At 68.1% G+C, this 55254-nt stretch carries 52 protein-coding genes and 2 tRNA genes (1 of these 54 cut by a window edge); 31 read left to right on the forward strand and 23 right to left on the reverse strand.

Going from position 1 to position 55254, the window contains the following annotated elements:
- Positions 1-38: 38 nt before the first annotated feature.
- Entirely contained in the window at positions 39-431 is a 393-nt protein-coding gene (locus ACG01O_RS10005; RefSeq protein WP_394384020.1) for a hypothetical protein, read from the reverse strand.
- Positions 432-698: 267 nt separating this feature from the next.
- On the opposite strand from ACG01O_RS10005, the gene ACG01O_RS10010 reads away from it, so the two are divergent.
- From ACG01O_RS10010 to ACG01O_RS10020, 3 genes are all read left to right on the forward strand, one after another.
- Complete coding sequence (locus ACG01O_RS10010; protein ID WP_394384022.1) at positions 699-2762, forward strand: carbon starvation CstA family protein; 2064 nt, start codon at positions 699-701, stop codon at positions 2760-2762.
- On the forward strand, positions 2755-2967 hold the full coding sequence (locus ACG01O_RS10015) for a YbdD/YjiX family protein (protein ID WP_394384023.1): 213 nt from the start codon (positions 2755-2757) through the stop codon (positions 2965-2967). The genes ACG01O_RS10010 and ACG01O_RS10015 overlap by 8 nt, the downstream gene beginning before the upstream one ends.
- Positions 2968-3123: 156 nt before the next feature.
- Complete coding sequence (locus ACG01O_RS10020) at positions 3124-4686, forward strand: methyl-accepting chemotaxis protein (protein ID WP_394384025.1); 1563 nt, start codon at positions 3124-3126, stop codon at positions 4684-4686.
- 21 nt (positions 4687-4707) lie between these two features.
- Here ACG01O_RS10020 and ACG01O_RS10025 read toward each other — a convergent pair whose 3' ends face one another.
- Entirely contained in the window at positions 4708-6204 is a 1497-nt protein-coding gene (locus ACG01O_RS10025; RefSeq protein ID WP_394384027.1) for an N-acetylmuramoyl-L-alanine amidase, read from the reverse strand.
- A complete protein-coding gene (gene tsaE, locus ACG01O_RS10030) occupies positions 6201-6584 on the reverse strand; it encodes a tRNA (adenosine(37)-N6)-threonylcarbamoyltransferase complex ATPase subunit type 1 TsaE (RefSeq protein WP_394384030.1) in 384 nt (127 codons plus the stop codon). The genes ACG01O_RS10025 and tsaE overlap by 4 nt, the downstream gene beginning before the upstream one ends.
- Positions 6585-6668: 84 nt before the next feature.
- Here tsaE and queG point away from each other — a divergent pair, with 84 nt between their 5' ends.
- From queG to ACG01O_RS10060, 6 genes are all read left to right on the forward strand, one after another.
- Positions 6669-7793 carry a tRNA epoxyqueuosine(34) reductase QueG gene (queG, locus tag ACG01O_RS10035; protein WP_394384032.1) on the forward strand — a complete coding sequence of 375 codons (1125 nt, stop codon included), beginning with the start codon at positions 6669-6671 and terminating at the stop codon, positions 7791-7793.
- Complete coding sequence (locus ACG01O_RS10040; RefSeq protein ID WP_394384033.1) at positions 7790-8392, forward strand: chalcone isomerase family protein; 603 nt, start codon at positions 7790-7792, stop codon at positions 8390-8392. The genes queG and ACG01O_RS10040 overlap by 4 nt, the downstream gene beginning before the upstream one ends.
- A gap of 34 nt (positions 8393-8426) precedes the next feature.
- The gene (locus ACG01O_RS10045; protein WP_394384035.1) at positions 8427-9401 is read left to right on the forward strand and encodes a tripartite tricarboxylate transporter substrate binding protein BugE; all 975 of its coding nucleotides are present in this window, start codon (positions 8427-8429) and stop codon (positions 9399-9401) included.
- 37 nt (positions 9402-9438) lie between these two features.
- Positions 9439-10311 (forward strand): site-specific tyrosine recombinase XerD, encoded by an 873-nt coding sequence (gene xerD, locus ACG01O_RS10050; RefSeq protein WP_394384037.1) that lies wholly within the window; start codon positions 9439-9441, stop codon positions 10309-10311.
- Positions 10312-10456: 145 nt separating this feature from the next.
- Positions 10457-12814 carry a TonB-dependent receptor plug domain-containing protein gene (locus ACG01O_RS10055; protein ID WP_394384038.1) on the forward strand — a complete coding sequence of 786 codons (2358 nt, stop codon included), beginning with the start codon at positions 10457-10459 and terminating at the stop codon, positions 12812-12814.
- A 24-nt stretch (positions 12815-12838) separates the two neighbouring features.
- Positions 12839-13441, forward strand: a complete 603-nt coding sequence (locus ACG01O_RS10060) for a MarC family protein (RefSeq protein WP_394384040.1) — start codon at positions 12839-12841, stop codon at positions 13439-13441.
- 51 nt (positions 13442-13492) lie between these two features.
- Here ACG01O_RS10060 and ACG01O_RS10065 read toward each other — a convergent pair whose 3' ends face one another.
- Positions 13493-13639, reverse strand: coding sequence for a hypothetical protein (locus ACG01O_RS10065; protein ID WP_394384042.1), 147 nt, complete (start codon positions 13637-13639; stop codon positions 13493-13495).
- A 35-nt stretch (positions 13640-13674) separates the two neighbouring features.
- Positions 13675-14226 (reverse strand): GNAT family N-acetyltransferase, encoded by a 552-nt coding sequence (locus ACG01O_RS10070; RefSeq protein ID WP_394384043.1) that lies wholly within the window; start codon positions 14224-14226, stop codon positions 13675-13677.
- A 250-nt stretch (positions 14227-14476) separates the two neighbouring features.
- On the opposite strand from ACG01O_RS10070, the gene aceA reads away from it, so the two are divergent.
- A complete protein-coding gene (gene aceA, locus ACG01O_RS10075) occupies positions 14477-15775 on the forward strand; it encodes an isocitrate lyase (RefSeq protein ID WP_394384045.1) in 1299 nt (432 codons plus the stop codon).
- 168 nt (positions 15776-15943) lie between these two features.
- Positions 15944-16801, forward strand: coding sequence for a hypothetical protein (locus tag ACG01O_RS10080; protein ID WP_394384046.1), 858 nt, complete (start codon positions 15944-15946; stop codon positions 16799-16801).
- A gap of 43 nt (positions 16802-16844) precedes the next feature.
- On the opposite strand, the gene ACG01O_RS10085 is transcribed toward ACG01O_RS10080, so the two are convergent.
- On the reverse strand, positions 16845-18392 hold the full coding sequence (locus ACG01O_RS10085; RefSeq protein WP_394384048.1) for a methyl-accepting chemotaxis protein: 1548 nt from the start codon (positions 18390-18392) through the stop codon (positions 16845-16847).
- 141 nt (positions 18393-18533) lie between these two features.
- The gene (locus ACG01O_RS10090) at positions 18534-19673 is read right to left on the reverse strand and encodes an iron-containing alcohol dehydrogenase (RefSeq protein ID WP_394384050.1); all 1140 of its coding nucleotides are present in this window, start codon (positions 19671-19673) and stop codon (positions 18534-18536) included.
- Between the two features lie 126 nt (positions 19674-19799).
- Here ACG01O_RS10090 and ACG01O_RS10095 point away from each other — a divergent pair, with 126 nt between their 5' ends.
- Positions 19800-20732 carry an alpha/beta hydrolase gene (locus tag ACG01O_RS10095; protein ID WP_394384052.1) on the forward strand — a complete coding sequence of 311 codons (933 nt, stop codon included), beginning with the start codon at positions 19800-19802 and terminating at the stop codon, positions 20730-20732.
- Positions 20729-21586, forward strand: a complete 858-nt coding sequence (locus ACG01O_RS10100) for a YbgC/FadM family acyl-CoA thioesterase (protein WP_394384054.1) — start codon at positions 20729-20731, stop codon at positions 21584-21586. Before ACG01O_RS10095 ends, ACG01O_RS10100 begins: the two co-directional genes overlap by 4 nt.
- A 49-nt stretch (positions 21587-21635) precedes the next feature.
- Here the strand turns inward: ACG01O_RS10100 and ACG01O_RS10105 are convergent, their stop codons facing one another.
- Positions 21636-21884, reverse strand: coding sequence for a DUF4936 family protein (locus ACG01O_RS10105; protein ID WP_394384057.1), 249 nt, complete (start codon positions 21882-21884; stop codon positions 21636-21638).
- 3 nt (positions 21885-21887) lie between these two features.
- A complete protein-coding gene (gene ygfZ, locus ACG01O_RS10110) occupies positions 21888-22775 on the reverse strand; it encodes a CAF17-like 4Fe-4S cluster assembly/insertion protein YgfZ (protein ID WP_394384058.1) in 888 nt (295 codons plus the stop codon).
- A gap of 47 nt (positions 22776-22822) precedes the next feature.
- Here ygfZ and mltG point away from each other — a divergent pair, with 47 nt between their 5' ends.
- The 7 genes from mltG to ACG01O_RS10145 all read left to right on the forward strand — a co-directional run bounded on the left by mltG (position 22823) and on the right by ACG01O_RS10145 (position 27701).
- Positions 22823-23815: an endolytic transglycosylase MltG gene (mltG, locus tag ACG01O_RS10115; protein WP_394384060.1), complete on the forward strand. Its 993-nt coding sequence runs from the start codon at positions 22823-22825 to the stop codon at positions 23813-23815.
- Positions 23812-24429: a dTMP kinase gene (tmk, locus tag ACG01O_RS10120; RefSeq protein ID WP_394384062.1), complete on the forward strand. Its 618-nt coding sequence runs from the start codon at positions 23812-23814 to the stop codon at positions 24427-24429. Before mltG ends, tmk begins: the two co-directional genes overlap by 4 nt.
- Entirely contained in the window at positions 24423-25430 is a 1008-nt protein-coding gene (locus ACG01O_RS10125; protein ID WP_394384064.1) for a DNA polymerase III subunit delta', read from the forward strand. Before tmk ends, ACG01O_RS10125 begins: the two co-directional genes overlap by 7 nt.
- A gap of 67 nt (positions 25431-25497) precedes the next feature.
- Positions 25498-25890, forward strand: a complete 393-nt coding sequence (locus ACG01O_RS10130) for a PilZ domain-containing protein (protein ID WP_394384208.1) — start codon at positions 25498-25500, stop codon at positions 25888-25890.
- Entirely contained in the window at positions 25890-26678 is a 789-nt protein-coding gene (locus ACG01O_RS10135) for a TatD family hydrolase (RefSeq protein ID WP_394384065.1), read from the forward strand. The genes ACG01O_RS10130 and ACG01O_RS10135 overlap by 1 nt, the downstream gene beginning before the upstream one ends.
- 2 nt (positions 26679-26680) lie before the next feature.
- Positions 26681-27358: an ankyrin repeat domain-containing protein gene (locus ACG01O_RS10140; RefSeq protein ID WP_394384211.1), complete on the forward strand. Its 678-nt coding sequence runs from the start codon at positions 26681-26683 to the stop codon at positions 27356-27358.
- A 121-nt stretch (positions 27359-27479) separates the two neighbouring features.
- Complete coding sequence (locus ACG01O_RS10145) at positions 27480-27701, forward strand: hypothetical protein (RefSeq protein WP_394384067.1); 222 nt, start codon at positions 27480-27482, stop codon at positions 27699-27701.
- 61 nt (positions 27702-27762) lie between these two features.
- On the opposite strand, the gene efp is transcribed toward ACG01O_RS10145, so the two are convergent.
- Entirely contained in the window at positions 27763-28317 is a 555-nt protein-coding gene (efp, locus tag ACG01O_RS10150) for an elongation factor P (RefSeq protein ID WP_394384068.1), read from the reverse strand.
- Between the two features lie 105 nt (positions 28318-28422).
- Positions 28423-29457, reverse strand: a complete 1035-nt coding sequence (gene earP, locus ACG01O_RS10155; protein WP_394384070.1) for an elongation factor P maturation arginine rhamnosyltransferase EarP — start codon at positions 29455-29457, stop codon at positions 28423-28425.
- Between the two features lie 140 nt (positions 29458-29597).
- On the opposite strand from earP, the gene uvrC reads away from it, so the two are divergent.
- The 8 genes from uvrC to ACG01O_RS10195 all read left to right on the forward strand — a co-directional run bounded on the left by uvrC (position 29598) and on the right by ACG01O_RS10195 (position 36187).
- Positions 29598-31490, forward strand: coding sequence for an excinuclease ABC subunit UvrC (gene uvrC / locus ACG01O_RS10160; RefSeq protein ID WP_394384213.1), 1893 nt, complete (start codon positions 29598-29600; stop codon positions 31488-31490).
- Positions 31491-31666: 176 nt separating this feature from the next.
- The gene (locus ACG01O_RS10165) at positions 31667-32032 is read left to right on the forward strand and encodes a hypothetical protein (RefSeq protein ID WP_394384071.1); all 366 of its coding nucleotides are present in this window, start codon (positions 31667-31669) and stop codon (positions 32030-32032) included.
- A gap of 69 nt (positions 32033-32101) precedes the next feature.
- The gene (pgsA, locus tag ACG01O_RS10170) at positions 32102-32668 is read left to right on the forward strand and encodes a CDP-diacylglycerol--glycerol-3-phosphate 3-phosphatidyltransferase (protein ID WP_394384073.1); all 567 of its coding nucleotides are present in this window, start codon (positions 32102-32104) and stop codon (positions 32666-32668) included.
- Between the two features lie 223 nt (positions 32669-32891).
- On the forward strand, positions 32892-33164 hold the full coding sequence (locus ACG01O_RS10175; RefSeq protein ID WP_394384075.1) for an HU family DNA-binding protein: 273 nt from the start codon (positions 32892-32894) through the stop codon (positions 33162-33164).
- Between the two features lie 21 nt (positions 33165-33185).
- Positions 33186-33261, forward strand: a tRNA-Val gene (locus ACG01O_RS10180).
- Positions 33262-33381: 120 nt separating this feature from the next.
- On the forward strand, positions 33382-35295 hold the full coding sequence (locus tag ACG01O_RS10185; protein ID WP_394384078.1) for a SurA N-terminal domain-containing protein: 1914 nt from the start codon (positions 33382-33384) through the stop codon (positions 35293-35295).
- Positions 35296-35323: 28 nt separating this feature from the next.
- Positions 35324-35399, forward strand: a tRNA-His gene (locus ACG01O_RS10190).
- A gap of 485 nt (positions 35400-35884) precedes the next feature.
- A complete protein-coding gene (locus tag ACG01O_RS10195) occupies positions 35885-36187 on the forward strand; it encodes a c-type cytochrome (protein ID WP_394384080.1) in 303 nt (100 codons plus the stop codon).
- 49 nt (positions 36188-36236) lie between these two features.
- On the opposite strand, the gene ACG01O_RS10200 is transcribed toward ACG01O_RS10195, so the two are convergent.
- Complete coding sequence (locus ACG01O_RS10200) at positions 36237-36716, reverse strand: Lrp/AsnC family transcriptional regulator (RefSeq protein WP_394384081.1); 480 nt, start codon at positions 36714-36716, stop codon at positions 36237-36239.
- Positions 36717-36820: 104 nt separating this feature from the next.
- Between ACG01O_RS10200 and ACG01O_RS10205 the strand changes: the two genes are divergently transcribed.
- Together ACG01O_RS10205 and ACG01O_RS10210 are read left to right on the forward strand one after the other, a co-directional pair.
- Entirely contained in the window at positions 36821-39076 is a 2256-nt protein-coding gene (locus tag ACG01O_RS10205) for an aminotransferase class V-fold PLP-dependent enzyme (protein ID WP_394384082.1), read from the forward strand.
- Between the two features lie 188 nt (positions 39077-39264).
- Positions 39265-40104: an EF-hand domain-containing protein gene (locus ACG01O_RS10210; protein WP_394384083.1), complete on the forward strand. Its 840-nt coding sequence runs from the start codon at positions 39265-39267 to the stop codon at positions 40102-40104.
- A gap of 44 nt (positions 40105-40148) precedes the next feature.
- On the opposite strand, the gene ACG01O_RS10215 is transcribed toward ACG01O_RS10210, so the two are convergent.
- The 6 genes from ACG01O_RS10215 to ACG01O_RS10240 all read right to left on the reverse strand — a co-directional run bounded on the left by ACG01O_RS10215 (position 40149) and on the right by ACG01O_RS10240 (position 46881).
- Positions 40149-41240, reverse strand: coding sequence for an NAD(P)/FAD-dependent oxidoreductase (locus tag ACG01O_RS10215; RefSeq protein WP_394384216.1), 1092 nt, complete (start codon positions 41238-41240; stop codon positions 40149-40151).
- A gap of 64 nt (positions 41241-41304) precedes the next feature.
- Complete coding sequence (locus tag ACG01O_RS10220; protein ID WP_394384085.1) at positions 41305-43122, reverse strand: aminopeptidase P family protein; 1818 nt, start codon at positions 43120-43122, stop codon at positions 41305-41307.
- 68 nt (positions 43123-43190) lie between these two features.
- Complete coding sequence (gene kynA, locus ACG01O_RS10225; protein WP_394384218.1) at positions 43191-43970, reverse strand: tryptophan 2,3-dioxygenase; 780 nt, start codon at positions 43968-43970, stop codon at positions 43191-43193.
- A gap of 53 nt (positions 43971-44023) precedes the next feature.
- A complete protein-coding gene (gene kynU, locus ACG01O_RS10230; RefSeq protein ID WP_394384087.1) occupies positions 44024-45277 on the reverse strand; it encodes a kynureninase in 1254 nt (417 codons plus the stop codon).
- Positions 45274-45927, reverse strand: a complete 654-nt coding sequence (gene kynB / locus ACG01O_RS10235; RefSeq protein ID WP_394384091.1) for an arylformamidase — start codon at positions 45925-45927, stop codon at positions 45274-45276. Before kynB ends, kynU begins: the two co-directional genes overlap by 4 nt.
- Positions 45928-46002: 75 nt before the next feature.
- A complete protein-coding gene (locus tag ACG01O_RS10240; protein ID WP_394384220.1) occupies positions 46003-46881 on the reverse strand; it encodes a LysR family transcriptional regulator in 879 nt (292 codons plus the stop codon).
- Between the two features lie 143 nt (positions 46882-47024).
- Here ACG01O_RS10240 and ACG01O_RS10245 point away from each other — a divergent pair, with 143 nt between their 5' ends.
- Entirely contained in the window at positions 47025-48203 is a 1179-nt protein-coding gene (locus ACG01O_RS10245) for an acyl-CoA dehydrogenase (protein WP_394384092.1), read from the forward strand.
- Positions 48204-48304: 101 nt separating this feature from the next.
- Here ACG01O_RS10245 and ACG01O_RS10250 read toward each other — a convergent pair whose 3' ends face one another.
- From ACG01O_RS10250 to ACG01O_RS10270, 5 genes are all read right to left on the reverse strand, one after another.
- Positions 48305-49117 (reverse strand): glutaminyl-peptide cyclotransferase, encoded by an 813-nt coding sequence (locus ACG01O_RS10250; protein ID WP_394384094.1) that lies wholly within the window; start codon positions 49115-49117, stop codon positions 48305-48307.
- Positions 49118-49152: 35 nt separating this feature from the next.
- On the reverse strand, positions 49153-50580 hold the full coding sequence (locus tag ACG01O_RS10255) for a TolC family protein (protein ID WP_394384096.1): 1428 nt from the start codon (positions 50578-50580) through the stop codon (positions 49153-49155).
- Positions 50581-50585: 5 nt separating this feature from the next.
- Positions 50586-52601 carry an ABC transporter permease gene (locus tag ACG01O_RS10260; protein WP_394384098.1) on the reverse strand — a complete coding sequence of 672 codons (2016 nt, stop codon included), beginning with the start codon at positions 52599-52601 and terminating at the stop codon, positions 50586-50588.
- Positions 52602-53241: 640 nt separating this feature from the next.
- The gene (locus ACG01O_RS10265) at positions 53242-54396 is read right to left on the reverse strand and encodes an efflux RND transporter periplasmic adaptor subunit (protein ID WP_394384099.1); all 1155 of its coding nucleotides are present in this window, start codon (positions 54394-54396) and stop codon (positions 53242-53244) included.
- Positions 54397-54554: 158 nt separating this feature from the next.
- A protein-coding gene (locus ACG01O_RS10270) for a glucokinase (RefSeq protein ID WP_394384101.1) crosses the window boundary here: on the reverse strand, positions 54555-55254 show its end. 1205 nt of this gene lie beyond the right edge of the window; 700 of the gene's 1905 nt are visible here — the last part of the coding sequence; its start codon lies off the right edge, out of view; its stop codon occupies positions 54555-54557.

Genomic DNA, 55254 nt, shown 5'->3' on the forward strand with positions numbered 1-55254 from the left:
GCCCGCGGCTGCACAGGCTCGGCCGGCGGGCGCCGGCTTCAGCGGCCGCGGTACGGGCCTTCGACGTAGCCGCCAGGGCGGGTGTCGCGGGCGTCGTATTCGCGGCGCTCGCGCCAACGCCAGTCGTCGCGCTCGGCGCGCTCCTCGCGCCAGTGGTGATGGTGCCGGTGGTGGTGGGGGCGCTCATAGATGACCGGCGGCGGCGCCACGTACACCACCTCACGCTCCACGTAACGCGGGGCCGGGGCGTACACCACGGGCGGCGGCGCGTAGTACACAGGCGGCGGGGCCATATAGCGGGGTGCATCGGTCACGTAGACGCCGGTGGCGGGCAGGCTGATGCCAATGGACCAGTGCGTGCCGGCCTGGGCGGCCGCAGCGCCGAGCAGTGCGGTGCCGGTGGCAAGCGTGACGAGAGCGTGGCGAAACATGGCAGCAACCTCCTGCGAGGCCAACACATCGGGCCTCTGTGTGTCGAACAACGCGCCTTGCGCGGTGGCGTTGACCGGCTTGGCCACCCGTTTCGTAAGCGCATGTGTGCCGCGAAGGGCCGGTGCGCCTCGGGTTGACCCTTAAGTGGTGCCGCGTGCGTGCCCCACGTGGCTTGACCGATGCCGCAGTGGGATGGTTTTTCGACACTGCCGGCCACGGTAGCGCCGCCTGCTTTCGACGTGCGCGCCGCATTGGAGACAAGCCTTATGAATCTGCGCCGCCACCTCGCATGGGCCGGCGTCGCGATCCTGGGCGCTGCATCGCTTGCCACCGTGGCCCTGAGCCGCGGCGAGACGATCAGCGCGCTGTGGGTCGTGGCCGCCGCGCTGTGCACCTACCTCATCGCCTACCGCTACTACAGCCTGTTCATTGCGAACCGGGTTCTGGGGCTGGACGCCCAGCGCCAGACGCCCGCCTGGAAGTACAACGACGGACTGGACTACGTGCCCACGAACAAGCACGTGCTGTACGGCCACCACTTCGCGGCGATTGCCGGTGCCGGCCCGCTGGTGGGCCCGGTGCTGGCGGCGCAGATGGGTTACCTGCCGGGTCTGTTGTGGATCTTGGCCGGCGTGGTGTTCGCCGGTGCGGTGCAGGACTTCATCGTGCTGTTCATCTCCACGCGACGGGATGGCCGGTCGCTGGGCGACCTCGTGAAGCAGGAGATGGGCACCGTGCCGGGGCTGATCGCGCTGTTCGGCGCGTTCATGATCATGATCATCATCCTGGCGGTGCTGGCCCTCATCGTGGTGAAGGCGCTGGCCGATTCGCCCTGGGGCACGTTCACCGTGGCCGCCACGATTCCGGTCGCGCTGTTCATGGGGGTGTACCTGCGCTTCATCCGCCCAGGCCGCATCGGTGAGGTGTCGGTCATTGGCTTCGTGCTGCTGATGGCGGCGATCTTCGGGGGCCAGGCGGTCAGCGAAAGCGCCACGCTCGCGCCGCTTTTCACCTTCACGCCGGTGCAACTGGTGTGGGCGTTGATCGGCTACGGTTTTGTGGCGGCGTGCATCCCGGTGTGGCTGTTGCTGGCGCCGCGCGACTACCTGTCCACGTTCTTGAAGATCGGCACCATCGTGGCGCTGGCGATCGGCATCGTCATCGTGGCGCCGCCGCTCAAGATGCCGGCGCTCACGCAGTTCGCCGCGGGCTCGGGCCCGGTGTGGGCGGGCAGCTTGTTCCCGTTCCTGTTCATCACCATCGCCTGCGGCGCGGTGTCGGGCTTCCATTCGCTCATCTCGTCGGGCACCACCCCGAAGCTGCTGGAGAACGAAACCCACGCCCGCTACATCGGCTACGGCGGCATGCTGGCCGAAAGCTTCGTGGCCGTGATGGCGTTGGTGGCCGCCTCGTGCATCGAGCCCGGCGTGTACTTCGCGATGAACAGCCCGGCGGCCGTGGTGGGCAAGGATGCCGCGACGGTGGCGCAGACGCTGTCCACCTGGGGCTTCGTCATCACCCCCGACATGCTGACGCAGGCTGCGGCCGATGTGGGCGAGAAGACCATCCTGGCCCGCGCCGGTGGTGCACCGACGCTGGCCGTGGGCATGGCGGAGATCCTGCACCAGGTGGTGGGCGGCAAGGCCATGATGGCCTTCTGGTACCACTTCGCCATCCTGTTCGAGGCGCTGTTCATCCTGACCGCCGTGGACGCAGGCACCCGCGCCGGCCGCTTCATGCTGCAAGACCTGCTGGGCAGCTTCGTGCCGTCGCTCAAGCGCACCGAAAGCTGGGGCGCCAACCTGTTGGCCACGGGCCTGTGCGTGGCGGCCTGGGGCTACTTCCTGTACCAGGGCGTGGTGGACCCGCTGGGCGGCATCAACACGCTGTGGCCGCTGTTCGGCATTGCCAACCAAATGCTGGCTGCTGTGGCGCTGCTGCTGGGCACGGTGGTGATCTTCAAGATGAAGAAGGACCGCTACGCCTGGGTGACGGCCGTGCCGGCCGTGTGGCTGCTGTGCTGCACGATGACCGCCGGCTGGCTGAAGATTTTCTCGGCCGACCCCAAGCTGGGCTTCCTGGCCCACGCCGACAAATACGCTGCCGCGATTGCCGAGGGCAAGGTGCTGGCGCCGGCCAAGTCGCTGGAGGCCATGTCGCGTGTGGTGTTCAACGACCGGCTGGATGCCGCGCTGTGCGCGTTGTTCATGGGCGTGGTGATCAGCGTGCTGGTCTACAGCATCAAGGCCATCCGCGCGGCGCGAGGCACGGCCAAGGCCACCGCGCAGGAAACCGCGTTCGTCGCGCTGCCGGCCGGTCAGCATGCTTGACCTGGCCGAACTGGCCCGAGACACCGCCCGCGCCGGGCGGTATCTCACGCAAAGCCTGCGCCTCATGGTGGGCGTGCCCGACTACGGCAGCTACCTGGCCCACCACCAGGCCACGCACCCGGGCCGCGCGCCCATGAGCTACGAAGAGTTCTTCAGGGAGCGCCAGGCCGCGCGCTACAGCGCCAGGGTGGGCAAGTGCTGCTGATGCACGTTGGTGCATGAGCCGCGCTGCTTTGGGGATCGCCGTGTAGGGCTTCACAGAGCGCCATGCCACGCTGGTACGTGAGCCCGGTGGCCGCCGTGCCGCGCAGGGTGGCGTGTCACCATCCGGTTAGAGATCAATCAACCGGAAGGGTGTTGCATGAGGGCGCTGGCGAAGCTCCCAGTCGCGAAGCGGCTGGGCTTGGGGTTTGGTCTGGTCACCGTGTTGATCGCCGCGTTTGCGGTGCTGGCCTGGCTCCAACTGCAGCGCATCGAAGTCGCGTTCGCCGAGGTCGTGGACGACCGCTACCCCAAGATCGATCTCGCCCGAGACATCGCCGATGCGGTCAATCAACAGACCCGCAGCCTGCGCAGCGCCATCATCGCGGCCGGGCGCGGGTCGGCCGCGCAGGTGGACGAGTTCATCGCTCTCACGGAGAAAGCCGCGCAGCAGAACGGGGACCGACTGGCGCGCTTGCAGCAGATGGAAACCACGCCACGTGGGCGTGAAGTGCTGGCGCGCATGCAGGCGACCGAGACGGCCAATCGCGAGGCCCGCGAAACCAGCTTGCGCTTGATCCGGGCCGACAAGGCGCAGGAGGCGGGTGATCATTCGCTGGGCGCGTTTCGGCCGGTGCAACGTGCCTACCTCGCGGCGGTGGACGAGATGGTCGAGTACCAACAAAGCCTGATGGTGGACAGCGCCGCTGCGGCCCGCCACCGGGTGTCTCAAACGCTTCAATCCACCGTCGTGCTCGCCGCTGCGGTGTTGGCCTTGTCGGTTGCTTTCGCCACCGCCATCACGCGTTCGCTGCTGGTGGAGTTGGGCGGGGAGCCGGCAGCGGCGCGACGCACGGCACAGCGCATTGCCGCCGGAGACCTCAGCGGCCGTGTGCAGGTGCGCCGTGGCGACGAAACCTCCTTGATGGCGGCCATGCACGCCATGCAACTGTCGTTGGTGGCAACCGTTCAACGCGTGCGGCAAGGCAGCGAGTCGGTGGCGGCGGCGTCTGCCCAAATTGCGCTGGGCAATCAAGACCTGTCAGGGCGCACCGAGGAGCAAGCCAGCGCCTTGCAGCAAACCGCGGCAACCATGGAGCAGTTGGGCGGCACGGTGCGCAACACCACCGACGGCGCACAGCGCGCCAGTGACCTGGCCCAGGCTGCCGCGCGTGTGGCATCGGACGGCGGCGGCGCGGTCAGCGAGGTGGTGCACACCATGGAGGCGATCAGCGACTCCAGCCGCCGGGTGGGTGACATCCTGGGCGTCATCGACGCCATCGCGTTTCAGACCAACATCCTTGCGTTGAACGCCGCGGTCGAGGCCGCGCGTGCAGGCGAGCAGGGGCGGGGCTTTGCCGTGGTAGCGAGCGAGGTGCGGGTTCTGGCTCAGCGCAGCGCGGAGGCAGCGCGGGAAATCAAGAGCTTGATCGGGCGCAACGTGTCGGAGGTGGAGCGCGGTGTGGCCCAGGTGGAGCGTGCGGGCCAAACCATGCAGGAAATTGTGGGTGCGATCCGTCGGGTGAGTGCGCTGATCGGCGACATCAGTACCGCCTCTGGTGAACAAAGCCGAGGCATTCACCAAGTGGGCGAGGCCGTCACGCAGTTGGATCAGGTCACGCAGCAGAACGCAGCGCTGGTTGAAGAGAGCGCGGCTGCGGCGGAAAGCTTGCGGCACCAAGCCGAGCAGTTGGTGCAGGCTGTCGCCGTGTTTCGCGTCTGATCTGCCGGCGCTGTTGGGGCGTTACAGCGTCGCGCTGCGCTTGCGCTGCATGGGCGGGTTCTTCGCGAAGTAGCGCGCGATGCCGGTGGCCAGTGCGTCCACCAGTTGGTCTTGGTACTCGGGGTCGCGCAGCTTCTTCTCTTCGTCAGGGTTGGAGATGAAGGCGGTTTCCACCAGGATGCTCGGGATGTCTGGCGCCTTTAGCACGGCAAACCCGGCCTGCTCCACACGCGGCTTGTGCAGCTTGCCGACCTTGCCGATCTGACCCAGCACCTCGCCGCCGAGCTTGAGGCTGTCTTTGATCTGCGCCGTGGTGCTCATGTCCAGCAGGGCGCGCAGCACGTTGGCGTCGTTCGTGGCCGCGCCCACGTTCACGCCGCCCACCATGTCGGCAGCGTTTTCGCGGTCGGCCATCCAACGCGCGGCGGCGCTGGTGGCGGCGCCGTCACTCAGCACGAACACCGAGGCGCCGCGCGCCTGGGGGGTGATGAAGGCGTCGGCGTGGATGGACACGAACAGGTCGGCCTGCACGCGGCGGGCCTTGCGCACGCGCTCGTGCAGGGGCACGAAGAAGTCGGCGTCGCGCGTCATCAGCACGCGAATGTTCGCGTTGGCCGTCAGGCGCTCGCGCAGCTTGTGGGCCACGGCCAGCACCACGTCTTTCTCGCGCAGGCCCGAGGGGCCGACCGCGCCGGGGTCTTCGCCGCCATGGCCCGGGTCCAGGGCAATGATGATGAGCTGGTCGATGCGCGGAGCCGCCGGCCCTGGCGGGGCCGACACCGCGGGTGCGGAGGCGGCCGGCGCCGGGGTGGGCACTGCAGTCGGCTTGGACGCGGCAGGCGCGGACGGAGGCGCTGACGCTGCAGGCGCTGCGGGAACCGTCGATACCGGTGCGGAGGGCACGGGTGCAGACGGCAAATTCGCGCGGCCTGGCGCAGGCTTTTCGGCCGGGCGCTCGATCTTCTGGATCAGCTCGCCCAGCGCGTCGTTCACGGCACTGGCTGCCGCCTGTGCGCGTTGTGCCGGCGAGGCGGGCGAGGGCGGGGCGGCCACGCCCGCCGGTTTGCCGCCGTCCTGGGCCAGCGCCACCAGCGGGTCGGCAGTCACCTTGGGGTAGAGGTCGAACACCAAGCGGTGCTTGTAGGCCGCCACGGGCGCCAGCGTGAAGATCTGCGGTGCGGCGGGCTGGCGCAGGTCCAGCACGATGCGCACGACCGTGGGCGTGTTTTGACCCACGCGCACGCCGGTGATGAACGGGTCGTCGGCCTTGACCTTGCCGATCAGGTCGCGCAGGCCGGGGCTGAGTTCCAGACCGTCGATGTCGATCACCAGCCGGTGCGGCGCATCCACCAGGAAGTGCTTCACCGCCAGCGGCTTGTCGGACTCCAGCGTGACGCGGGTGTACTCCTGCGCCGGCCACACCCGCACGGCCACGATGTTGGCCTGGCTGCCGGCCGCCAGCGTGTCGGGCGCCTTCAGCAGCACGGCCAGCAGGCCCAGCGTGTCGCGGCGCTTCATGCCAGCGCCTTCACCCAGCGCTCGGCGCCCACGGCGCGCACGCGGCGGGTGTCGTCGTCGTTCAGCTCAATGAAGAGCTGCAGGTCCGGCGGCGGCAGTTGGCCGGCGGCCTTTTCCGGCCACTCGCACAGCTTCAGGCCAGGTGCGGCAAACACATCGCGAAAGCCCGCGTCTTCCCACTCACGCGGGTCGCCGAAGCGGTAGAAGTCGAAATGGCTCGCCACGCCGCCGCCGGGCAGCTCGTAGCTTTCCATCACGGCATAGCTCGGGCTCTTGATGCGGCCCTGCACGCCAAGCGCGCGCAGCAGCAAGCGGGTGAAGGTGGTTTTGCCAGCGCCCAGCGGGCCGTGCAGCTCGATGAGCGCATGCGGGGTGGGCATCAGTGCCGCCGCCAGACGTTCTGCGGTGGCTTGGGCCGCAGACTCGTCGGTCCACAGCAACTCGGTTTCTAGAATCGCGGCCAAATGCAAGAGGTTCCGTCTACTGTCGAGGCTAGCGCGCTGTTGTCACGGCTGCGCGGCTGGGCGCGTGAGCTGGGATTCTCACAGATCGCCGTGGCCGATGTGGACCTGCGCAGTGCCGAACCCGGCCTGCAAGCCTGGCTGGATGCCGGCCACCACGGCCGCATGCATTACATGGCTGCGCACGGCATGAAGCGGGCCCGGCCGGCGGAGCTGGTGCCAGGCACCCTGCGTGTCATCACGGCCCGCATGGATTACCTGCCGCCGCACACCGCACCCGGCTGGCAGGCCGTGGAGTGGGCTGGGTTGGCGCGGCCGCAACAGGCGCAAATCTCTCTCTATGCCCGGGGGCGGGACTATCACAAGGTGCTGCGCCAGCGCTTGCAAAAGCTGGCGGACCAACTGCAGGGCGAGGTGGGGCCGCTGGGCTACCGCGTGTTCACCGACTCTGCACCCGTGCTGGAGGTGGAACTCGCCACGCGCTCCGGCCTGGGCTGGCGCGGCAAGCACACGCTGACGCTGCACCGCGATGCGGGTTCGATGTTCTTCTTGGGTGAGATCTTCATCGATCTGCCCCTCCCGCTTACCGACCCCGTCACCGGCCACTGCGGCGAGTGCCGCGCGTGCCTGGATGTGTGTCCGACCGGGGCCATCACGGCGCCGTACAGGGTGGATGCGCGACGCTGCGTGTCGTACCTCACCATCGAGCACGACGGCCCGATCCCGACTGACATGCGCCCGCTCATCGGCAACCGCGTGTACGGCTGCGACGATTGCCAACTGGCCTGCCCCTGGAACAAGTTTGCGCAGCCGGCGGTGCTGGCCGACTTCGATGCCCGCCCCGGCATGGCGGGGGGCACCATTGAGGCGTTGCTGGGCTGGAGCGAGGCCGAGTTTTTGCGCCGCACCGAGGGCTCGGCCATCCGGCGCATTGGCTTCCAGCGTTGGCGGCGCAACCTGGCCGTGGCTGCAGGCAACGCACTGCGCCGGCAAGAAGACGTGGGCCTGCGCACGGCCCTGCACCGTGCGGCCGATGGTGCCGACCCCTTGGTGGGCGAACATGTGGCCTGGGCGCTGGCGGCCGAGCCCGATCCGCCGGCGGCCTTTGTTTCTGGAGTGTCTGAATGACCGCAACTTTTCGTCGCCGCGCTGCGGCCCTCGCCCTCGCGGCGGCTGCATCGTTGCCCGCCCAGGCGGTGCGCTACGAGGGCCAGGAGTTCGCCGACTCGCTGACCCTGGGCAACAGCACCCTGGCGCTCAATGGCGCCGGCAAGCGGCAGGTGGCCATCTACCCGCTGTACCTGGCGGCGCTGTACCTGCCGCACAAGGCGGCCACGCCGGATGGGGTGTACAGCCAATCGGGGCCGAAGCGGCTGGAGATGCGCATCGTCATCCCGTTGGTCAAAGACGTCTCCACGCAGGAGTTCGTGAAGGCCATCAACAAGGGCGTGAACCGCAACACCACCGAGGCCGAGCGTGCGGCGCTGGCCGAGCGGGTGAAGCAGTTCAATGCCGCGATCAGCGAGGTGGGGCGCGTCAAAAAGGGCGATTTGCTGCACATCGACTACCTGCCCGACCAGGGCGGCACGGTGCTCACCGTGAACGGTAAGGTGTGGGGCAAGGCCATCGAGGGGCACGACTTCTACACCGCGTTCCTGAAGGTTTTTCTGGGAGATGTGAACAGCGACGCACGCCTGCGCGCGGGCTTGCTGGGGCAGCCGGGCTAGCATCCGGCCACCCACGACTCACGGAGACCGCCCCATGCAACGCCGTTCCCTCCTGCAAGCCGCAGCGCTGTCGTCTTTGGGCCCGTGTGCCGGCCTTGCGCTGGCCCAGGCTTATCCGTCGAAGCCGGTGCGTTTGATCGTGCCGTTTGCCCCCGGAGGCACCACCGACATCATTGCCCGCATCGTTTCGGAGCGCATGGGCAGCCTGCTGGGCCAAAGCATGGTGGTGGACAACAAGGCCGGCGGCGGCGGCACCGTCGGGGCCACGGAAATTTTCCGTGCCGCGCCAGACGGCTACACCCTCGGCGTGGCCACGGTGTCCACCACGGCGGCCAACCCTGCGATCAACCCCAAGATCGCCTACAACCCGCTGACCGACTTCACGCCCATCATCAACATGGCCGCCACACCCAACGTGATTGCCGTGCACCCGAGCTTTCCGGCGCGTGACTACAAGGCCTTTGTGGCCGAGCTGAAGAAGAACCCCGGCAAGCACAGCTACGCCACCTCGGGCACCGGCGGCATTGGCCACTTGCAGATGGAGTTGTACAAGACGCTGGCCGGCGTGTTCGTGCTGCACATCCCGTACCGCGGCGCGGGCCCGGCGCTGAACGACACCGTGGCCGGCCAGGTGCCGATGATTTTTGACAACCTGCCGTCGGCACTGCCTTTCATCAAGGACGGGCGGCTGATTCCCATCGTCGTGGCCGCGCCGCAGCGCGTGGCGGCCTTGCCGAATGTGCCCACCTTCAAGGAGGTGGGGCTGGAGCCGGTGAACCGCATGGCCTACTACGGCGTCCATGGCCCCAAGGGCCTGCCCAAGGATGTGGTGGACAAAGTGAACGCGGCGGTGCGCAAGGCGCTGGAGAACCCTGACGCCAAGAAACGCATCGAAGACACGGGCTCGCTCATCGTGGCCAACACGCCGGAGCAGTTCGCTGCGCAAATCGCGGCGGAGTTCGATGTGTACAAAAAGGTCGTGGCCCAGCAGAAGCTGAAGCTGGACTGAGCGTTCGCGCGGCGCTTGACGCAGGACCTGGAGCGCCGTGGACGCGACTATTGAAGCCTTCATCGAGGCACTCTGGCTGGAAGACGGCCTGAGCGCCAACACCCAGGCTGCCTACCGGCGCGACCTGACCGGCCTGGCCAAGTGGTTGGCGCCGCAGCCCATTTGCGCCTGCACCGAGTTGCAGTTGCTGGAGTACGCCGCCGCGCGGCCGGCCGGCAAGGCCACCAGCGCCAACCGCCGGCTGTCGGTCTTCAAGCGCTTCTTCCGGTGGGCGCTGCGCGAGGGGCGGGTACAGGCCGACCCCACGCTCAAGCTCACCCCGGCCCGCCAGCCGCTGCGCGTGCCCAAGCTGCTGAGTGAAGCCCAGGTGGCGGCGCTGCTGGCGGCGCCCGATGTGGACACTGCCCTCGGGTTGCGTGACCGCGCAATGCTGGAGCTGATGTACGCCAGCGGCCTGCGCGTGAGCGAGCTTGTGACGCTGAAGAGCGCGCACGTGGCCTTCAAGGACGCGGCGCTGCACATCACCGGCAAGGGCAGCAAGGCGCGCCTCGTGCCGTTTGGCGAACACGCCCGCGACTGGATGGCGCGCTACGTGCGCGATGCGCGCGCCGAGATCCTGGCCGGGCAGAGCAGCGATGACCTGTTCGTGACCCGCCGCGGCGTCGGCATGTCGCGCCAGATGTTCTGGAATCTCATCAAGCGCTACGCCGTGGTGGCGGGCATCACGGCGCCGCTGTCGCCCCACACCTTGCGCCACGCGTTCGCCACGCATCTGCTCAACCATGGTGCAGATTTGCGGGCCGTGCAGCTGCTTTTGGGGCACGCCGACCTGTCCACCACGCAGATCTACACCCATGTGGCGCGTGAGCGCCTCAAGGCGATCCACGCGGTGCACCATCCTCGGGGATGAGCCCGTCCAACTGGGTGAAGCGGCAGGCCATGGCCCCGCGTTTTCCCCGGGGTGGCAGATGTCGGGGCGTCACAACACAGGCCGATGGCGCGGTGCTGGCGAGGGGCAAACTCGCTCGCCATCACACATTGCATCCGGAGTTTTCATGCAAGCACCTCGCCTGCTGCCCACCGCTGTGGCAGCCCTGAGCCTGTTTTCTTCCGTCGTCGCCCTGGCCCAGGATGCCAGCAGTCTGGAGCGGGTGACGGTGGTGGGCTCGCGCAAGACGCTGCCCGCCGCCTCCAGCACCGAAACCCTGGTGCCGGTGGACATCTACTCAATGAGCAAGGTGACGGAAGGCGGCGGCCAGTTCGACCTGGCGCAGTCGCTGCAGTACCTGTCGCCCTCGTTCAACTCCACGCGCCAGACGGGTGCCGATGGCGCCGACTTGATCGACTCGGCTGCGCTGCGCGGCTTGGGTTCGGACCAGACGCTGGTGCTGGTCAACGGCAAGCGCCGCCACACCGTGGCGCTGGTGAACCTGTTCGGCGCCCGCAACCGCGGCACGACGGGCACGGACATGAACTCGCTGCCGCTGCTGGCCATTGACAACGTGCAGGTGCTGCGCGACGGCGCTGCGGCGCAGTACGGGTCGGACGCCATCGCCGGCGTCATCAACGTGCAACTGAAGAAGAAGGCCGGCTGCGAGGCCGTGGCCGGTTACGGCCAGTACTCCGCGGGTGACGGCAAGAACTACCTCGCCTCCGCCTACTGCGGCGTGAAGCTGGCCGGGGGCACGCTGGGCGTGACGGGCGAGTGGCAAGACCGCGGCCGCTCCAACCGCGCCGACCCGGGCAACCCGCGCACGATTGGCGACACCAAGGTCGAGAACAAGACGCTGTACCTGAATGGCGAATTCCCGCTGGCTGGCGCCGACAAGGTCTACGTCACGGCTGGCGCGCAAGACCGCGACGCTTCGTCCGCCGCCTGGGCCCGCAACGGGGACGACGACATCCCCAGCCGCAACTCCGCGGCCATGTACCCGAACGGCTTCGTGCCCTACATCAACGGCAAGATCCAGGACCGCTACCTGATCGTGGGCTGGAAGTCGGTGGTGGCGGGCTGGGACACCGACCTCTCGCAAACCTACGGCAGCAACAAGCTCCGCTACAACATCAGCAACACGCTGAACGCCTCCATCGCCAACAAGGATCTGCTGGCTGGCGGCAAGGGCATCAGCCCCAACCAGTTCGACGCGGGCGGTTTCGGCTTCAGCCAGGCCACCACCAACTTCGATGTGAGCCATTTCTTCCCGGACCTCCTGGGCGGCAGCAACATCGCCTTCGGTGCCGAGTACCGCAAGGAGAAGTACGACATCGTGGCCGGGGAGCCGGGCTCCTACATCGACGCCGACGGCGTGGGCTTTGGCGGCAACGCTGGCAGCCAGGGCTTCCCGGGCTTCCAGCCGTCGGACGCCACCAACAAGAGCCGAAACAGCCAGGCGCTGTACGTCGATTGGGAGGCCAACCTGACCCCCGCGCTCACGCTGGACGCCGCGCTGCGCGCCGAGCATTACAGCGACTTTGGCTCCACCACAACCGCCAAGCTGGCGGGCAGCTACAAGGCCAGCAAGGAATGGCTGCTGCGCGGCGCGGCCAGCACCGGCTTCCGGGCGCCCAGCCTGCAGCAGCTGTATTTCTCGTCCACCTTCACCGACTTCATCAGCGGCAAGCCGCTGGATGTGGTGCTGGCGCCCAACGGCAGCAAGATCGCCAATGCCGCGGGCGTGCCGTCGCTCAAGCAGGAGAAATCCAAAAACGTGACGTTGGGCTTCACCTTCAAACCCAGCGCCGACACCGCGCTGACCGTGGACCTGTACCAGATCAAGATCCGCGACCGCATCGTGCTGTCCGGCCGCTTCGATGAAGACAACTACCCCAAGCTCGGCGCCATCCTGCAGGGCTTGGGTGTGGGCCAGGCCCAGTTCTTCGTGAACTCGATCAACACCAAGACGGAAGGGCTGGACCTGACCGCCTCCACCCGTGCGCGCCTGGGCGCCGGTCAGCTCAACACCTTCCTGGCCCTGAATGTGAGCCGCACCCAGGTGACGGCCATCAACGCGCCGGCCGCCTTGAAGGGCTTCGAGGATGTGCTGCTGTCCGAGCGTGAGCGCCTGTTCATCGAGCAGGGCGGCCCCCGCGCGAAGGCCACGCTGGGCTTCGAGTACAGCCAAGGCGCCTGGACGAGCGAGGCCAAGGTCATTTACTTCGGCAGCCAGACCCAAGGCACCTTCTCTGGCCCGCCGGTGCCCAACCTGCACTACAAGCCCAAGGCCTCGATGGACCTGGGCCTGAGCTGGCAGGCCACGCCGGCGCTCAAGCTCAGCGTGGGCGGCAACAACGTGTTCAACGTGAAGCCCACGCGCCAGAACCCGGACGAAACCGACAACGGCTTCTATTACGACAGCGTGCAGTTCGGCCTGAATGGTGCGTCGTACTTCGCACGGGCGCACTACCGGTTCTGACGCCCTCGCGGACAATCCGGGCGGATGGACCACAGCTTTCTCTCCGCCCTGATCCTGCTGTTGCTGGTGCTGGACCCGCTCGGCAGCCTGCCCATCTTCATTCCCATCATGCGGGCGGTGCCGAAAGAGCGCCGCACGCGTGTCGCCGTGCGCGAGGTGAGCATTGCGTTTTGCGTGCTCTTCGCGTTCATGTTCCTGGGCGAGGGCTTCCTGCGGGTGATGCACCTGTCGGAGCGGTCGCTGGAGGTCGCGGGCGGCGTGATCCTCGTGATCATCGCGATCCGCATGATCTTCGGCAGCTCCGGCGAATCGGCCTACGGCGTGGAGCCCGGCCGCGAGCCGTTGATCTTTCCGCTGGCCGTGCCTTTGCTGGCCGGCCCGTCGGCCATGGCCACGGTGCTGCTGCTGGCCTCGCGCCAGCCGGATCGCATCTATGAATGGATTGGCGCGCTGAGCACCGCGATGCTGGTGTCGGGCCTGGTGCTGGTGTTGGCCGACCGCATCCGCAAGCTGCTGGGCGATTCGGTGGTGTCGGCCATCGAGAAGCTGATGGGCCTGGTGCTCACGGCCATTGCCGTGGAAATGATTCTGGCCGGCCTGAAGCGCTACTTCGTCGGCGGGCTGTGAGGTCGGGCGGGCATCGCCGCGCCCGGTGACGCGGGGCCAAGGCCCCACCGGTCACTTGTTCTTCTTGGCCTCTTTGCCCTTGGGGATGACTGCGGTCATCGGTGCCACGGGGCGGTCGGAGCCGGCGGACTTGCCGACCGGCGCGTCCTTCTTGGGCTTCTTGCTCATCTTGTTGCTGCGCTGTTCGGTGTTCGCCATGGGTCCTCCGTGCAAGGCGGTTGAAGTAGGTGGAACTATGCCTCAGCGTCGTAGCGCTGCTTGGCGTCGCTGGTGGCCCACTGCGCGGCGGTGATGTCGTAGCGCTTGCAGTCCATGTCGTACCAACGCCCCAGGCCGGTGTACGTCATGCCCAGGCGCTCCATCACGGTGGAAGAGGGCGTGTTTTCGGGTTGGCACACGGCGCACACCAAATCCGGCTTCAATGTTTTGAAGGCCCAGCCGACCATGTGGCGGGCCGCCTCGCTGGCATAGCCCTGGCCCCACGCGTCTTGGCGCAGGCGCCAGCCGGTTTCCAGCGGGCCGGCCAGGTCGCGGTTCAGGTGCTGGATGCAGCCCATGCCGATCACATCGCCATCGTCTTGGCGGCGGAACGCCCACCAGGAGTAGCCAAGCTCTGCCCACCGCGCTCGGACGCGGGTGATGACGGCTTGGGTTTCCTCGCGTGTTTCGGGCTTGCCAGTGATGTAGCGCATGACCACCGGATCGCTGTTGAGGCGGTGCAAACCGTCCAGGTGGGTGTCATCCAGCGGTTCCAACCGCAGCCGAGGGGTGAGGAGGGTGCTCATGCGCGCCATTGTTCCGCCCCAAATCCCACGATTCGAAAGTCACGTTTCACTTCGTGAAACTCAGCCATGTTGCACTGCCGCAAAATTTCTCATCATGGTGAATGGCGTTTTGTGATTTGAAACGAGGTGTGCAAGTGATTGATTTGTATGGACAAAGATTTTTGTCTTATATAAGACTTGGGTCTTCTCAAGGGGTGGGTGCAGGACTAGTCTTACGTCATCGGTTTTCGATGTCTGCAAGGAGATTTTCATGACCCGCCTCACCCGTGAACAACAGATCGCTGCCCTGGAAAAAGACTGGGCCGAGAACCCCCGCTGGAAGGGCATCAAGCGCGGCTACACCGCCGCTGACGTCGTTCGCCTGCGTGGCTCGGTGGACATCGAGCACACGCTGGCCAAGCGCGGTGCCGAGAAGCTGTGGAACCTGGTGAACACCGAACCCTTCGTCAACGCGCTGGGCGCCCTGACGGGCAACCAGGCCATGCAGCAGGTCAAGGCCGGCCTGAAGGCCATCTACCTGTCGGGCTGGCAAGTCGCCGGTGACGCCAACAGCAATGGCGAGATGTACCCCGACCAGTCGCTGTACTCGGTGGACTCGGTGCCCAAGGTCGTCAAGAAGATCAACGCCACCTTCAAGCGCGCCGACGAAATCCAGTGGAGCGAAGGTAAGGACGACATCGACTTCTTCGCCCCCATCGTGGCTGACGCGGAAGCCGGCTTCGGCGGCGTGTTGAACGCGTTCGAACTGATGAAGGCCATGATCGAAGCCGGCGCCTCGGGCGTGCACTTCGAAGACCAGTTGGCCAGCGCCAAGAAGTGCGGCCACATGGGCGGCAAGGTGCTGGTGCCCACCCGTGAAGCCGTTGCCAAGCTCGTTGCTGCCCGTCTGGCGGCCGACACCATGGGCGTGCCCACGCTGCTGGTGGCACGCACCGACGCCGAAGCCGGTGACCTCGTCACCAGCGACATCGACGACAACGACAAGCCCTTCTGCACCGGCGAGCGCACCGTCGAAGGCTTCTACCGCACGAAGAACGGTCTGGACCAGGCCATCAGCCGCGGTCTGGCGTACGCCCCGTACGCTGACCTGATCTGGTGCGAAACCGGCAAGCCGGACCTGGCCTTCGCCAAGGCCTTCGCCGACGCCATCCACGCCAAGTTCCCGGGCAAGCTGCTGGCCTACAACTGCTCGCCGTCCTTCAACTGGAAGAAGAACCTGGACGACGCCACCATCGCCAAGTTCCAGCGCGAGCTGGGCGCCATGGGCTACAAGTTCCAGTTCATCACGCTGGCCGGCTTCCACAGCCTGAACTACTCGATGTTCAACCTGGCCCACGGCTACGCCCGCAACCAGATGAGCGCCTTCGTGGAACTGCAGGAAGCCGAGTTCGCGGCTGCCGAGAAGGGCTTCACCGCCGTGAAGCACCAGCGCGAAGTCGGCACCGGTTACTTCGATGCCGTGACCACCACGATCGAAGCCAACGCCTCTACGGCTGCGCTCAAGGGCTCCACCGAAGACGAACAGTTCTTCGACGCCAAGCACGGCTGATCCGGATTAAGGGCGGCGTGAGCCGTCCGCAAAGAGCAATCACAGTCAGAGCGTCAACTCCTGACTTTCACGACCCGCTTCGGCGGGTCTTTTTGTTGGTGCGCGGCGGGTGGGCGCGCGCGCTCGCGTTGTCACGGGCGCGTCATACTGGGGTCACACACTGACCCCATGAACAGCACAACAACAACCACAACGTTCAGTCTCACCGCGCGAATTTCGGCCCGAATGGGAGCCTGGTGGGCCCGCCACCGGGAACCCCGACGCCGGGCCGCGTTGCGCCGCCGCTGCCCGCCGGCCACGATGGCAGCCGGTCAGATCCCTCCTGCGGTGCGCGCCGTCTGGGCCCAGCAGGCGCCCGATGAATTCCCGGGGCTGGCGGTGGACGATGCGGCGTGGCTGCGTTGTTCGCTGGGCCTCGCTCAGTTCTTCGAGGTGTGCCGCATCCAGGCGCCCCATGGAGCCTGTGCATTGCCCAGCAAGGCGGCCGATTCCGTCTGGCACGCGTGGCTTGCGGCGGATGCTGCGGGCCTGGCGGATTGGCAGCAGCGGCATTTCGGCCGGGTGTTTGACCACCAGGAGACTGCCGCCCTGGGCGCCGGGCCCGAAGACGCCCTGGCGTGCACGTGGGCCGGGGCCTGTCGCAGCGAGGGGGTGGCGCTGCTTGGCCCCAAGCTGCCGCTGCTGTTCGCGCTCGACGGGCTGCTGCGCTTGCCGACGGGTTGGGCCTATCGCCATGAAGATGGCCGGCTGGTTCACCGCCAGGTTGACGGTTTCGGTCGCCCGAGCGGTGATCGCGTCGCGCACGGGGCCACGGCGGGGGACCGCCTCGTGGCGCTGGGGTTGATGAGCCAGGAGGAGCTCACCGTTGCACGGCGCCGCCAGAGCAGCGACAGCGGCGGCGGGAGCGGTGGCAGCAGTTGCGGCAGCAGTTGGAGCGCTGCGGGTGGCAGCAGCAGCGATGCCAGCTCGGATGGCGGCGGCAGCAGCTGTGGCTCCAGCTGCGGCGGCGGCGGCGGTGGCGACTGAGCTGCCTCGGAAAAGCGCTGCCGGTGCGCAGCGCTTCTGATCTTCAGCGCCGTGCCACCTGGAAGGTGCCCACCGCGCTGTTCAGTGTCACGGCCTGATCGCGCAGGCTTTCCGCAGCGGCGGTGCTTTGCTCCACCAGCGCGGCGTTCTGCTGGGTCACTTGGTCGAGCTGGGCGATGGCGAGGTTGACCTGCGCAATGCCATCCGACTGTTCCGCCGCGGCGGTGGTGATCTCGCCCATGATGTCCTTCACCCGCTGCACCGCACTGACGAGCTCGTTCATCGTGTCGCCCGCCTCGGCCACCAAGCGGCTGCCGGCATCCACGCGCTCCACGCTGCTGCCAATCAGGCTCTTGATCTCCTTGGCGGCATCCGCTGAGCGGCCCGCGAGCGAGCGCACTTCGCTGGCCACCACCGCGAACCCGCGGCCTTGCTCGCCGGCCCGCGCCGCCTCCACCGCTGCATTCAGCGCGAGGATGTTGGTCTGGAACGCAATGCCGTCGATCACGCTGATGATCTCAGCGATCTTGTGCGCGCTGGCGTTGATCTCGCCCATGGTGGTCACCACCTCGCGCACCACCTCGCCCCCCCGTTGAGCCACGCCCGCGGCCGATTGCGCCAGCGTGTTGGCCTGGCCGGCGGCGGCCGCGGATTGCTGCACCGTGCCGGTCAACTGCTCCATGGCGCTGGCGGTTTCTTCCAGGCTGGACGCGGCCTTTTCGGTGCGGGCGCTCAGGTCCTGGTTGCCGCTGGCGATTTCGTCGGATGCGGTGCCGATGGACTCCGCCGAGTCGCGGATGCTGCCGATGGTTTGTGCCAAGGTCTCCCGCATCCGCCGCAGGGTCATCTGCAGCTGGCCGATCTCGTCGTTGCGCGCGGCCATGCCCGAGCCTGACCGCATGAGGTTTCCGTCCGCCACGCGCCCCGCCAGTTCGTTGGCGGCAGCCAGCGGCACGGTGATGCTGCGGGTGATGAGCCACGCCGCCGCCGCCCCCAGGCCCAGCATCAACAGGCCGAACACGGCCAGCAGCGTGCGACCGTCTCGGTTGGCGTCGTCGATGCGGGCGGCTGTGGTGTCGATGGACTTGCGCTGGTGGTCCAGAAACTCCTGCATGCGGGCGAGGTACACCTTGGCGCCGGGCGCGAAGACGTCCTGGAACACTTTGTCGGCGGCTTCGGGCTGGCCGTCTTTCTGCAACTTGACGATCTCGTCGCGCGAGCCGATGTACACCTTGCGTGCCGCGCTGACGGCGTCGAACAGCGCCTGTTCTTCCGGGGAGCGGATCAAGGCCTTGATGCGGTCTTGCAGTTCGCTGGACGACTTGGTGGACTGCGCCTGATCGTCCTTGAACAACTCCACCAGCGACGCGTCGGAGCTCTTGGCGATGGCCATGGTGCGGCGCACGCCGGCGTTGATGTTGCGGCTCCAGTCGGCAATCAGCCGCTCTTTGGTCAGCGGCTCGTTCATCATTTGCCGGGTGTCGCTGGCGGTGGCCGCCAGTCGCCAGGATGCGAGGCCAATCACGCAAGCTGCGAGGAACAGCACCAGCGCAAATCCGCCGGCCAGTCGCTTGCCGATAGAAATCTGCATCGGGGTGTCTCCTGTCTGTGCACGCGAGGCGCACGCCAGGCAGGGCACGCCTTCAAGAGGCGATCGTAGACGGCCGCCCGCACGCCGCGCCGGCGAAAAATGGGGCATCGGTCACGCCAATGCGGCCGGCGTCGGGCCGATTCAGCGCGATGCGGCCAGCAAGTCGAGGTACTGGGCGGCGCTGGCCAGGCGCGGGTTGGTCTTGTGGCAATGGTCGGCCAGTGCGCGCTCGACGATGGCGGCATCCAGGTCGCGGTCCACGCCCATGGCATCCAAGCCTGTGGGCAGGCCCAGGCGTTGGTTCAGTGCCTGGATGGCGTGGGCCACGGCGTCTGCCGTGTGTTGAGCCAGTCCCATGGCCTGCGCCAGCCGGGCGATGCGGCCCTCTCGGCGCACGCTCTCGGCTTCAGCATTGAAGCGAATCACCGCGGGCAGGAACACGGCGTTCAGGGTGCCGTGATGCAGTCGCGGCACCAGCCCGCCCAGTGCGTGGCTGAGCGAGTGCACGGCGCCCAGGCCCTTCTGGAAGGCCATGGCGCCGTGGATGCTGGCGCACATCATGTCCATGCGCGCGTCGCGGTCCTGACCGTCCGCCGTGGCGCGCTCGATGCTTTGCCAGCCCCGGCGCAGCCCCTCCAGCGCAATGCCGTCGGCCGGCGGGTTGAAGGCGGGCGCCAGAAAGGTTTCGATGCAGTGCGCGATGGCGTCCATGCCCGTCGCGGCGGTCAGCATCGGAGGCAGGGCCAGGGTCAGTTCCGGGTCGCAGATGGCGGCCTTGGGCATCAATTCCCAGTTGTGAAAGCCGAGCTTGCGCCCGTCATCCACGATCAGGATGGCGCCGCGCGCCACCTCGCTGCCGGTGCCCGCGGTGGTGGGCACGGCAATCACGGGCAGCACCCGCGCGCTGATGTGCGCGGCGCCGCCCTCGATGGTGGCCCAGCGCTTGAGCGGCGGCTCGTGCGTGGCCGCAATCGCCACGCCTTTGGCCAGGTCGATGCTCGAGCCCCCGCCAATGGCCACGAGGCCGTCGCAGCCTTCCGCCTGGAGCAGCGCCACCGCGTCTCGCACGGCCGCTTCGGTGGGGTTGGGCGGGGTGCGATCAAACACCACCGGCGCCGTCTCGAAGGCTTGCAGGGCCAGGTCCAACACGCCGGCGGCGCGCACGCCCGCATCCGTCACCACCAGGGGGCGCTTCATGCCGGCCCGCTCACATTCGGCGGGCAGCAGGCGGCGGGCGCCGAAGTCGAGTTCGATGCGGGTGAGGTACAGGATCTGCGCCATGGATTCGCTCCGGGAGTGCTGCGGCGCATGGTAGTGGGGGCGTCATGGGGGCGGCGTCGTGCAGGTGACGCCCCTGGCGCTGGCTGCTGACGTCACCGTGCCACGGCGCCTGACAATGCAGGCGCCATGAGCCGAACGCCCACTCAACTCCTGACCCCGCGCATGGCGGGGGTGCTCGAACGCATCCATCGCGCCAAGCGGCCACCGTTTCACAGCCTGACGCCTCGCGAGGCGCGGTTGGCCTACCGCATGGGTGCCGAAATCCTGGACCTGCCGCGGGCCGCCTTGCCCCGGGTGCAAGACCTGACGGTCGCCGATCGGCCGGCGCGCCTGTATGCGCCAAGCGAGGCCCGGCTGCCGGTGCTGCTGTACCTGCACGGCGGTGGATTCACCATCGGGGACCTGGAGACGCATGACAGCCTGTGCCGGCAGCTCGCGCTGCGCAGCGGTGCGGCCGTGGTAGCGCTGGACTACCGGTTGGCGCCCGAGCACCCCTTTCCGGCGGCGGTTGATGACGCCTGGGCTGCGCTGGACTGGCTGCACGCCCAGGCCCACACGCTGGGGCTGGATGGCGATCGGCTGGCCGTGGGCGGCGACAGCGCCGGCGGCACGCTCGCGGCCACCACGGCCTTCCATGCGCGGGATCGCCAGTTGCCGCTGGCGCTGCAGTTGCTCATCACGCCGGGCACGGCCAGTGCGCCCCACAGCGCCTCGCACCGGTTCTTTGCCAACGGTTTCTTGCTGGACGCCGCAAGCATTGCCTGGTTCTTCGACCACTACCTGCCCGTGGGGCAGCGCCACGATTGGCGCTTCGCGCCGCTCGAAGCGGCAGACCACAGCCAGCTGGCACCCGCCTGTGTGGTGTTGGCCGAATGCGATCCGCTGGTGGACGAAGGCATCGCCTACGCCGACACTCTGCGCGCCGCCGGGGTGGAGGTGGAGTTGGAGCTCTACCGAGGCGTCACGCACGATTTCATCAAGATGGGCCGCCAGATCCCGGAGGCCTTGACCGCGCTCAATGCTTGCGCCGAGGCGCTGAAGAAACATCTGAAGCCATGAAACGCACCGACTTCCGCCACCTCGAAACCCTGCGCGTGCGCTGGGCCGAGATCGATGCCCAGGGCATCGTGTTCAACGGCCACTACCTGACCTACCTGGACACCGCCGTGAGCGGCTACTGGCGCGCACTGGCGATTCCGTACTTCGACACCATGAAGCAACTGGGTGGCGACCTGTACGTGCGCCGCTCGGTGCTGGACTACCGTGGGTCCGCCCGTTATGACGACCGGCTGGACATCGGCATTCGCTGCCGCGAGTTCGGCACCAGCTCCATGAAGGTGGACGGCGCCGTGTTCCATGGCGACCAGTTGTTGGTGCAGGCAGAGATGGTGTACGTGTTTGCCGACCCGGTGCTGCGCTCACCGATCCCGATGCCGGAGCCGTTGCGGCGGTTGATGGGCGACTTCGAGGCCGGGCAGCCGGTGGTGGACGTCACCCTGGGCGACTGGGCCAGCTTGGGCGCCGAAGCCACGGCCATTCGCCGCGAGGTGTTTGTGGAAGAGCAGCACATCCCGGCCGACATGGAGTGGGACAGCGCCGACGCCACCTGCCTGCACGCCCTGGCGCGCAACCGCTTCGGCCTGGCGCTGGCCACAGGCCGGCTGCTGGAGCATGTGCCCGGCGTTGCCAAGATTGGCCGCATGGCGGTGCTGCGGCCCATGCGCGGCACGCAAATCGGCCGCCAGGTGCTGGATGCGCTGATGGCCAAGGCGCGGCAGCAGGGCTACCGCGAGGTGCTGCTTCACGCGCAGCTGTCGGCCGAGAACTTCTACCTGCGCGCTGGGTTCCAGCGCCGCGGCGAGCCCTTCGAGGAAGCCGGCATCGCCCACGTGGAGATGGTGCGCGCCCTCTGAAGGGCAGGTGAGCCAGTGGGCCAGTGAGCTGGGCGCCGACGGGCCCGTCTCAGCCCAGCGGCTCGAACCGCTCCACGCGCCGCTCGGTGGCCAGCCAGGGCGCCATCGCAGCCGCCACCTGCGGCTCGCGGTGTGCCCAACCGGCGGGGTAGACCTCCATCCAGGTCCAGCGCCCGAGTTCATCGGGCTCCGGGCGTTGCAGCAAATCGATCGGCGCTTCCACCCGCGCCTTGCGGAAGGCGGTGAGCGCCGCCTCGGCCTGGGCGTCGGCCACGCGGTAGTAGACGAACAGCTGCAAGGCTCAGTCCTGCGGCGGGATCTCGTAGGGCAGGGGCTGCAAGCGCAGCACCGGGCCTGTGGCGCTGCCCAGGTGCAGCGTGCCAGCGTCCAGCGCAGCCAGCTTCACCTCGGCAGCGAGCTGCGTGAGGCTGCCCTGCGTGGCCACTGCGGCCACGAGGCCGGCGGGTTGCTCCGGGTCAGCGCTGTGGAAGATTTCTTGGCCCAAGGCGGCCGGGGTATCGGTCTCAAACACCTGCAAGCGACGCTTGAGCGTGCCGCGGTACTGGCTGCGGGCCACGATCTCCTGGCCGGGGTAGCAGCCCTTTTTGAAGTTGACGCCGCCCAGCACTTCAAAGTTGATCATCTGGGGCACGAAGGCTTCCACCGTGGCGGCCCGCACCCAGGCCATGCCCGCGCTCACCTCGGCCCACGCCCACGCTTCGGCCGTGGCGACCGGGCCTGCCGGGGCTTCGGCGCCAGCGGGCTGCACCCGCAGGGCCCGCTGCACGGCGCCTGCAGCGGGCAGGGCGATCTGCACGGCGGTGCCGTCACGTGTCAGGCTCCAGCGCTCGGCGGCCGGGGTGTTCAGCAGGCCCAGCACCTCGAATTCGGCGCTCGCGTCGCTGAGCTTGCACTTGGCGCGCAGCACGAACATCGACAGGCGCTTCAGCGTGGCGGGCAGCGTGTCGGCGGGCAGTGCCAGCAAGATTTCGTCATCGCCGCCGCGCCACACCACGAGGCTGGCCAGCAGCCGGCCTTTGGCGGTGCAAAAGCCCGCCAGGCGGGCGTGGTCGCGGTCCAGCAGGGCGACGTCCTGGGTCAATTGGCCGTGCAGAAAACTGGCGGCGTCGGCGCCTTGGGCGCGAATCACGCCCCAGTCGTGAAGGCGGAGGTGGGAGGTTTCTGGCATGGGCGGAATTATCATCGGCGCCCTTTGAACGGAGCCTGGGCAAGGGCATGAAATGGCTGGTGCGGGCGCTGCTCGCGGTGATCTTGGGGGCGGCCCTGGCGGCAGGCGCGGTGTGGCAGTGGCTGCAGCGTCCGCTGACGTTGGCCGCGGGCTCCGTGGAGTTGTCGGTGGAGCCCGGCATGAACCCCGCCGAGGTGGCCCGCGCCTGGGTGGCGGCGGGCGTGCAAACCGATGCCCGTTGGCTGTACCAGTGGTTCAAGTGGTCGGGCCAGTCCAAGCAGATTCGCGCCGGCAGCTACGAGGTGCACACCGGCATCACCCCGCGTGAGCTGCTCGACAAGATGGTGCGCGGTGATCAGGTACTGGAGCAACTGCGCCTGATTGAAGGCTGGAATTGGCGCCAGGTGCGCGCCGCCTTGGCGGCTGCGCCGTCGTTGAAGGCCAAGACGGCCGCGATGAGCGACGCCGACATCATGGGCGCGTTGGGCGAGCCGGGCGTGGCGCCGGAGGGCCGCTTCTTCCCCGACACGTATGCCTACAGCCGGGGTGTGAGCGACCTGACCGTGCTGAAGCGGGCGCACGCTGCCATGCGCCAGCGCCTGACCGTCGCATGGAACGGCCGGGCAGCCAGCGTGCCGCTGAAATCGCCGGATGAAGCCCTGATCCTCGCCTCCATCGTGGAGAAAGAAACCGGCGCGGCGAGCGACCGCAGCAAGGTGGCCGCAGTGTTCGTGAACCGCCTGCGGGTGGGCATGCCGCTGCAGACCGACCCCACCGTCATCTACGGCCTGGGTGAGGGCTTCGACGGCAACCTGCGCAAGCGCGACTTGCTCACCGACACGCCGTTCAACACCTACACCCGTGGCGGCCTGCCGCCCACGCCCATCGCCATGCCCGGCGCGGCCGCGCTGCAAGCGGCCCTGCACCCGGCGCCCATCCAGGCGCTGTATTTCGTGGCGCGTGGTGACGGCAGCAGTGAGTTCAGCAACGACCTGGCCGCGCACAATCGGGCCGTCAACAAATACATCCGCGGCAAGTGACCGGTCGATTCATTTCATTCGAGGGCATCGATGGTGCCGGCAAATCCACCCACATCCAGGCGGTGGCCGATTGGTTTCGTGCGCGCGGCGCCGACGTTCAGCTCAGCCGTGAGCCCGGGGGCACACCGCTGGCAGAGGCGCTGCGCGCGTTGGTGCTGCAGTCGCCAATGGGGTCGCTGACCGAGGTGCTGCTGATGTTCGCTGGCCGGCGCGACCACGTGGAAACCGTCATCCGCCCGGCGCTCGCCGCGAACAAGACGTTGCTGTGTGATCGGTTCACCGACGCCAGCTTTGCCTACCAGGGCGGCGGGCGGGGTTTGCCGCTCAGCGTGCTCAACCCGTTGGCGGACTGGGTTCAAGAGGGCACCGAGCCTGAGCTGACGCTGTGGTTCGACCTGCCCTCGGAGCAGGCCGCCGCCCGCCGGGCAGGCGCCCGCGAGGCCGACCGCATCGAGCAGCAAGACCTGGACTTCTTCGAGCGTGTGCGCACGGCTTATGCGCAGCGCGCGGCGGCAGCCCCAGATCGCGTCGTGCGCATCGACGCCACCGGCACCGTGGAAGCCGTGCGCGAACAGGTGCTGGCCGTGCTGGCCCGCCGCTACCCCGCATGCTGAACGCCGATCTGCCATGGCTGCAGGGCCCGTTGGCGGACGCCTTGGCCCGGGCGCGGTCGCACGCGCTGCTGGTGCAGGGCCCGGCCGGCGTGGGGCAGTTGGAACTGGCGGTGAAGCTCGCGCAAAGCTGGCTGTGCGAGGACCGCGCCGCCCAGGCGCCCGCCTGTAGCGCCTGCGCCAGCTGCAAACTGTTTGCCAGTGGCACCCACCCGGACTTCCAACTGCTGCTGCCGGAAGCCCTGGACGCCAAGGCCCGCGAGTCGCTGGGCCTGCCGTTCGAGGAGCCGGAGGCGCCCAAGGCCGGCAAAGCCAAGCCCAGCCGTGAGATCAAAGTGGAAGCGGTGCGGGGGCTGCTGTCCTTCGCGCAGGCCACCTCGGCGCGCGGCCGCGCCAAGGTGGTGGTCATCTTCCCCGCCGAGGCGCTGAACGGCGTGGCGGCGAATGCGCTGCTCAAGACCTTGGAGGAGCCGGCCGGCCTGCTGCGGTTCGTGCTGGCCAGCCATGACAGCGCGGGCTTGCTGCCCACCATTCGCAGCCGCTGCCAGCCCTTGCCGCTGGGCTTGCCTGATCGCGCCGCGGCGCTGGCCTGGTTGGCGGCGCAGGGCGTGGCCGATGGTGCAGGCTTGTTGGACGCCACGGGCGGCCGCCCACAGCAGGCGCTGGACTGGTTTCAGGCCGGATTGACCGACGCCGCGTGGCAGGCACTGCCCAAGCGGATGGCCCGGGGGGAAGTGGCCGCGCTGACCGACTGGGCGCCGCCCCGCGTGATCGACGCGCTGCAGCGCCTGTGCCACGACCTCGTGCGACGCAGCCATGGGCAATCGGGGCAGTTTTTCAGCACCGCAGCCTTGCCAGCGGTGAAGCGCGCCGCACCCTTGTTGGCCTGGGACGCCGAGCTGCGCCGGGCCTCCCGCCACGCCGACCACCCGCTTAACGCCAGCTTGTGGATCGAGGCGTTGGTGGCGCAGGCGCGCGGCGCCATCACGGCGGCTGCGCGCTGAATACACTCCGGGCATGAGCGACGCGAACTCCAAGGCCGGCCCCTCCACCCAGTTCCAGCCCAGCCAGATGGGCGGAGCGCTCCCGCTGCCCACCGTGGGCGGTCAGGGGGCGGCCTCGGCGGCGCGCCCGACGGTGATTCAGCTGGTGTTCAAGGAAAAGTCGGCGCTGTACGCGGCCTACATCCCGGCCTTCACCGATGGGGGCCTCTTCGTACCCACGCCGCGTGAATACAAGCTCGGCGAAGACATCTACCTGCTGCTGGCGCTGCCGGAGGACAACCAGCGCTACCCGGTGGCCGGCAAGGTGGCATGGCTCACGCCGGCGAATGCCTCGGGCGGCCGCACCCAAGGCGTGGGCGTGCGCTTTCCCAGCGACGAGAAAACACGGCTGATCCGCGTTCGCATTGAAGAAATCCTGGGCACGGCGGTCTCATCAAGCAAGCCCACCCAAACGCTCTGATGTTCATTGATTCCCATTGCCACCTCAGCTTTCCCGGGCTGAGGGAGAACTTGCCCGCGATCCTGTCGGACATGGCCGCCGCGCAGGTCCACGAGGCGATCTGCATATGCACGCAGATGGAGGAGTTCGAGGCGGTGCATGCCTTGGCGCTGGAACACCCGGTGCTGTGGGCCACGGTCGGCGTGCATCCGGACACCGAAGACATGCGGGAGCCGGACGTCGACGAGCTGGTGCGCATGGCCTCGCTGCCGCGTGTGGTGGCCGTGGGCGAAACCGGGCTGGACTACTACCGCTTGAACGGCCGCAGCGTGGCGGACATGGAGTGGCAGCGCGAGCGCTTTCGCACCCACATCCGGGCGGCACGGCAGGTGCGTAAGCCGCTCGTGATCCACACCCGGGCCAGCGCGGCGGACACCCTGCGCGTGCTGGACGAGGAGGGCGGCGAGGCGGCGGGAGGCGTGTTCCATTGCTTCACCGAGTCGGCCGAGGTGGCGCTGGCTGCAGTGGAGCGCGGCTACTACATCTCGTTCTCGGGCATCGTGAGCTTCAAGAACGCGCAAGACCTGCGGGACCTGCTGCCCTTGCTGCCCCGTGATCGCATCCTGATCGAGACCGACAGCCCGTACCTGGCGCCGGTGCCGTTTCGGGGCAAGACGAACACGCCAGCCTACGTGCCGCACGTGGCGCAGGCGGTGGCCGGGGCGCTGGGCCTGCCGGTGCCCGAGCTCGCAGCGCTCACCGCGCAGAACACCCGCCGCCTGTTCCAACTGCCCGGGGTGGCCGGTTGAAGGTGTTGCGCCGTGCGTGGCTGGCCATCCTGCTCGCAACCGCGGGCGGCGTGGCGCAAGCAGCACCCATCGATGACCTCGTGATGGCGGCTGAGCTGAACGACGGCCGTGCCGTGCTTCGGCTGCTGCTGCAGGGCGTGGACCCGAACGGGCCGGATGCGCGCGGGCGTCGCGCGATCTTCATGGCGGTGCGCGAGGAATCGCAGCGTGCGCTGGAGAGCCTGTTGGCCTCGCCGCTCACCCAGGTCAATGCGGTGAACGGGCAGGGAGAAACGCCTTTGATGATTGCCGCGATACGCGGTCAGTTGCCCGCGGTGAAAGCGCTGGTTCAGCGCGGGGCCGAGGTGAATCGGGCAGGGTGGACGCCGCTGCATTACGCCTGCAGCGGGCCGGACAACGGCGTGGCGGCCTTCCTGCTGGTCCAAGGGGCCGAGGTGAATGCGCGGTCAGAGAACGGCACCACGCCGCTGATGATGGCGGCCCGCTACGGCAACAGCGACCTCGTGCCGGTGCTGTTGGCCGCCGGCGCCGAGCCGCGGGCGGCGAACGAGCAGGAACTCACCGCGGCCGACTTCGCCGAGCGCGGGGGGCGAGACGGGATGGCCAAGGAGCTGCGCCGCCTGATGCGGGAGCGCCAGCAGGCTGCGGATGCGGCGCGCCGGGCGGCATCTGCGCCCTGATCGGTGCGCATGGCCAGCAGCCGTGTCAGAAAAAACCTGACACGCGGCAGCGCGCTGGGACGACTGTTGGCTCGATGGGCGACTGCCTACAGTGAAGCCATCGACAACCCGGAGGCTCACCATGCTGAACGTCAACACGAATCTGGCCGACCCGTTCGCCATGCTGATCGCGCCTGAACAGGTGATGACGGCCATCGAGCGCTCGGACCGCCTGGCCCGCCTGCAGCGCCGTGTGTATCGCCCGCTGGACCGGCCCTGGATTCCGCTGAAGGCCACGGCCGCGTTCGACAGCGAAGTCGACGCCGAGCCGGACGTGCCCGACTTGGCCGACGACGCCGAGTGAAAACAAAAACGCCCGCAGTTGCGGGCGTTTGGTTGAGCGACAGCGCTTGAGCGCCTGTCGATCAGACGCGCTTGCGGTACTCGTGAGTGCGGGTGTCGATTTCGATCTTGTCGCCGTTTTCCACAAACAGCGGCACGGCGATTTCGAAGCCGGTGCCCACGATGCGGGCGGGCTTCATGACCTTGCCCGAGGTGTCGCCCTTGACGGCCGGCTCGGTTTCAATTTCGCGCACGACGCTGGTGGGCAGTTCGACCGAGATGGCCTTGCCGTCGTAGAAGGTCACTTCCACGGGCATGCTGTCTTCCAGGTAGGAGATGGCATCGCCCATGTTTTCGGCTTCGACTTCGTACTGGTTGTACTCGGTGTCCATGAACACATACATCGGGTCGGCGAAGTAGGTGTACGTGCACTCCTTCTTGTCGAGGATGATCTGCTCCATCTTGTCGTCGGCCTTGAACACGAGTTCAGCGCCGGCGCCGTTGAGCAGGTTCTTCATCTTCATGCGCACGGTAGCAGCGCCACGGCCGCCACGGCTGTATTCCGTCTTCAGGACGACCATCGGGTCCTTGCCCTGCATGATCACGTTGCCGGCGCGGATTTCTTGAGCGAGTTTCATGGTGGGTATCTCGAATTGAGCGCCCGAACCTCAAATCGTCGAGGCCCCGGCTGGACAGCGCACCAGATTCCAGAAACCCGGCTTGGCGCGGCAAAGCCCGTCATTCTATCTGGAAACCCCTAAGAATCGCTCCAGCTGCGTCAGCAGATCGGGTTGCGCGGCCAAGTCATCCCGCCAACGCGCGGCGGGGGGCGCAGCCTCCGCGATCGAGGGAATCACCAGGCGATCCGCCGTGATCCCGTTCCACGCGCGCCAGCAGGCCTGCCACGCGGCGGGCAATCCGGCCAGGTCCATGTACGCCTTCAGCTTTTCGTGGTGGGCGTTGTCGTCTTGCGGGTAGATGTGCCACACGAAGGGCCGGCCTGCCCAGTGGGCGCGAACGAAGGAATCTTCACCGCGCACGAAATTGAGGTCGCTGGCGCGCAGCAGGCGGTCGTAGTCGTCTTGCTCCAGGTAGGGCAACCGCACGCATCGCAGGCCCGGGCGATCCGCCACTGCGGCCTGCAACGGGCCGGGGCAGGCCAGCAACAACGTGGGCGCCGTGGCCAGCGCCTCCAGCAATTCATCCAAGCGCAGGTTGCGGTAGGCAAACAGGCTCACTACCCGTTCCTCCGGCTGAACGCTGACGCCAAGCTGCGATGTCAGCCACGCACGCCCGTCAAACGCAGCATGCTGGGCCAGCAGATCGGCTTCCCGCAGCAACCCGCCGGTTCGCGGCGTGAACCCCGGATAAAAGAAATGCTTGGTCAGCCCTGCACCCGGGCCGTGGAACTGGGGTGAGGCCAGCCCGTGGCTGCGTTCGACGTAAGGCTCGGCGCTGAGGTATTCCAGATTGATCCATCGCGGCGGCACCGGCCGGGCGGCCATGCGTGCAACGAATGCGTCGGGGATCTCGCAGCCGAAGGCTTCGATCACCACCTCACCCGGCATCACGCCGGCGTCTTGGGTGGGCCACGGGTGCACCTCGACTCCTGGCGGCTGCGTGGGCGCCATCCAGGTCAGAGCGTTGGCATCGTCCACCCACAGCCGCGCGAGGTCTCCGCGGGCGGCCACCTGCCGCGCAAGGCGCCAGCACACCCCAAGGTCGCCGTGGTTGTCGATGACTCGGCAGAAGATGTCCCATCGGCGCGGCGTGCTCATGGGGTGGATTGTCCCAGGCCAAAATCCGGCGGATGTCCAAGCCAACAACGTCAGACGCTGAACTGGGCGCGCAGCAGCAGGCCGAATGGTCCGCCCAACGCGAGGCCGACGAGGCCCAAGAAAAGCGCAATACCGCCGACATGGAGGCCGCCGCCCGCGAGGCACGTGAGCGACTGGTGCAGGAGGTGAATGCCCTGCCGGCGCTGCCCGGGGTGTATCGCTACTTCGACGCCAAGAATGAAGTGCTGTACGTGGGCAAGGCGAAAGACCTGAAGCGCCGTGTCAGCAGCTACTTCCAGAAGAACCACGGCGGCAGCCGCATCGGCATGATGGTCGCGCGCATCGCGCGGCTGGAAACGACCGTCGTGCGCACCGAGGCCGAAGCGCTGCTGCTGGAAAACAACCTGATCAAGACGCTGAACCCACGGTTCAACATCTTGTTCCGGGACGACAAGAGCTACCCCTACCTCAAGATCACCGCGCACGCCTACCCGCGCATGGCGTACTACCGCGGCGCGGTCGACAAGCGACATCAGTACTTCGGCCCGTATCCGAGTGCCTGGGCGGTCAAGGAAGCCATCCAGTTGATGCAAAAGGTGTTCAAGCTGCGCACCTGTGAAGACAGCGTCTTCAACAATCGCAGCCGGCCCTGCTTGCTGCACCAGATCAAGCGTTGCTCCGGCCCGTGCGTGCCCGCAGGGCAGGGCGGCGAATACGCCCGCGACGTGGCGAGTGCCGAGCGCTTTCTGCGCGGCGAAACCGATGAGGTGCTGGCGTCCCTGCAGGCGCAAATGATGGCGTACGCCGAAGGCCAGCACTACGAGCTGGCGGCGGAGGTGCGCAATCAGATCCAGGCCTTGTCCAAGGTGCTGCAGCAGCAGGTGATCGAAGAAAGCAGCGCCACCGGCAAAGACCGGGATGTGGATGTGCTGGCGGTCAAGGTGCAGGGCGGACGCGCTTGCGTGAACCTGGCCATGGTGCGTGGTGGCCGGCACCTGGGCGACCGGGCGTTCTTTCCCAAGCACGTGGAAGACGCAACCGCGCTGCAGTTGGCGGACGATGAACCCGTCAGCCCGGAGCGCCAGGTGCTGGAGGCCTTCATCGCCCAGCACTACCTCGGCTCTCCACCGCCGGGCCTGGTGCTGGTGAGCGAGCCAGTGGACGCAGCGCTGGGAGAGGCCCTGGCCGAGCAGGCCGGCAGCCGCGTGACCGTGCAAAGCCAGCCGCGCGGGCAGCGCCGGATCTGGCTGGAGATGTGCGTGAAGGGCGCAGAACTTGCCCTGGCCCGCCTGCTGGCGGAAGAGGGGTCGCAGCAAGCCCGGACCCGGGCCCTGGTGGACGCGCTGGACTTGGCGCCGCCGGAGATCGACAAGTTTCGTGTCGAATGTTTCGACATCAGCCACACCGCAGGTGAGGCCACGATGGCAAGCTGCGTGGTGTTTGAAGGCCACCAGATGCAGAGCAGCCAGTACCGCCGCTACACGATTGAAGGCATCACCGGCGGGGACGACTACGCGGCGATGCGCCAGGTGCTGACGCGGCGCTACAGCAAGATGGCGGAAGCCGCCCAACTGGGCACCGGCCGATTGCCGGACCTCGTGCTGGTGGACGGCGGCCGCGGGCAGGTGTCGATGGCACGCGAGGTGTTCGAGGAGCTGGGGCTCGACCTGAGCCTGATCGCGGGCGTGGAAAAGGGCGAAGGCCGCAAAGTGGGGCTGGAAGAGCTGGTGTTCGCCGACGGCCGCGAGAAGGTCTACCTGGGGCGAGATTCGGCGGCCTTGATGTTGATCGCCCAGATCCGCGACGAGGCCCACCGCTTTGCCATCACCGGCATGCGGGCCAAGCGCGCTGCGGCCCGCACCGGCGGCTCGCGGCTGGAGGATGTGCCGGGCGTCGGCCCGAAGAAGCGCGCGCAGTTGTTGCAGCGCTTCGGTGGCGTGCGGGGTGTGGCGGGCGCCAGCGTGGAAGAGCTGTGCAGCGTGAAGGGCATCTCGCGCGAACTGGCCGATGAAATCTATCGGGCGCTGCATTGAGCGCCTCGTCAGGAGAAGCAGTGAAGCACTCCCATCCCCTCAAGCGGCTTGCGCGTTGGTTGCTGGCGCCGGTGCTGGCCGGCTGCACCGCCACGCCCCGGGCGCCGGCACCCGTGGTGCCATCGGCGCCGGCGACTCCGGTGCAGCCACAGCCCACACCTCAAACTGGTGGCCCCGTGGTTGCGCAGAAGGCACCCGGCCTGGCAGCCCCTCGCGCGGTGCGCACGCACGATGAATTGCGGCGACAGGCGGCAGAGCGGCTGGTGCTGGCCAGCCCCACACAGAGCTTCACCACGCAGGCGCCGTCGCACGTGTTGAGCGTGGTGGTGCTGGAGGTGGAGGTGAAGGCCGATGGCAGCGTGCGTCGGGTGAACGTGATCCGTCGTCCGCGCTTCGCGCCGGAAACGCTGCAACTGGCCATCGACGCCGTGCACCGTGCGGCACCCTTCGGCGATGTGCGCCGCATGCCGGAACCTTGGAAGTTCACCGAGACGTTTTTGTTCGAAGAGGACCGGCGCTTCAAGCCGCTCACCCTCAATTGATGCAACCAAATCGCCACACCGGTGCCATGAGCGCTCGCCGGTGCGCGCGGCTTGGGCACAATCCCTCGCATGTTTCTGACGCTGCCGACACTCCTGACCTGGGCCCGCATCGTGGCCATTCCGCTCATCGTCGGCGTGTACTACCTGGAGTTGTTGCCGGCGCACCAGAACCTGTTCGCGACCTCGCTGTTCATCGTGGTGGCGCTGACGGACTGGCTGGATGGCTATCTGGCGCGGCGGCTGAATCAGACGTCGTCGTTCGGCGCATTCCTGGACCCGGTGGCTGACAAGTTCCTGGTGTGCTCAGCGCTGTTGATCTTGCTGGAGCTGGGGCGCGTCAATGCGTTTGTTGCGCTGGTGATCGTCGGCCGCGAGATCGCGATTTCGGCGCTGCGCGAGTGGATGGCGCAAATCGGCGCGTCGCGCAGCGTGGCGGTGCACATGGTCGGCAAGCTCAAGACCACGGTGCAGATGGTGGCCATTCCGTTCCTGCTGTTCGACGGCACGTTGTTTGGGATCATCCCCACCCGCGTGTGGGGCACCTGGTTGATTTACGCCGCGGTGGTGCTGACCATTTGGTCGATGGTGTACTACCTCCAAAAGGCCTTGCCGGAAATTCGCGCCAAGGCCCGCTGAGGCGCGCCCGCGCCGGGATGGGCGCGCAGTTGTATCCGGACTTTTCCCGCCCCGCAGTTGGGCTGACAGACGTCTAGAATCCGCTTCCCCGTGAGTGCCCAGCGCTTGCTCTGCAAGCACACAGGGACAAGCTGTCCGCGGGTAGGACCTTTGTCATATCCAGCCTTGAGCGCCGACCGCGAGCAAGGCGCCACTGTCCGGGATCCGCCAAGAGGGGGCACGAGTGAACAAGACTGAACTGATCGAGCACATCGCCAAGCAGGCTGACATTTCCAAGGCGGCTGCCGGGCGAGCGCTGGAATCTGTGATCGGCGCCGTGAAGACGACGCTGAAGAAAAATGGCACCGTGTCGCTGGTCGGTTTCGGAACGTTCAGCATTGCCAAGCGTGCCGCTCGCGCGGGACGCAACCCGCGCACCGGGGATGCGATCAAGATCAAGTCCGCCAAGGTGCCGAAGTTCAAGCCCGGCAAAGGCTTGAAAGACGCCGTCAACTGACGGCACTCACCCGAAGAATTCGGGCGCTTAGCTCAGTTGGTAGAGCACCTCCCTTACACGGAGATTGTCGGCGGTTCGAGCCCGTCAGCGCCCACCAGAACACGCCCCGCAGGGGGCGTTTCGCCGCACACATAGAATGCGGCTCCCCTCGAAGGCGAACCTCGGTTCGCCTTCGTCGCGTTTGATTCATCGCGCTCGATCTCCAAGGTTCCCTGAGATGTTTGAATTCGTCCGCCAGCACAACCGTCTGTTCCAGTTCATCCTGCTGCTGCTGATCCTGCCGTCGTTTGCCTTCGTGGGCATGCAGGGCTACACGAGCATGATGGACGGCGCCAACGCGGGCGTGGCCAGCGTCAACGGCCGCAAGATCAGTCAGGCCGAATGGGATGCCGCCCAGCGCGAGCAGGCTGAGCGAGTGCGCCGCCAAAACCCGACCGTGGATGCCAAGTTGCTGGATTCGCCCGAGGCCAAGCGTCAGGCGTTGGAAGGGCTGGTGGCCGAGCGCACGCTGAAAGTGGCGGCCGACACCCAGCACTTCACGCCCAGCATCGAGTCGGTGAACGCGCGCTTCTGGAATGACCCGCAGTTCGCCTTCCTGCGCAACGCCGACGGCACCGTGAACAAGGCCTTGCTTGCTGCGCAGGGCATGTCGCCGGCCATCTTCCTGGAGCGACTGCGCCAGGACTACGCGCTGCGCCAGGTGACCGTGCCGGTGGAATCGTCGGTGACCACGGGCGCTGCCGCGCCCAAGCTGGCGTTTGACGCCTTGCTGCAGCAACGCGAGGTTCAACTGCAGCGATTCGACGCCAAGGCATTCGCCGCCAAGCTGGCGCCGACCGAGGCTGAGCTGGACGCCTTCTACAAGGACCCGGCCAACGCGGCCAAGTTCCAGTTGCCGGAGTCTGCACAGATCCAATTCGTGGTGCTGGACCTGGAAGCCCTCAAGAAGGACGTCAAGTTCACGGACGACGACCTGCAGGCGTACTACAAGGAAAACGCGAACCGTTTCAGCGCCCCGGAAGAGCGGCGCGCGAGCCACATCCTGATCAAGGCCGACCGCAGTGCGCCGGCGGCTGAGCGCGCCAAGGCCAAGGCCAAGGCGGAAGAGCTGCTGGCCCAGGTTCGCAAGACGCCGGCCGATTTCGCGGCCCTGGCCAAGAAGAACTCGCAAGACGAAGGCTCCGCAGCCAATGGTGGCGACCTGGACTTCTTCAGCCGCGGCGCGATGGTCAAGGAGTTCGATGCCGCCGTGTACGCGATGAAGCCGGGTGAAATCAGCAACTTGGTTGAAACCGAGTTCGGCTTCCACATCATTCAACTGACCGCCACCCGTGGCGGCGACAAGAAGCCGTTCGACGCCGTGCGTGCCGAGGTGGAAGGTGAAGTGCGCAAGCAACTGGCCCAGCGCCGCTACTCGGAAGCCGCCGAGCAGTTCGGCAACCTCGTGTACGAACAATCGGACAGCCTGCAGCCCGCCGCTGACAAGCTGAAGCTCCAAGTGCAGACCGCCACGGTTCAGCGCCAGCCGCTGCCGGGTGCGATCGGTCCGGTCGCGTCGGCCAAGCTGTTGGAGGCCGTGTTTGGCAACGATGCACTGCGCAACAAGCGCAACACCGAAGCCGTGGAAACCGGCCCGAGCCAATTGGTGTCGGCGCGCGTCGTTCAGCACAACCCGGCCCGCGTGCCGCCGCTGGCCGACGTCAGCGAGAAGGTGCGCGCCTTGCTCGTCAACAAGCTCGCGGCGGAGCAGGCCAAGAAGGCGGGTGAAGCGCGTCTGGCGGCGCTGAAGGCCACGCCGGCGGATGTGGCTGGGCTGGACGCTGCGGTTGTCGTGTCGCGCGCCAAGCCGCAGATGCTGAGCCGCGCGCAACTCGAGGCTGTGATGGGTGCTGACGCGACCCAGTTGCCGGCCGCCTTGGGCGTTGCGGCCGACGACGGCAGCTACGTTGTGGTGCGCATTGCCCAAGTGCAGCCGCGCGATGCCGCCGTGATCGACGACAAGCGTGCCGCGCAGCAATACGCTGGTGCTTGGGCGCGTGCGGAAGCGCAGGCCTACCTGGCCGCGTTGAAGTCGCAGTACAAGGCCATCATTAAAGTTGCTGCTCCGGCCTCTTCTGCTAGCGCACCGTAATTTTTAGGTTATACTAGTTGGCTCTGCGGTGGCTGTAGCTCAGTTGGTAGAGTCCAGGATTGTGATTCCTGTTGTCGTGGGTTCGAGTCCCATCAGCCACCCCAAAAAATAAGCGCTCAGCGCACGAAATGCCTGGTCTCCTCGGAGCCAGGCATTTTTGTTTTGGGCGTGCGGTTCGGTCGCCACCCTTTCGTGCCTGGAGGGGCTGCATGCCGTGACATCGCGGGCCTCGTCGCTGGTGGACCGAAGCCGAGGTTGACAGGCCGTTGGGCCGTTGGGCCGCGCGTCGCGGCGCTCGGGGCCTCGGTGGTGTTCCGACATGGCGCAACCGAGCGGCTTGGGCCTGTGTCGCAGCGGAGCAGGCGTCGCGTGTGCCTTGCGCCGCATGCTCCAGTCTGGCAATTCCCCGCGGCGTTTTGACGGTCGTCAAGCAAGCGCGCATCGCGGCTCTCTAGCCTGCGGGCAGATTTCCTCACTCACTGGAGAACTGCTGATGAATGTCCGCCTTATTCCTATTGCGCTTGCCTTGACCTGCGTCGTGGCTTGGCCAACGGCCCATGCGGCGCCTCAGGCTGATGAATCGGCGCCGATGCTCAAGCTGGCGACCGACAGTGGCTGCATGACCTGCCACCACATCGAGCCCGGCGCCCGCGGGCCGCAGGGCATGGCGCCGATTGGCCCGGCGTGGCGCGATGTGGCCCAGCGCTATCGCACGGTGGCGGGCGCTGCCGATGCGCTGACGCGCACGGTCATGTCGGGCTCCAACCCGTACGGGAGCCACTGGAAGGGTCAGGTCAGTGGCCTGGCCATGCCACCGAATGCGGTGGCGATCACGGAGCCCGATGCCCGCCGTTTGGTGAATTGGATTCTGACCCTGGAGCCTGCACGCTGAAGTGGAGCGCTGACCTCAAGCGCTCGAACCGGGACCTACCGGCGGCCGCTCACTGCACGTAGCTGAGCGGCAGTGCGGTTGTGAGCTTCAGCTCTTCCATCGCAAAGCTGGAGCTCACGTCGTGCAGCGGCGTGCTGGCAATCAGCCGCTTGTAGACCCGGTCGTACGCGGCGATGTCGGGCACCACCACGCGCAGCAGGTAGTCCACCTCGCCGCTCATCCGATAGAACTCCACCACCTCCGGAATGGCCTGCACGGCCGCCCGGAATTCCTCCAGCCAGGCCTGGGTGTGGTTGTTCGTTCGCACCGACACGAACACGGTGACGCCGACGTTCACCTTTTGCGGGTCCAGCAAGGCCACTTGCCGGGTGATGACGCCCGCGTCCTTCAGCCGCTGGATGCGCCGCCAGCACGGGGTGGCCGACAAGCCCACCTGCGCCGCAATGTCTGCAATCTGCAGCGTGGCATCCTGCTGCAGAAGATCCAGGATGCGCAGATCGATGGAATCCAATTTTGCGGAAAGGCTCATTTGAAGAATGAAGTTGCGTGGAAGCGGGTGAAGTCGCACAACTTGAGTCGTGAATTCTGCATGCGGCGACCAACAATGGCGCACCGTTCTTCTGCAAGCCGCCCATGGACATCTATCTCGACGCCAACGCCACCACGCCGGTGCTGCCCCAGGCCCGCCAAGCCGCCCTGGCAGTGATGGCGGAAGACTTTGGCAACCCCAGCAGCGTGCACAGCACCGGCTTGAAGGCGCGTGCCTGGGTGGATGACGTGCGGGCCCGCGCGCGGCGCGTGTTGGGCGCCGAGCGGGGCCAACTGCTCTTTGTGAGCGGCGCCACCGAGGGCATCCAGACGGCCGTTGTGTCGGCCCTGCACTCGGCGCGTGAGCGCGGGTTGCAGTGGCAATGCCTGCTGTACGGCGCCACCGAGCACAAGGCCGTGCCAGAAGCCCTGCGGCACTGGAATGCGCTGCTCGGTTTGAACCTCGAGGTGCTGGCCATCCCTGTGGGCAGTGACGGGCGCCATGACCTGGTCTGGCTGCGCCAACACGCACCACGGGCCGCACTTGTGTGCACCATGGCGGCAAACAACGAAACCGGCGTCATCAGCGACTTGGACGGCATTGCGCAGGCCCTGCAAGGCAGCCCGGCGCTGTGGATGGTGGACGGTGTGCAGGCGCTGGGCAAGATGCCGCTGCGGCTGGCAGAGCGCGGCATCGATTACGCCCCGTTCTCCGGGCACAAGCTCTACGCGCCCAAGGGCATCGGCATGCTTTACGTTCGAGAGGGCGCCCCGTTCACGCCGTTGCTGACCGGCGGCGGCCAGGAGGGCGCCTTGCGCGCCGGCACCGAGAACATGTCTGGCATCGCCGCATTGGGCGCCGTGCTCGCTGCGCTGGAGGACGGCGTCACCTTCCAGCCGCACGACCAGTTGGTGCGCTACCGCGATCAACTCGCCGCCGCGCTGAAGCAGGCGTTTCCGGGCCTGGTGTTCAACGCGCCGCTGGAACGGTGCCTGCCGACCACGCTGAACTTCTCGGTGCCGGGGCTGAGCTCCAAGCTGCTGCTGGACCTGTTCGATGCTGCCGAGGTGCACGTCAGCGGTGGTTCGGCTTGCAGTGCGGCCAAGGCCCAGCCCAGTCCAGTGTTGCAGGCCATGGGTCTGCCGGAGGCGCAGGCGGCGGGCAGCGTGCGGCTGTCGTTCGGCCCGGTGGTGGATGCCCGGTTCGTGGACGAGGCCTGTGCGCGCATCCGCGTGTGTGGCGAATCGCTGCGCCAGAGTTGCCTGGACGCCACCGTGCCCGGCCAAGGCGCCCCGGCCGACGGGTTGACCCGCTTCGTGGTGGACGGCGCGTGTTGCTACCTCCTGGCAGATGCGGCGAGCCGTCAGGCGGTGGTGATCGACCCCTTGCCCGAACTGACCGAGCGGCTGGCGCAGTGGCTGGCCTGTCAGGCCTACACCTTGGTGGCGGTGCTGGACACGCACAGCCATGGCGACCACGCCTCTTCGGCGGGCGAGCTGCGCGACTCGGTCGGCGTGGCCAACATGACGGGCGCACCGATCGACGCCCTGGGCTGGCCGGTTGGGGCGGAAGCGCTCACGCTGGGGGCGCGCCGCTTGACGCGCCTGCCTACACCCGGCCACACCGCTGACGCGCACACCCTGCTGCTGCACGTGCACGGCACGCTGCAATTGGCCTTCGTGGGCGACACCGTGTTGCCCGGCGCTCTCGGGCGCAGCGACTTTGCACAGAGTGCGCCGAAGGCCTTCGCCGGCAGCCTGTGCACGCTGCGAGACGCGGTGGGGCTGGACACCTTGCTGTTGCCGGCTCACGACTACGACGACCAGTTCGCCACCACGTTGGGCGTGGAGATCGCGGCCCAGCCGCTGCTCGCGGCGGTGCTGTCTGGCGAGATGGGCGCCGAGGCCTTTGCCGCGGCCAAGGCCCAGCTGGAGCTGAACCTGGGCCTGACCGCCTACCAAACTGTGGCGTGCGGCGCTCAGGTGGGGGCGCGCTGCGAAGCGGCAGCCCGGGACCTGTCGCCTGCCGACTTGCTGCAGTGGCTGCAGGCGCAGCCGAACCTGCAACTGGTGGACGTGCGGGAGGCGTACGAGCAGCGCCTGGGCAACGTGCCTTGGCCGGATGACGCCGCGGCCATGCAGGCCGTACCGCTGTCCCGCTTGCCGGAAGCCTTGCCGCGCTGGTTGCGCAACGCCAACCAGGGGCCGGTGGTGTTCTTCTGCCGCAGTGGCAGCCGCAGTGCGCAGGCGGCGCGGGCGCTGCGGCGCCTGGGGCATGCGCAGGCCTTCAGCTTGCGCGGCGGCCTTGCGTTGTGGCCGCGAGCGGCCGGCGTGGCGGTGGACGCGGCGCTGGCCATCTGAGGTGTCATAACGTTCTGGTTGCGTGCATGCGTTGAACAGCGCCGGAAACGGCCGACTGTTTCGATGAACGCAAGCCGCTTCGTGTCCGGCTCGACACACGCCAGCGACAGAGCGCTTACGCACCCTTCGAACAATGCCTTTCGTTCCCGCACGGGGCGGGCGACCTCAAGGCAACCGAAGGAGTGAGCATGAGCACGATCAGTGGTTTGGGCGGCCAGGCCCGCAACTGGGAGACCGTCGCGTCGCGGCGTGCGGAACAGGAGGCGAAGCGATTCGCGCAGCTGGACACCAACGGCAGTGGCGGCGTCGATGCGTCCGAGCTGTCGTCGGTGCTGAAGCAGGCCGGGGTGGACAGCGACGGCACGGAGTTGCTGAATGCGTTGGACAAAGATGGCAGCGGCGAGGTCTCCAGCGACGAGCTGCAGCAAGGCCTGCGGGACTTGATGCCGCCGCCGTCGTCCACGCTGGACTTTGCCCAGAGCCGTTTGGCCAGTGACAGTGACGCAGACGGCGACAACGACGCCTTTGCAGCGCTGGACACCGACGGTGACGGCCAGCTGTCGCGGGCTGAGTTCGAGGCTGGGCGTCCGAAGGAGACCGAGGCGCAGGCGGGCATGCAGGCCGGGGTGCAGGGTGCCGGTGGCCCGCCGCCGCGGCCGCCGGCCGGTGGCCCCCCCCCGGGTGGGGGTGCGGTGTCTGGGGCATCGTCCGCGTCTTCTTCGACAGCGTCTTCATCCACATCGGCAACCTCGTCCACCTCGGCAGAAGACCCGCTGGACACCAACCACGACGGCACCGTGTCGCAGCTGGAGCGATTGGCCGGTGAACTCAAGGAGCTGGCCAAGGCGGGCGGAGCGGACGCCGCCAACAGCAGCGGCAGCGCAACCCGCGGTGTGAATGCCGACATCGCCGCCCTGGCGCAAAAGCTGTACGACCAGATCAGCCGCCACTGGCTCCAGCCCACAGATGGCACCAGCGATGGCAGCAGCACCAGCGGCACCGCCACCAGCGTTGACCTGACGGCCTGAGCGCCTCAACCCGCCAGATCAACCCGCCCGATCAACCCGCCCGATCAACCCGCCCGGGCAGCCACCCAGTCCGCCAGGGCCAGGCTGGCCGTGAGGCCGGGCGACTCCACGCCCAGCAGCTGGATCAGGCCCGGCCGGTCGGCGTCCAGCCGGAAGTCGGCCGCGGGCTCGCCGGGGCCGCTCAGCTTGGGCCGGATGCCGCTGTAGGCCGGCTGCAGCGCGCCTTCGGGCAGGCCGGGCCAGTACTGGCGCACCTCCGCTTCAAAGGCTGGGCGGCGTGAGGTGTCCACGCGGTAGTCCAGCGAGGCCGGGTCGCGCGTGGGCAGCCATTGCACGTCCGGGCCGAAGCGCGCCTGGCCGGCCAGGTCCAGCGTCAGGTGCACGCCCAGGCCGCCTTCCACCGGCAGCGGGTACACCAGATGCCGGAAGGGCGCACGGCCGGGCAGGGCGAAGTAGTGACCTTGGGCAAAGCGCAGCTCGGGCGCGGGCACGCCGAGGGCTGCGCTGACCTGCGCCGCGAACAAACCGGCTGCGTTCACCACCGTGGTGGCGCGCAGCTGGGCGGTGCCGCTCACCTCCAGCCACCAGCCCGTGCCGTCAGCGCCGCCGCCGGTTACTGCGCTGTTGAGGGCCAGCACGGCGCCCGCCGCTTCGGCATCCGCCAGCAAGGACAGCATCAACGCGTGGCTGTCCACGATGCCACTGCTGGGGCTCCACAGCGCCCCGGTCACGCGCAAGGCCGGCTCACGCGCCATGGCGGCCTCGGCGGGCAACAGCGCCAGGTCGTCCACCCCGTTGGCCGCGCCGGCGGCAGCCAAGGCTTCCAGGCGTGGCAGGTCTTGGGTGCGGGTGGCCACCACCAGCTTGCCGCAGCGGCGGTGGGGAATGTGGCGGGCCTCGCAGTACGCGTACAGCAGGCCGCGCCCCTCAATACACAGCTGGGTTTTAAGGCTGTGCGGGCTGTTGTACAGCCCGGCGTGGATGACCTCGCTGTTGCGCGAGGAGATGCCGGTGCCGAACTGTGATGCCGCTTCCAGGATCACCACCTGCCGGCCGTGCTGGGCCAGCGCGCGGGCCACGGCCAGGCCCACCACGCCGGCGCCGATGACGACGGCATCCACCGTGTCCAGGGGCATGCCGCGCGGGCCGGCCGGCGGAGGCTGGGGCACGGGCACCGAGTCAGGCCGTGGCGCCGGACACTCAGGCCGCCAGCGGCTCGGTGCGCGCCATCAGCCAGGCCAGCGCATCGCCCTGCAGGCGCGGCGCCAGGCGGGCGCGCACGGTGGCGTGGTAGTCGTTCAGCCAGGCCAGTTCGTCGGCGCGCATCACGCTGCGGTCGATGCAGCGCGTGTCGATGGGGCACAGCGTCAACGTCTCGAACGCGAGCATCTCGCCGAAGGCGTTCTGCTCCGGTGTGTGCACCGCCACGTTCAGCACCAGGTTCTCGATGCGCACGCCCCAGCGGCCCGGCCGGTACAGCCCCGGCTCGATGGAGGTGACCATGCCGGGCTCCATCGCCATCGTGGCGTCGGGGATCGCCTTGCTGATGCTTTGCGGGCCTTCGTGCACGTTCAGGAAGTAGCCCACGCCATGACCGGTGCCGTGGCCGTAGTCCAGCCCGTGCTCCCACAGCGGCGCGCGGGCGATGGCGTCCAGCATCGGGCTCAGCGTGCCGCGCGGGAAGCGGGTGCGCGACAGCGCGATCGTGCCTTTGAGCACCAGCGTGTAGTCGCGCCGCTGCGCGTCGCTGACCTGGCCGATGGGCCAGACGCGGGTGATGTCGGTCGTGCCGCCGAGGTACTGGCCGCCGGAGTCGATCAGCAGCAGGCCGTCGCCGCGGATGTGGGCGAAGGATTCCGGCAGCGCGCGGTAGTGGGGCAGGGCGCCGTTGGCGTTGAAGCCGGCAATGGTCGAGAAGCTCAAGCCTACGAAGCCGGCGCGGCGGCGGCGGGCGGCGCTCAGATGGGTGTCCACATCCAGCTCGCTCCAGGCCTCGCCACGCGCCAGCGAGGCCTCGAAGGCGGCGTAGAACTCGCACATGGCGGCGCCGTCTTCGGCCATCGCCTCGCGAATGAACTCGGCCTCGGCGGCCGTCTTGCGGCTCTTGAACAGCGTGCTGGGGTTGATCTGCTCCACCACCGGCACGGCGGCCGGCACGGCTTCTCGCAGTCCGAGGGTGATGCGGCGCGGGTCCACCAACAACCGGGCCGTGGTGGGCAGCGCGGCCAACGCGGGGCGGGCCTGGTCGTAGGCCGCCACACGGATGCCGTCAGCGGCCAGGCGCGCGGCCAGCTCGGTGCTGACCTTGCCTTCTCCCACGAACAACTGGCCGCCCTGCGCGTCCAGCAGCAGGTGGGCGATGAACACCGGGTTGCATTCCACATCGCTGCCGCGCAGGTTCAGCAGCCAGGCGATGTCGTCCACGGTGGAAATGAGGTGGTGGCTGGCCTGCGCCTGGCCCATGGCCTGGCGCACCTGGGCCAGCTTGGCCGCGCGGGTCACGGCGGCCTGGGGCGGCAGGTGCTCGTACACCGGCTCGGTGGGCAGGCCGGGGCGGTCGTCCCACGCCGAGGTGAGCAGGTCCAGGTCAGCACGCAACTGGATGCCGGCGCGCGTCAGCGCCGCACGCAGGGTGTTGGCCAGGGCCAGGCCCAGCACCTGGCCGTCCACGGCGAGCGCCTGGCCGGGCTGTAGCGCCTTGGCGATCCAGTCGATGTAGATCGTGGACGCGCCGCTGGCCATCTTTTCCAGGTCAATGCCGCTGCCCGCCAGTTGGGCTTCGGCCTGCGCCCAGTAGCGGCTGTCGGCGAACAACGCCGCGCGGTCCGCCGTCACCACCAGGCTGCCCACCGAGCCGGTGAAGCCCGAGAAGTGCTGCCGGCCTTGCCAGCGCTCGGGCAGGTACTCCGACAGGTGCGGGTCGCTGGAGGGCACGAGCACGGCGTGCACGCCCGCTTGGGTCATGGCATCGCGCAGGCGCTCGATGCGCAGGCGGGTTTCGTGGGTGCGGCTGTCCATGGTTCGGGCCTTGGTGGGGGCCTTGTGGGCCCGGTCAACAGGAAAGCCGCCATCTTAAGTTTTGAGCGTCAGAGCTCCGTTCGTAACGCCCACAACTCCGGGAACAGCACCACGTCCAGCATCTTGCGCAGGTAGCTGACGCCGCCCGTGCCGCCCGTGCCGCGCTTGAAGCCGATGACGCGCTCCACCGTGGTCACGTGCCGGAAGCGCCAGAGGCGGAAAGCGTCTTCCAGGTCCACGAGCTCCTCGCCCATCTGGTACAGGTCCCAGTGGGCGGTGGGGTCACGGTAGACCGTGAGCCAGGCGGCCTTGACGCCTTCGGCCGCGGTGTGCGCCTGCGTCCAGTCGCGTTGCAGGTGCTCGGGGGGCACGGCAATGCCGCGGCGGGCCATCAGGCGCAGCACCTCGTCGTATAGCGAAGGCGCTTCAAACGCGGCCTGCACCTGCGTCAGCAACTCGGGCCGGTGCTCGTGCGGCTTGAGCATGGCCGGGTTCTTGTTGCCCAGCATGAACTCGATGCGCCGGTACTGCGCGCTCTGGAAACCGCTGCTTTTGGCCAGATAAGGCCGGATGGCGCTGTACTCGGGCGGCGTCATGGTGGCCAGCACGTCCCAGGCGTGGACGAGCTGTTCCATGATGCGCGACACCCGCGCCAGCATCTTGAAGGCCTCGGGCAGCCGGTCACCGGCCACGTTCGCCACGGCTGCCTGCAGCTCGTGCAGCATCAGCTTCATCCACAGCTCCGAGGTCTGGTGCTGCACGATGAAGAGCATCTCGTTGTGGTCGGGCGAGAGCGGGGTCTGGGCGTTGAGGATGGCGTCGAGCTGCAGGTAGTCGCCGTAGCTCATATCGCGCGAGAAATCGAGCTGCGCGCCATGATGGTCCAGGGGCTGGGTCACGTTCAGGTCACTGAGTTGCGGTTGGTGAATTCGGGCGCTTGCCAGGCCTTGGTGGCCAGGATGTCGGCCAGCACTTCGGCGCCATGCACGGCGTCGGCAAAGCGGTTGTAGAGCGGCGCGAAACCGAAGCGCAGCAGCTCGGGCACGCCAGCGCGGAAGTCGCCGATCACACCGCGGGCGATCAGCGCCTGCATCACGGCATAGCCGTCCACGCCCTCGGGCAACGACAGCGACACCTGCGAGCCCCGCACGGCGGCGTCGCGCGGGGTGTGGATCACGGCTTCCGGCACGCGGGCGTCGATGGCGGCCATGAAGGCCTCGGTCAAGGCCAGCGACTTGGCCCGAAGGGCGCGCATGCCGCCGAGCTTTTGCGCGGCGTCGTACACATCGAGTGCGGTGTCCAGCGCCGTCATGGCCAGCACCGGCGGCGTGCCGCACTGGTACTGCTGGATGCCGGGGGCGGGCAGGTACTCGGTGTCGAAATCGAACGGGTGGGCGTGGCCCAGCCAGCCGGTGAGGGGCTGGAACACCTGGCCCTCATGGCGCGGGTGCATCCACACGAAGGCCGGTGCGCCGGGGCCGCCGTTGAGGTACTTGTAGCCGCAGCCGATGGCGAAGTCCGCCGCGCAGCCCAGCAGGTCCACCGGCACGATGCCGGCGCTGTGCGCCAAGTCCCACACCGCCAGCGCGCCGGCTTGCTGCGCCCAGCGGGTCAGCAGGCCCATGTCGTGCATGCGGCCAGTGCGGTAGTTCACGTGCGTCAGCATCAGCACGGCGCAGCGCTCGTCCAGCAGCGGCGGGATGTCTTCCGGGCTGTCCACCAGCAGCAATTCGCCCCCGTGGGCGCGCACCACGCTCTGGGCGATGTAGTTGTCGGTGGGGAAGTTGCTTCGCTCGCTGACGATGATGCGGCGTTGCCCCTGCTGCAGTTGCAGGGCCGCGTGCAGCACCTTGTAGAGGTTGACGGAGGTCGAGTCGGCCACCAGCACCTCGCCCGGGCGGGCGCCCAGCCACGGGGCCAGGCGGTCACCCAGCCGGCGCGGCAGGTCGATCCAGCCGGCCGAGTTCCAGCTCTTGATCAGCCCCTGGCCCCACTCCTGCTCCACCGCACGGGCCACGCGGGCCGGTGTGGCTTTGGGCAGAGCGCCCAGCGAGTTGCCGTCCAGGTAGGTGATGCCGTCGGGCAGTTGGAACAGCTCGCGCAGGTTGCGCAGGGGGTCGGCAGCGTCAAGCCGCTGAGCGTCGTCAAGGTTCATGGCAGGTCCCTCAGGATGGCGCGCACCGGGCTGGCACAGGCGCCTTGGAGTTTGAGTGGCAGAGCGATCAATTCATAGTCCCCGGCGGGCACTTCGTCGAGCACCAGGTTCTCCAGCACGCGCAGGTCGTGCTTTCTCAACAGTTGGTGGCTGTCCAGCGTCTTGCTGTCGGCGGGGTCCACGCTGGGGGTGTCGATGCCGATGAGGCGAACGCCGCGCTCGGCCAGCCAGGCAATGGCCTCCGGGGCGTAGGCGGTGAACGCCGAGTTCCACACCGTGTCAGCCCGCTCACACACGCGCACCAGCACCCGCGGGGGCAGGTCGGCCTCGGCGTGGCGCAGGTGGTCCACGGTGATGAGCGGTGCGGCGCCCATGGCGTGGATCACGCGGCAGCGGCCGAGGTAGGTATCCAGCGGCACATCGGCAATGGCGGGCGCGTCGTTGGCGTAGTGCAGCGGCGCGTCGGCATGCGCGCCGACGTGGGGCGACATCGTGAGGGCGCTCAGGTTGACCGGGCAACCCGGCGAGAGCTGCGCCGTCCAGCGCAGGGCATAGGGTTCGTCGCCGGGAAAGATCGGCGCTTCGGGCGCCACGGTGGGCGAAATGTCCCAGAGGCGGCGCGGGGCGTCGGAGCGTTGGGGTGTTGTCATGGCGGCCGGCACCTTAGCTGTGGCCGCGGGGTTGTGGTGTCGGTTAAAACCAACTGCGTCTGGGGCCGGCCGGCTTCACGGCCGCGCAGGGCGCGCCGCCAGAAAGGTCTCGCGCAGTGGGTTGGCCCCGTCACGGCGCCAGGCCGCGAACACGCTGGACGGTGCCAAGGCCTGCGTCAAGGGCCGGAACCGGGCGCCTTGCACGCCCGCACGCTCGAACGCGGCCGGCACCAGGCTCACGCCCAGCCCCTGGGCCACCAGCGACACCACCGACAACCAGTGCCGCCCCTCGTGCTGCAACCGTGGGTAGAAGCCTTGTTGGCGGCAGATGTCGACGATGCGGGCGTGGTATTCAGGCGAGCCTTTGCGCGAGAACAGGATGAAGGGCTCGTCACTCAGGTCTGCCAGGGCGATGCGGGCCTCGCCCGCGAGCGGATGGTCGGCCGGGAGGCACGCCAGAAAGGGCTCCGCGTACAGCGGCTCACAAGCCAGGGCCGGCGGCAACCGGTCCGTGTGCAGCAGGCCCAAATCCAGCTCCTGCGCAAGCAGGGCGTCAATCTGGTCTTGCGAGTTCAGCTCGACGACGATCACCTCCACCTTGGGGTGCGCCGCCTGAAAGGCCTGCAGCCATGCCGACAGCCCGTGGAACAGGGTGGACCCGACAAACCCCAGCCGCAGCCGTCCCACCTCGCCCGCCTGCACCTCACGCGCCAGCGCGCAGGCGTCTTCGGCCTGCGCCAGCAGCTGCGTGGCGCGACTGCGGAACGCCTGGCCGGCGGGCGTCAGGCGCACGCCTTTGCTGTCGCGGTCGAACAGCCGGGCACCGACGGTGGCTTCCAGCTGCTGGATCGCCACGGACAGCGGCGGTTGAGAAATCGCCAGCCGTTGCGCGGCACGGCCGAAGTGCAGCTCCTCTGCCACGGCCAGAAAACATCGCAGGTGACGGAACTCCAAAGCGCGCAGCGGGGCATCCATAGGTTGTGCGTATTGTCGAAGTGCTTTCTTGAATTGGACACGAATCGAGCGGCGCGGAATACTGCAGGCCATTCACCGACCGTGCGCCTGCTGCGTGGCGCGCTTGAGACGAGGACTCGAACATGGCCCCCAAGGCAAGCTTTCACTGGGACGACCCGCTGCTGCTGAACGCCCAGCTCACCGACGACGAGCGCATGGTGCGGGACGCCGCCGCCGCGTATTGCACCGACCGCCTGCGCCCCCGTGTGCTGGAAGCCTTCCGCAAGGAACAGACCGATCTGGCCATCTTCCGTGAGATGGGCGAGCTGGGCCTGCTGGGCCCCACCATCCCGACCGAGTACGGCGGCGCAGGCTTGAACTACGTGTGCTACGGCCTGATCGCCCGCGAGGTGGAGCGCGTGGACTCGGGCTACCGCTCGATGATGAGCGTGCAGTCGTCCCTCGTGATGGTGCCCATCCACGAGTTCGGTAACGAAGCCACCAAGCGCAAGTACCTGCCCAAGCTGGCCACGGGTGAGTGGATCGGCTGCTTCGGCCTGACCGAACCCAACCACGGGTCCGACCCCGGTTCCATGGTCACGCGCGCCCGGGCGGTGGACGGCGGCTACGAGCTGACCGGCAGCAAGATGTGGATCACCAACAGCCCGGTGGCCGATGTGTTCGTGGTTTGGGCCAAGGACGACGGCGGCCAAATTCGCGGCTTTGTGCTGGAGAAGGGCTGGAAGGGCCTGAGCGCTCCGGCGATTCACGGCAAGGTGGGCCTGCGGGCGTCCATCACCGGCGAAATCGTCATGGACAAGGTGTTCGTGCCAGAGGAAAACGCCTTCCCCGAGGTGCGCGGCCTCAAGGGCCCGTTCACCTGCCTGAACAGCGCCCGCTACGGCATCGCCTGGGGCGCCCTGGGGGCGGCCGAAGACTGCTGGCACACCGCACGCCAGTACGTGATGGACCGCCAGCAGTTCGGCAAGCCGCTCGCGGCCAACCAACTCATTCAGAAAAAGCTGGCCGACATGCAGACCGAAATCACGCTGGGCCTGCAAGGCTGCCTGCGCCTGGGCCGCATGAAGGACGAGGGCACGGCCGCGGTGGAAATCACCTCCATCATGAAGCGCAACAGCTGCGGCAAGAGCCTGGACATCGCCCGCCTGGCGCGCGACATGCTGGGCGGCAACGGCATCAGCGACGAGTTCGGCATTGCCCGCCACCTGGTGAACCTGGAGGTGGTGAACACCTACGAGGGCACGCACGACATCCATGCGCTGATCCTGGGCCGCGCGCAGACGGGCATCGCGGCGTTTTGATCGCCGGCCGCCGGGACGAAAGCCCCGGTCAGGTCAATCAGCAGATCCTCAGGGCGCGCTCGTCAGTGCGCCCTTTTTCTTTGGGCGTGTCGACCGCGCGCTCAGCGTGCCGGTGTCAGGCGGATCTCGAACAGCTGGGGCCAGAGCTTGCCGGTGACGAACAGCCGCTTGGTTTTGGCGTCGTAGGCGATGCCGTTGAGCACATCGTCGCCGCGGCCGTTGCGCTGGGGCATGAGGCCGGTGAGGTCGATCCAGCCGCGCACATGGCCGGTCTTGGGGTCGATGCGGGCGATGCGGTCGGTTTGCCAGACGTTGGCGTACACCTCGCCGTCCACCCACTCCAGCTCGTTGAGCTGGTCCACCGGCCGGCCGTCGGCCGTGACGCGCACGCGGCGCAGTTCCTTGAAGGTGGCCGGGTCCAGGAAGCGCAGCTCCGCCGTGCCGTCGCTCATGATGAGCTCTTGCCCGTTGTTCGTGATGCCCCAGCCCTCGCCGGGGTAGTTGAACTTGCGCCAGAGCTTGAGCGTCTTGCGGTCCAGCACGAAGGCGGTCTGCTCCTGCCAGGTGATGGCCACGATGCGGTCGCCCCAGAGGGTGATGCCCTCGCCGAAGAACTCGTCCGGCAGGCCCACGCCTTGCTGAACCTGGCCGGTTTCAATCTCCACACGGCGGATGCTGGAGCGGCCGTGTAGCCCGGTGCTTTCGTACAGCACGCCCTCATGGAAGAAGAGGCCCTGGGTGAACGCGTTCGGGTCGTGCGGGTAGGCCTTGACCACTTTGTAGCCTTGCACCGGCGTGGCGGCGGCCGCTGCGGGGGCGCTCAGCACGGTGAGGGCGGTGAGGGTGGTCACGAGGCCGGCCGCTGCGGCGGCGCCGAGCAGCGTGCGGCGACGGGATTCGAACTTGGAATGCATGGCGCCAGCGTAATTCAAGCCCGGCGGCGAAGCTGTCAGCTGGCCCCCAGCGCCTTGAACAGCGTCGCCTGCCGCACCCACTGCGCCAGGCGCAGACGCAGCGCGGTTTGCTGAGCATCGAGCAAGGCGCTGCGGGTTTGCAGCCAGTCCAGCCGGCTGATGCTGCCCACCTCCAGCCGCAGCGCGGCCAGGCGCTCGTTCTCGGTGGCCTCGCGCAGCCGGCCGACATTGGCCTGCAGTTGCTGCGCCGCGCGTTCGGCTTCGATGCGTTGGGTTTCGATGTCGGCCAGGGCCTTTTGCAGCGTGTCGCGCAGCGAGAGGGCCGCGGTGTCCAGCTCGTTGCGTGCGCCGTCGCGCTGCAGTGCCAGGCGCTGCCAGTCGATCAGCGGCACCACCAGGTTGCCGGCCAACGAGGCCAGGGGCTGGGCCAGCCAGTCGCTGACCGTGGTGCCCCCGGTGCTCAGGCCGGCCGAGAAACTCAGGCGCGGGTAGCGCTCGGCTTCGCTGACACGCAGGCGGGCCAGGGCCGCGTCCACCGCCAGCCGTGCGCGCTGCACATCGGGGCGCTGGGCCAGCACGTCTGCCGGGGCGGCGAGCCGCCAGCGGGGCGGCTCGCCGGACGGCAGCGTGGCCGCCGGGGCGGGCAGCGTCAGTGCTTCGTCCAGCAGCAGGGCCAGCACCTGGCGTTGCAATTGGGTGTCGGCGGCCAGGTCGGCCAGGCGGCTTTCGGCGGCTTGCAGGCTCACGGCCATGCGGTCCAGCTCCACCGGCAGCAGCTTGCCTTCCCGCACGCGTTGGCGGGTCAGGCCGAGCATTTCTTGCGTCAGATCGCGCTGCGCCTTTGCCAGCGGCTGCTGGGCTTGCAGGGCGGCGAGCGTCCAGTAGGTCTGCGCCACCTCGTTGCGAATGGCCAGCCGGGCGGCGGTGATGTCAGCGCGCGCCGCGTCGGCCTGCGCTTGTTGCGCGGCGGTGCCCAGGGCCAGGCGATCCCAGAGGTCGATTTCATAGCCCACGCCCAGCGATGCGCCGTAGCTGCGGCTCCAGCCGGTGGAGGTGGTGACGGGCACCGTGATGCCGCCCACATCGACATTGCGCGTGGTGCTTTGGGTCTGCACCGGGCGGCTGGCGTTGGCCGAGAGGCTGGCGCTGGGCGTCCAGCGTTGCTGGCTTTGGGCCACCAGCAGCTGCGCCTGCTTCCAGCGCTGCGCGGCCAGCTGGATGTCGCGGTTGGCAGCCATCGCACGGGCTTGCAGGGCGGCGAGTTGCGGGTCCAGCAGGCCCGCCCAGTCGAGCGCCTGCGGGCCACTCGGGGACGCCCACGCGTCGGGCAGCGCCGCAGCGCTGGACGCGGTTGCCACGGGCTGGTTTTGCGCGCAGCCGGCCAAAGCCAGGGCGGCCACGGCCAGTGCGGCTCGGGGCACGCGGGCCAAGCCGGTGCGTTGGGGGAAGGACAAGGTTTTCATGTGCATCACTCCCGGGCCAGGGCGTCCACCGGGCTCAGCGCGGCGGCGCGGCGGGCGGGCAGGGTGCCGAACACCAGCCCCACGGCGCTGGACACCGCAAACGCCACGCCCAGTGCGGCCCAACTCACGGTCACGTGCAGGTGCGTTTGCACCGCATTCACCGCCTGTGCGGCCAGCCAGCTCAGGGCCACGCCCACCAGGCCACCCAGGCAACACAGCACCACCGCTTCGATCAGGAACTGCAGGCGCACATCGGCCTGCCGCGCGCCGATGGCCATGCGGATGCCGATCTCGCGCGTGCGCTCCGACACCGACACCAGCATGATGTTCATCACCCCCACGCCGCCCACCAGCAGCGAGATCGCCGCCACGCCGGCAAACAGCGCGGCCATGGCGCTGGTCACGCCCTGGAATTTTCGGAACTCTTCTTCGCCGTTCCAGGTGCCGAAGTCCTCGCGGCCGTGCAAGGCCTTGAGCCGGTGCACGATCTGCTCGCGCACCTGCTGTGGCGGCACCGTCAGGTCCAGCAGCACGTCGAAGTTGTCGACATCGGCGCGCGCATCCAGCTTGCGGGCGAAGGTGGTTTGCGGCAAGTACAACTGCCCCAGCCAGCTGCCGAAGCTGAAGGCACCACCCTCGGACGCCACCACCCCCACCACCGTGAACGGCAGGGCGGCCGTGGGCGGCGGCGGCATGCCGGGCTGGGCCACGGCCGCGTCACCCATGCCGCCCATCGGGTTCACGAAGACGAGTTGGCCGAGCGGCGACTCGCCCTTCTTGAACAGCGCATCGCGCGACTTTTCATCGATGACCGCCACCTGGCTGCGCGTCTCGAAGTCCATCGCGTTGAAGTAGCGGCCCTGCACCAGCTTGAGCTTGCGGGCCTTGAGCGTGTTGGGGTCACCGCCCACGGCTTCCAGCATGGCGTCACGCGACTGGTGACGGGCCGTGAGTTGCATTTGCCGGTTCAGGGTGACGCCCTTGACACCGGGCAGGGCGCGCAGGGAGTCGATTTCATGCGGCCGGAACGGCTGCGGCACCGCGCCCGGCGGCAGGCCGGGGTTGCCCCGCCACACCGGAATGCGGCCGGAGATGAGGCTGCTGAGGTCGGTCTCGATGGAGTCGCGCGCCGCGCTCGTGAGCGCCACGATGCTGACCACCGACGCGATGCCGATGCTGATGCCCAGCATCGACAGCGCCGTGCGCAGCCGGTTGCCGCGCAGGGCCAGTAGCGCGGTGGCCACGGCTTCGCGCCACTGCACTTGCAGCCGGCGCAACCGGCCGCCCTGGTGCACTGGCGGCGCATCGCTGAGCTGAGGCGGCACGGGCGTGTGGTCGGGCGGGGTGCCGCTGTCGGCCACCACCTTGCCGTCTTTCAGCTCGATCACCCGGCGCGCGTGGGCGGCCACCGCCGCGTCGTGCGTGACGAGGATGATGGTGTGGCCGCGCTCGTGCAGCTCGCGCAGCAGGCGCAGCATCTCAGCGCCAGAGGCGGAGTCCAGCGCGCCAGTGGGTTCGTCGGCCAGGATGATCTGGCCGCCGTTCATCAGCGCACGGGCAATGGACACGCGCTGCTGCTGGCCGCCGGACAGTTCGTTGGGCCGGTGGTGCAGTCGCTCGCCCAGGCCCAGGCGCTCCAGCAGCGCGCGGGCACGAGCCAGCCGGGCGCCCACGCCCACGCCGGCGTACACGGCGGGCAGCGCGGCGTTGCCGCGGGCGTCCAGGTGGGGCAGCAGGTGGTAGCGCTGGAAGATGAAGCCGAAACGCTCGCGGCGCAGGGCGGCCAGTTCGTCCGCGCCCAACGTTCCGGCGTCTTGGCCGTCGATGTGGAAGCTGCCGCGCGTGGGGTTGTCCAGGCAGCCCAGCACGTTCATCAGCGTGCTCTTGCCCGAGCCCGACTGACCCATGATGGCCACGAACTCGCCGGCCTCGATGGACAGGCTGACGCCATCCAGCGCGGGCACGTCGATTTCGCCGAGTTGGTAGTGCCGGGCGACGTCCTTCAGTTCGATCAGAGGCATTCGTTGGCCTCCGGCGAGAGGGTGCTTGTGGCGAGTGCGATGCCGGGAATTCGCCCCGGCGAGCGACCTTCTTTTTGAGCGACCAAAAAGAAGGCAAAAAGTCGCCCCTGACCGCGTCGGCCCTTTGCTTCGCAGCGGGCTTCCCTGCGGTGCTCGCAGCTTGCAACCCCGCCCGGAACTCGCTTCGCTACGCTGCGCTCAAACAACCGTGCGGAGTCAGAAGTTGAGGCGAGCTGCGCTCGCGGTTGCAAGCCGCTGCGCTCCTCGGCGACGCTAAAAGGGGGGTGAATGAACAGCCAGCGCCAGCCGGCGTGCGGGTTTGGCTGTTGGATTTCGGCTGTTTGCCGTTCGGGGGCTCCCCTTCTAAACCGCCGAGAAGCGCAGAAGCCCGGGGCGCGCGCGCAGCGCGCATCAAGGACTGACTTCGCGCCGCCTGTTTGAACGGAGCGTAGCGAAGTGAGTTCGGCGCGGCCCTGGGCTTCGAGCATCGCAGGGAACCCGGCTCCGCCGGGCGGTTTTGCAGGGGCGCGTTCTTTGCTTACTTTCTTGCGCGCGCAAGAAAGTGAGTCGGCCGCCGGGCCGAAATCCCGGCTGGGCCGTGGCGTCAAGCCGCGGCAGGTCGGAGCGAAGCGAGTCATGCTCAGTTGCTGGCAGCACTGGCACCCGATGCCGCCGCATCCGCCGCGCTCGGCGGTGCCAGCAGCACCTTCTCGCCAGCCTTCAGGCCGTCGAGGACCTGTACCTTGGCGCCGTCCTGCAGGCCCACCTTGACCTGGCGGGGCGTCTGCTTGTTGGCGGCATCCAGCACCTGCACCGTGAAGCGGCCATCCTTGCCGCGCTCGCCCAGGGCCACCACCGGCATGGTCAGCACCTGCTTGGCCGCGCCGGTCTCGATGTCGACCTGCACGGTCATGTCGCTGAAGAGCGTGCGCTCGCGGTTGGCCACCTCGAACAGCACGTTGTAGAACACCGCGTTGCCCACGCGTTCGGGCACGGGTTGGATCACGCGCACCTTGCCCTCGTAGCGCTGGCCTTCGCCCGACAGCGTGGTGAAGCGGGCGGTTTGACCCACCTTGACCGCCTGGATGTCGGCCTCGGGCACCTTGGTGCGCACGGTGATGGTGTCCAGGTCTGCCAGCGTCACGATGACGGGCGTGATCTGCACGGAAATCAGCGTCTGGCCCACCTGCACCGGCAGGTTGACGACCGTGCCCGCCATTGGCGCGGTGATGCGGGTGTACGACAGGTTGACCTTGCGCTTGTCCAACTCCGCCTGCAGGCGCTTCAGGTTGGCGGCCTGGCCGCGCAGGTCGGCCTCGATCTTGGCCAGTTCCACCTCGGCCCGCTCGGCCTCCACGCCGGCCGTGGCCTGGCCCGCCAACAGGCGCTGCTGCCGCTGCAGTTCGCGGCGGGCGGCCTCGGCGTCCACCCGGCGGCTGTCCAGGGCCGCGCTGGCCTGGGCCACGGCGGCTTCAGCCTGGGCCACGTCGCTGCGGGCGAGTTCGGGGTCCAGGCTCACGAGCAGGTCGCCCTTGTTGACCTGCTGGCCCAGTTCCACGTGGATGGTTTGCACCTGGCCGCTGACCTGCGCGCCCACATCCACCTTGGTCTTGGCTTGCAGCACGCCCGCGGCTTGCGCGGTTTGGGTCACATCGGCCACGGCCACCACGCCGCTCGGCGGCGCGGGCGGCGCGGCCGGCGTGCGGGTGAACCACCAAGCGGCGGCACCAGCCACCACCACGGCCAACACGATCAGGCGCAGGCGCCAGCGTTTCAGAACAGAGGCAGCTTTCATGTCCCTCCCAGGACGTCGGGGTTCAAGCCCAACAGGTCGACGGTGGCGCGGTGCCGACGTTCGGGCCCGCACTCGGCGCCCGCGCATGGTTCAGTGGCGCGGGCGTGTTGGCAAAAGTCATGCACGCCCTCTGGGCTGGGGCGGTGCGGAGCCGCGCTTCAGCGGCTGTGCGAGGTCAGCCGCGCCAGGGGCGACGCGGTGCTCACGCCGGGTGCAGCCATGGCCGTGCGGGCGGGCTTGGTGTCCTCATCTTCGGGGCCGCCGGTCAGGGCCGCGATGCTGTCGGGGCTGCGGCGCATGGCCACGCCCACGGCCAGGATGTCGATGACCAGCAGGTGCAGGATGCGGCTGACCATGGGCAGGTGGGTGGCGATGTCTTCGATGTGGTCGACGATCAGCGTCACATCGGCCTTCTTGGCCAGCGGGCTCTGGCTGGCGGTGATGGCCACCACCTTGGCGCCGCGCTCCTGGGCCTTCTCCACCACACTGATCAGTTCGGGCAGGCGGCCGCCGCTGCTGATGACCACGGCCACGTCGCCCTCACGCAGCACGTCCGCGGCCAAGAGTTGCAGGCGCGGGTCGGTGTAGGCGCCGCAGGGCATGCCGAAGCGCAGGAACTTGAACTGCGCGTCTTGCGCCACCACGCTGTAGTGCCCCAGCGCAAAGAACTCGATGCGGCTGGCGGCCAGCAGCATGTCGGTGGCGCGGTCGATGGTGTCGCGGTTCAGGTGGCTGCGCACCTGCAGGATGGCGCTGGCGGTGTTGCCCAGCACCTTGGCGCCCAACTCCAGCATGGAGTCGTTGGTGTTGACCTGCGTGTGCGTGACGGGCACGGTGCCGGTCAGGCCCGAGGCCAAG

This window comes from Pelomonas baiyunensis, from assembly GCF_043555935.1.
Lineage (GTDB): Bacteria > Pseudomonadota > Gammaproteobacteria > Burkholderiales > Burkholderiaceae_C > Pelomonas > Pelomonas baiyunensis.

Excerpts from the sequence above, each read along its gene's own strand:
- ACG01O_RS10260 (WP_394384098.1), bottom strand. The coding sequence starts at position 52,601 with ATGCCTCTGATCGAACTGAAGGACGTCGCCCGGCACTACCAACTCGGC.
- ACG01O_RS10025 (WP_394384027.1), bottom strand. The coding sequence starts at position 6,204 with ATGAAGCGCCGCGACACGCTGGGCCTGCTGGCCGTGCTGCTGAAGGCG.
- ACG01O_RS10145 (WP_394384067.1), top strand. The coding sequence starts at position 27,480 with ATGCTGAACGTCAACACGAATCTGGCCGACCCGTTCGCCATGCTGATC.
- ACG01O_RS10245 (WP_394384092.1), top strand. The coding sequence starts at position 47,025 with ATGGCCCCCAAGGCAAGCTTTCACTGGGACGACCCGCTGCTGCTGAAC.
- ACG01O_RS10010 (WP_394384022.1), top strand. The coding sequence starts at position 699 with ATGAATCTGCGCCGCCACCTCGCATGGGCCGGCGTCGCGATCCTGGGC.
- ACG01O_RS10205 (WP_394384082.1), top strand. The coding sequence starts at position 36,821 with ATGGACATCTATCTCGACGCCAACGCCACCACGCCGGTGCTGCCCCAG.
- ACG01O_RS10090 (WP_394384050.1), bottom strand. The coding sequence starts at position 19,673 with ATGGCGCAGATCCTGTACCTCACCCGCATCGAACTCGACTTCGGCGCC.
- ACG01O_RS10200 (WP_394384081.1), bottom strand. The coding sequence starts at position 36,716 with ATGAGCCTTTCCGCAAAATTGGATTCCATCGATCTGCGCATCCTGGAT.
- ACG01O_RS10080 (WP_394384046.1), top strand. The coding sequence starts at position 15,944 with ATGAACAGCACAACAACAACCACAACGTTCAGTCTCACCGCGCGAATT.
- queG (WP_394384032.1), top strand. The coding sequence starts at position 6,669 with ATGCAAGAGGTTCCGTCTACTGTCGAGGCTAGCGCGCTGTTGTCACGG.
- ACG01O_RS10015 (WP_394384023.1), top strand. The coding sequence starts at position 2,755 with ATGCTTGACCTGGCCGAACTGGCCCGAGACACCGCCCGCGCCGGGCGG.
- ACG01O_RS10045 (WP_394384035.1), top strand. The coding sequence starts at position 8,427 with ATGCAACGCCGTTCCCTCCTGCAAGCCGCAGCGCTGTCGTCTTTGGGC.
- ACG01O_RS10195 (WP_394384080.1), top strand. The coding sequence starts at position 35,885 with ATGCTCAAGCTGGCGACCGACAGTGGCTGCATGACCTGCCACCACATC.
- kynB (WP_394384091.1), bottom strand. The coding sequence starts at position 45,927 with ATGACAACACCCCAACGCTCCGACGCCCCGCGCCGCCTCTGGGACATT.
- ACG01O_RS10085 (WP_394384048.1), bottom strand. The coding sequence starts at position 18,392 with ATGCAGATTTCTATCGGCAAGCGACTGGCCGGCGGATTTGCGCTGGTG.
- ACG01O_RS10065 (WP_394384042.1), bottom strand. The coding sequence starts at position 13,639 with ATGGCGAACACCGAACAGCGCAGCAACAAGATGAGCAAGAAGCCCAAG.
- ACG01O_RS10060 (WP_394384040.1), top strand. The coding sequence starts at position 12,839 with ATGGACCACAGCTTTCTCTCCGCCCTGATCCTGCTGTTGCTGGTGCTG.
- efp (WP_394384068.1), bottom strand. The coding sequence starts at position 28,317 with ATGAAACTCGCTCAAGAAATCCGCGCCGGCAACGTGATCATGCAGGGC.
- ACG01O_RS10040 (WP_394384033.1), top strand. The coding sequence starts at position 7,790 with ATGACCGCAACTTTTCGTCGCCGCGCTGCGGCCCTCGCCCTCGCGGCG.
- kynA (WP_394384218.1), bottom strand. The coding sequence starts at position 43,970 with ATGAGCTACGGCGACTACCTGCAGCTCGACGCCATCCTCAACGCCCAG.
- pgsA (WP_394384073.1), top strand. The coding sequence starts at position 32,102 with ATGTTTCTGACGCTGCCGACACTCCTGACCTGGGCCCGCATCGTGGCC.
- uvrC (WP_394384213.1), top strand. The coding sequence starts at position 29,598 with ATGGAGGCCGCCGCCCGCGAGGCACGTGAGCGACTGGTGCAGGAGGTG.
- ACG01O_RS10210 (WP_394384083.1), top strand. The coding sequence starts at position 39,265 with ATGAGCACGATCAGTGGTTTGGGCGGCCAGGCCCGCAACTGGGAGACC.
- ACG01O_RS10265 (WP_394384099.1), bottom strand. The coding sequence starts at position 54,396 with ATGAAAGCTGCCTCTGTTCTGAAACGCTGGCGCCTGCGCCTGATCGTG.
- aceA (WP_394384045.1), top strand. The coding sequence starts at position 14,477 with ATGACCCGCCTCACCCGTGAACAACAGATCGCTGCCCTGGAAAAAGAC.
- tsaE (WP_394384030.1), bottom strand. The coding sequence starts at position 6,584 with ATGCCCACCCCGCATGCGCTCATCGAGCTGCACGGCCCGCTGGGCGCT.
- ACG01O_RS10095 (WP_394384052.1), top strand. The coding sequence starts at position 19,800 with ATGAGCCGAACGCCCACTCAACTCCTGACCCCGCGCATGGCGGGGGTG.
- ACG01O_RS10020 (WP_394384025.1), top strand. The coding sequence starts at position 3,124 with ATGAGGGCGCTGGCGAAGCTCCCAGTCGCGAAGCGGCTGGGCTTGGGG.
- ACG01O_RS10215 (WP_394384216.1), bottom strand. The coding sequence starts at position 41,240 with ATGCCCCTGGACACGGTGGATGCCGTCGTCATCGGCGCCGGCGTGGTG.
- ACG01O_RS10100 (WP_394384054.1), top strand. The coding sequence starts at position 20,729 with ATGAAACGCACCGACTTCCGCCACCTCGAAACCCTGCGCGTGCGCTGG.
- ACG01O_RS10255 (WP_394384096.1), bottom strand. The coding sequence starts at position 50,580 with ATGAAAACCTTGTCCTTCCCCCAACGCACCGGCTTGGCCCGCGTGCCC.
- ACG01O_RS10185 (WP_394384078.1), top strand. The coding sequence starts at position 33,382 with ATGTTTGAATTCGTCCGCCAGCACAACCGTCTGTTCCAGTTCATCCTG.
- ACG01O_RS10125 (WP_394384064.1), top strand. The coding sequence starts at position 24,423 with ATGCTGAACGCCGATCTGCCATGGCTGCAGGGCCCGTTGGCGGACGCC.
- ACG01O_RS10130 (WP_394384208.1), top strand. The coding sequence starts at position 25,498 with ATGGGCGGAGCGCTCCCGCTGCCCACCGTGGGCGGTCAGGGGGCGGCC.
- ACG01O_RS10220 (WP_394384085.1), bottom strand. The coding sequence starts at position 43,122 with ATGGACAGCCGCACCCACGAAACCCGCCTGCGCATCGAGCGCCTGCGC.
- mltG (WP_394384060.1), top strand. The coding sequence starts at position 22,823 with ATGAAATGGCTGGTGCGGGCGCTGCTCGCGGTGATCTTGGGGGCGGCC.
- ygfZ (WP_394384058.1), bottom strand. The coding sequence starts at position 22,775 with ATGCCAGAAACCTCCCACCTCCGCCTTCACGACTGGGGCGTGATTCGC.
- ACG01O_RS10055 (WP_394384038.1), top strand. The coding sequence starts at position 10,457 with ATGCAAGCACCTCGCCTGCTGCCCACCGCTGTGGCAGCCCTGAGCCTG.
- ACG01O_RS10005 (WP_394384020.1), bottom strand. The coding sequence starts at position 431 with ATGTTTCGCCACGCTCTCGTCACGCTTGCCACCGGCACCGCACTGCTC.
- kynU (WP_394384087.1), bottom strand. The coding sequence starts at position 45,277 with ATGAACCTTGACGACGCTCAGCGGCTTGACGCTGCCGACCCCCTGCGC.
- ACG01O_RS10135 (WP_394384065.1), top strand. The coding sequence starts at position 25,890 with ATGTTCATTGATTCCCATTGCCACCTCAGCTTTCCCGGGCTGAGGGAG.
- earP (WP_394384070.1), bottom strand. The coding sequence starts at position 29,457 with ATGAGCACGCCGCGCCGATGGGACATCTTCTGCCGAGTCATCGACAAC.
- ACG01O_RS10250 (WP_394384094.1), bottom strand. The coding sequence starts at position 49,117 with ATGCATTCCAAGTTCGAATCCCGTCGCCGCACGCTGCTCGGCGCCGCC.
- ACG01O_RS10070 (WP_394384043.1), bottom strand. The coding sequence starts at position 14,226 with ATGAGCACCCTCCTCACCCCTCGGCTGCGGTTGGAACCGCTGGATGAC.